46 protein-coding genes (1 of these 46 cut by a window edge) are annotated in these 57,671 nt (G+C 67.8%); 33 read left to right on the forward strand and 13 right to left on the reverse strand.

Features of this window, described 5'->3' with window-relative positions:
• The 3 genes from H7A85_RS15675 to puuE form a co-directional block, all read right to left on the reverse strand.
• A protein-coding gene (locus H7A85_RS15675) for a membrane-bound PQQ-dependent dehydrogenase, glucose/quinate/shikimate family (protein WP_182086896.1) crosses the window boundary here: on the reverse strand, positions 1-594 show its start. 1,986 nt of this gene lie to the left of the window's left edge; the window shows 594 of its 2,580 coding nt (coding positions 1-594); it begins with the start codon at positions 592-594; the stop codon falls past the left edge of the window.
• Positions 595-733: 139 nt separating this feature from the next.
• A complete protein-coding gene (locus tag H7A85_RS15680; protein ID WP_210270265.1) occupies positions 734-1,231 on the reverse strand; it encodes an ureidoglycolate lyase in 498 nt (165 codons plus the stop codon).
• On the reverse strand, positions 1,228-2,670 hold the full coding sequence (gene puuE / locus H7A85_RS15685) for an allantoinase PuuE (protein WP_182086897.1): 1,443 nt from the start codon (positions 2,668-2,670) through the stop codon (positions 1,228-1,230). The genes H7A85_RS15680 and puuE overlap by 4 nt, the downstream gene beginning before the upstream one ends.
• A gap of 156 nt (positions 2,671-2,826) precedes the next feature.
• Between puuE and uraH the strand changes: the two genes are divergently transcribed.
• The 14 genes from uraH (at position 2,827) to glgB (ending at position 22,608) form a co-directional block, all read left to right on the forward strand.
• Positions 2,827-3,198 carry a hydroxyisourate hydrolase gene (uraH, locus tag H7A85_RS15690; protein ID WP_182086898.1) on the forward strand — a complete coding sequence of 124 codons (372 nt, stop codon included), beginning with the start codon at positions 2,827-2,829 and terminating at the stop codon, positions 3,196-3,198.
• Positions 3,195-4,634 carry a xanthine dehydrogenase small subunit gene (gene xdhA / locus H7A85_RS15695; protein WP_182086980.1) on the forward strand — a complete coding sequence of 480 codons (1,440 nt, stop codon included), beginning with the start codon at positions 3,195-3,197 and terminating at the stop codon, positions 4,632-4,634. Before uraH ends, xdhA begins: the two co-directional genes overlap by 4 nt.
• Positions 4,634-7,036 carry a xanthine dehydrogenase molybdopterin binding subunit gene (xdhB, locus tag H7A85_RS15700; protein ID WP_182086899.1) on the forward strand — a complete coding sequence of 801 codons (2,403 nt, stop codon included), beginning with the start codon at positions 4,634-4,636 and terminating at the stop codon, positions 7,034-7,036. The genes xdhA and xdhB overlap by 1 nt, the downstream gene beginning before the upstream one ends.
• Before the next feature lie 2 nt (positions 7,037-7,038).
• Positions 7,039-7,869: a xanthine dehydrogenase accessory protein XdhC gene (xdhC, locus tag H7A85_RS15705; RefSeq protein ID WP_244631230.1), complete on the forward strand. Its 831-nt coding sequence runs from the start codon at positions 7,039-7,041 to the stop codon at positions 7,867-7,869.
• A gap of 48 nt (positions 7,870-7,917) precedes the next feature.
• A complete protein-coding gene (locus H7A85_RS15710) occupies positions 7,918-9,447 on the forward strand; it encodes an ABC transporter ATP-binding protein (protein WP_182086901.1) in 1,530 nt (509 codons plus the stop codon).
• Positions 9,447-10,589 carry an ABC transporter permease gene (locus H7A85_RS15715; protein ID WP_182086902.1) on the forward strand — a complete coding sequence of 381 codons (1,143 nt, stop codon included), beginning with the start codon at positions 9,447-9,449 and terminating at the stop codon, positions 10,587-10,589. The genes H7A85_RS15710 and H7A85_RS15715 overlap by 1 nt, the downstream gene beginning before the upstream one ends.
• Entirely contained in the window at positions 10,586-11,509 is a 924-nt protein-coding gene (locus tag H7A85_RS15720; RefSeq protein ID WP_182086903.1) for an ABC transporter permease, read from the forward strand. The genes H7A85_RS15715 and H7A85_RS15720 overlap by 4 nt, the downstream gene beginning before the upstream one ends.
• A gap of 30 nt (positions 11,510-11,539) precedes the next feature.
• Complete coding sequence (locus H7A85_RS15725) at positions 11,540-12,628, forward strand: BMP family ABC transporter substrate-binding protein (RefSeq protein ID WP_182086904.1); 1,089 nt, start codon at positions 11,540-11,542, stop codon at positions 12,626-12,628.
• Positions 12,629-12,924: 296 nt separating this feature from the next.
• Positions 12,925-14,181, forward strand: a complete 1,257-nt coding sequence (locus H7A85_RS15730) for a urate hydroxylase PuuD (RefSeq protein ID WP_182086905.1) — start codon at positions 12,925-12,927, stop codon at positions 14,179-14,181.
• 117 nt (positions 14,182-14,298) lie between these two features.
• Complete coding sequence (guaD, locus tag H7A85_RS15735; RefSeq protein WP_182086906.1) at positions 14,299-15,717, forward strand: guanine deaminase; 1,419 nt, start codon at positions 14,299-14,301, stop codon at positions 15,715-15,717.
• 81 nt (positions 15,718-15,798) lie between these two features.
• Positions 15,799-16,644: a fumarylacetoacetate hydrolase family protein gene (locus tag H7A85_RS15740; protein WP_182086907.1), complete on the forward strand. Its 846-nt coding sequence runs from the start codon at positions 15,799-15,801 to the stop codon at positions 16,642-16,644.
• A 146-nt stretch (positions 16,645-16,790) separates the two neighbouring features.
• Positions 16,791-18,839, forward strand: a complete 2,049-nt coding sequence (locus tag H7A85_RS15745; protein ID WP_182086908.1) for an alpha-1,4-glucan--maltose-1-phosphate maltosyltransferase — start codon at positions 16,791-16,793, stop codon at positions 18,837-18,839.
• A 68-nt stretch (positions 18,840-18,907) separates the two neighbouring features.
• On the forward strand, positions 18,908-20,380 hold the full coding sequence (locus tag H7A85_RS15750; protein WP_182086909.1) for a phosphotransferase: 1,473 nt from the start codon (positions 18,908-18,910) through the stop codon (positions 20,378-20,380).
• Positions 20,377-22,608 carry a 1,4-alpha-glucan branching protein GlgB gene (gene glgB / locus H7A85_RS15755; RefSeq protein ID WP_182086910.1) on the forward strand — a complete coding sequence of 744 codons (2,232 nt, stop codon included), beginning with the start codon at positions 20,377-20,379 and terminating at the stop codon, positions 22,606-22,608. Before H7A85_RS15750 ends, glgB begins: the two co-directional genes overlap by 4 nt.
• Before the next feature lie 3 nt (positions 22,609-22,611).
• Here the strand turns inward: glgB and H7A85_RS15760 are convergent, their stop codons facing one another.
• The 4 genes from H7A85_RS15760 to H7A85_RS15775 form a co-directional block, all read right to left on the reverse strand.
• A complete protein-coding gene (locus H7A85_RS15760) occupies positions 22,612-23,766 on the reverse strand; it encodes a GGDEF domain-containing protein (RefSeq protein WP_182086911.1) in 1,155 nt (384 codons plus the stop codon).
• 135 nt (positions 23,767-23,901) lie between these two features.
• Positions 23,902-24,780 (reverse strand): transglutaminase family protein, encoded by an 879-nt coding sequence (locus H7A85_RS15765; RefSeq protein WP_182086912.1) that lies wholly within the window; start codon positions 24,778-24,780, stop codon positions 23,902-23,904.
• A gap of 7 nt (positions 24,781-24,787) precedes the next feature.
• Positions 24,788-27,169, reverse strand: a complete 2,382-nt coding sequence (locus tag H7A85_RS15770) for a circularly permuted type 2 ATP-grasp protein (RefSeq protein ID WP_244631231.1) — start codon at positions 27,167-27,169, stop codon at positions 24,788-24,790.
• On the reverse strand, positions 27,159-30,470 hold the full coding sequence (locus H7A85_RS15775; protein ID WP_182086913.1) for a transglutaminase family protein: 3,312 nt from the start codon (positions 30,468-30,470) through the stop codon (positions 27,159-27,161). The genes H7A85_RS15770 and H7A85_RS15775 overlap by 11 nt, the downstream gene beginning before the upstream one ends.
• A 180-nt stretch (positions 30,471-30,650) precedes the next feature.
• On the opposite strand from H7A85_RS15775, the gene H7A85_RS15780 reads away from it, so the two are divergent.
• The 11 genes from H7A85_RS15780 (at position 30,651) to H7A85_RS15830 (ending at position 47,704) form a co-directional block, all read left to right on the forward strand.
• A complete protein-coding gene (locus H7A85_RS15780; protein WP_182086914.1) occupies positions 30,651-31,769 on the forward strand; it encodes a putative zinc-binding peptidase in 1,119 nt (372 codons plus the stop codon).
• A 196-nt stretch (positions 31,770-31,965) separates the two neighbouring features.
• Positions 31,966-33,858 carry a malto-oligosyltrehalose trehalohydrolase gene (gene treZ / locus H7A85_RS15785; protein ID WP_244631232.1) on the forward strand — a complete coding sequence of 631 codons (1,893 nt, stop codon included), beginning with the start codon at positions 31,966-31,968 and terminating at the stop codon, positions 33,856-33,858.
• A complete protein-coding gene (gene malQ / locus H7A85_RS15790) occupies positions 33,848-35,707 on the forward strand; it encodes a 4-alpha-glucanotransferase (RefSeq protein ID WP_182086915.1) in 1,860 nt (619 codons plus the stop codon). Before treZ ends, malQ begins: the two co-directional genes overlap by 11 nt.
• Positions 35,704-38,412, forward strand: a complete 2,709-nt coding sequence (gene treY, locus H7A85_RS15795) for a malto-oligosyltrehalose synthase (RefSeq protein ID WP_182086916.1) — start codon at positions 35,704-35,706, stop codon at positions 38,410-38,412. Before malQ ends, treY begins: the two co-directional genes overlap by 4 nt.
• Positions 38,413-38,431: 19 nt before the next feature.
• Positions 38,432-39,217, forward strand: coding sequence for a ThuA domain-containing protein (locus H7A85_RS15800; protein WP_182086917.1), 786 nt, complete (start codon positions 38,432-38,434; stop codon positions 39,215-39,217).
• Positions 39,214-40,272, forward strand: coding sequence for a Gfo/Idh/MocA family oxidoreductase (locus tag H7A85_RS15805; RefSeq protein WP_182086918.1), 1,059 nt, complete (start codon positions 39,214-39,216; stop codon positions 40,270-40,272). The genes H7A85_RS15800 and H7A85_RS15805 overlap by 4 nt, the downstream gene beginning before the upstream one ends.
• Before the next feature lie 295 nt (positions 40,273-40,567).
• On the forward strand, positions 40,568-41,458 hold the full coding sequence (locus H7A85_RS15810; protein ID WP_182086919.1) for a DMT family transporter: 891 nt from the start codon (positions 40,568-40,570) through the stop codon (positions 41,456-41,458).
• Positions 41,459-41,581: 123 nt separating this feature from the next.
• Positions 41,582-41,977 carry a VOC family protein gene (locus H7A85_RS15815; protein WP_182086920.1) on the forward strand — a complete coding sequence of 132 codons (396 nt, stop codon included), beginning with the start codon at positions 41,582-41,584 and terminating at the stop codon, positions 41,975-41,977.
• A gap of 126 nt (positions 41,978-42,103) precedes the next feature.
• The gene (gene pyc, locus H7A85_RS15820) at positions 42,104-45,568 is read left to right on the forward strand and encodes a pyruvate carboxylase (protein WP_182086921.1); all 3,465 of its coding nucleotides are present in this window, start codon (positions 42,104-42,106) and stop codon (positions 45,566-45,568) included.
• Between the two features lie 76 nt (positions 45,569-45,644).
• Positions 45,645-46,493, forward strand: coding sequence for a DeoR/GlpR family DNA-binding transcription regulator (locus tag H7A85_RS15825; protein WP_182086922.1), 849 nt, complete (start codon positions 45,645-45,647; stop codon positions 46,491-46,493).
• On the forward strand, positions 46,490-47,704 hold the full coding sequence (locus H7A85_RS15830) for an MFS transporter (RefSeq protein ID WP_182086923.1): 1,215 nt from the start codon (positions 46,490-46,492) through the stop codon (positions 47,702-47,704). Before H7A85_RS15825 ends, H7A85_RS15830 begins: the two co-directional genes overlap by 4 nt.
• 30 nt (positions 47,705-47,734) lie before the next feature.
• Here the strand turns inward: H7A85_RS15830 and H7A85_RS15835 are convergent, their stop codons facing one another.
• The gene (locus H7A85_RS15835; protein WP_182086924.1) at positions 47,735-47,893 is read right to left on the reverse strand and encodes a DUF3309 family protein; all 159 of its coding nucleotides are present in this window, start codon (positions 47,891-47,893) and stop codon (positions 47,735-47,737) included.
• A 95-nt stretch (positions 47,894-47,988) separates the two neighbouring features.
• Positions 47,989-48,147, reverse strand: coding sequence for a DUF3309 family protein (locus tag H7A85_RS15840; RefSeq protein ID WP_182086925.1), 159 nt, complete (start codon positions 48,145-48,147; stop codon positions 47,989-47,991).
• Positions 48,148-48,352: 205 nt separating this feature from the next.
• Between H7A85_RS15840 and ispG the strand changes: the two genes are divergently transcribed.
• Genes ispG through H7A85_RS15855 form a run of 3 tightly spaced genes read left to right on the forward strand, consistent with a single transcriptional unit; the run spans position 48,353 to position 50,945 of the window.
• A complete protein-coding gene (gene ispG / locus H7A85_RS15845) occupies positions 48,353-49,621 on the forward strand; it encodes a flavodoxin-dependent (E)-4-hydroxy-3-methylbut-2-enyl-diphosphate synthase (protein WP_182086926.1) in 1,269 nt (422 codons plus the stop codon).
• Positions 49,618-50,475, forward strand: a complete 858-nt coding sequence (locus tag H7A85_RS15850) for a transglycosylase SLT domain-containing protein (protein ID WP_182086927.1) — start codon at positions 49,618-49,620, stop codon at positions 50,473-50,475. Before ispG ends, H7A85_RS15850 begins: the two co-directional genes overlap by 4 nt.
• 11 nt (positions 50,476-50,486) lie before the next feature.
• Entirely contained in the window at positions 50,487-50,945 is a 459-nt protein-coding gene (locus H7A85_RS15855) for a GNAT family N-acetyltransferase (protein ID WP_182086928.1), read from the forward strand.
• Here H7A85_RS15855 and H7A85_RS15860 read toward each other — a convergent pair.
• From H7A85_RS15860 to H7A85_RS15870, 3 genes are read right to left on the reverse strand one after another with little or no spacing between them, the layout of a single operon-like run.
• On the reverse strand, positions 50,942-51,238 hold the full coding sequence (locus H7A85_RS15860) for an AzlD domain-containing protein (protein WP_182086929.1): 297 nt from the start codon (positions 51,236-51,238) through the stop codon (positions 50,942-50,944). The two genes, H7A85_RS15855 and H7A85_RS15860, sit on opposite strands and share 4 nt — an antisense overlap.
• On the reverse strand, positions 51,235-51,960 hold the full coding sequence (locus H7A85_RS15865; RefSeq protein ID WP_182086930.1) for an AzlC family ABC transporter permease: 726 nt from the start codon (positions 51,958-51,960) through the stop codon (positions 51,235-51,237). Before H7A85_RS15865 ends, H7A85_RS15860 begins: the two co-directional genes overlap by 4 nt.
• A 7-nt stretch (positions 51,961-51,967) precedes the next feature.
• Positions 51,968-52,882 carry a polyprenyl synthetase family protein gene (locus H7A85_RS15870; RefSeq protein WP_182086931.1) on the reverse strand — a complete coding sequence of 305 codons (915 nt, stop codon included), beginning with the start codon at positions 52,880-52,882 and terminating at the stop codon, positions 51,968-51,970.
• 167 nt (positions 52,883-53,049) lie between these two features.
• Here H7A85_RS15870 and mtgA point away from each other — a divergent pair, with 167 nt between their 5' ends.
• Both mtgA and rpmF read left to right on the forward strand, forming a co-directional pair.
• A complete protein-coding gene (gene mtgA / locus H7A85_RS15875; protein ID WP_182086932.1) occupies positions 53,050-53,733 on the forward strand; it encodes a monofunctional biosynthetic peptidoglycan transglycosylase in 684 nt (227 codons plus the stop codon).
• A gap of 231 nt (positions 53,734-53,964) precedes the next feature.
• A complete protein-coding gene (gene rpmF / locus H7A85_RS15880; protein WP_061930396.1) occupies positions 53,965-54,150 on the forward strand; it encodes a 50S ribosomal protein L32 in 186 nt (61 codons plus the stop codon).
• A gap of 102 nt (positions 54,151-54,252) precedes the next feature.
• On the opposite strand, the gene phaR is transcribed toward rpmF, so the two are convergent.
• Positions 54,253-54,837 (reverse strand): polyhydroxyalkanoate synthesis repressor PhaR, encoded by a 585-nt coding sequence (gene phaR / locus H7A85_RS15885; RefSeq protein WP_182086933.1) that lies wholly within the window; start codon positions 54,835-54,837, stop codon positions 54,253-54,255.
• 279 nt (positions 54,838-55,116) lie between these two features.
• Between phaR and H7A85_RS15890 the strand changes: the two genes are divergently transcribed.
• The 3 genes from H7A85_RS15890 to H7A85_RS15900 all read left to right on the forward strand — a co-directional run bounded on the left by H7A85_RS15890 (position 55,117) and on the right by H7A85_RS15900 (position 57,669).
• Positions 55,117-56,304, forward strand: coding sequence for an acetyl-CoA C-acetyltransferase (locus H7A85_RS15890; protein ID WP_182086934.1), 1,188 nt, complete (start codon positions 55,117-55,119; stop codon positions 56,302-56,304).
• Positions 56,305-56,483: 179 nt separating this feature from the next.
• Positions 56,484-57,209, forward strand: a complete 726-nt coding sequence (gene phbB / locus H7A85_RS15895) for an acetoacetyl-CoA reductase (RefSeq protein WP_182086935.1) — start codon at positions 56,484-56,486, stop codon at positions 57,207-57,209.
• 124 nt (positions 57,210-57,333) lie between these two features.
• On the forward strand, positions 57,334-57,669 hold the full coding sequence (locus H7A85_RS15900; protein WP_182086936.1) for a PepSY domain-containing protein: 336 nt from the start codon (positions 57,334-57,336) through the stop codon (positions 57,667-57,669).
• Positions 57,670-57,671: the final 2 nt, after the last annotated feature.

Genomic DNA, 57,671 nt, shown 5'->3' on the forward strand with positions numbered 1-57,671 from the left:
CGTGATGTCGGCGAGTGGCGAATAGCGCTGCCCGGCCTGAGACCTGCCGTAGGCCAACCATTCGCTCTCCGGCACGCCGCCGTCGCCGGCGCCGAGCCGCGTGCCCGGCAATTCGCCTTCGGTCCGGTGCAGATCCACGAACCAGGAGGTGACGGCGACGCCGAGCGCCAGGACGAGGGCGCCGGACAGGAGCGCGCCGTAGCCTGTCAACGGGGTGGGCGCGGGGTTCCGGCCGTCCAGCGCGTCGGCGACGGTGCGCCGCCCGAGCGAGCGCGTGACCCGGGGCAGGAGAAGAAGCGCGCCGATGACAAAGACGACGTCGCCGCGCGCGGCCAGCGGCCACCAGTCGAACCCCGCCTCGTAGAGCGCCCAGCCGAGCGTTCCGACCACCACCAGCGCGAAGACGGCGAGCGCTTCCGGGCGGCGGTGATGCAGGAGGATCGCGGTGACGAGGAAGAGAATGCCCGCCACGAGATAGAAGGGCGAGCCGCCGATGCCGAGGAGCCATGCGCCGCCGCCGAGAAGGCCGAGACCGCAGAGGCCGATCAACCATGTCATGATGCGCAGAAAGGTTCGGGAGGTTCGACCGGGCATGAAGCGTCCTTCGCTGCCCCCAGAAGGGGCTCGTGCCCGCTCGCCGGCGGCTTCCCCGCGAAGCCGTCCCGTTGAAAGGGTCACGGGCGGAGATGTCGCAGTGCGAAGCCGCGTCAAGCGCCGGAAAGCTGGCGAAGCCTCAGCGATCGACGAGAATGGGGACTTCCAGCATGAACTCCTGCAGGTTCGTGCCCGGTCCCCCGCGATCAACGACCAGGAAGTCGGAGCGCTCGTCCAGTGCGATCAGCGGGTGATGCCAGGTGCCCCGAGCATAGGATACGCCTTGGACGCCGCTTGCCAGAAACGCCACCGGTTCGCCCGGACGGCTGTCCCGATCGGGCGCCACGACGACCAGATAGGGCCGCCCTTCCAAGGGCATGAAGGCCTGGCTGCCGAGGGGATGGCGCTCCAGCATCTCGACCCGGAAGGGCAGCGCGAAGGGCTTGCCGCGAAAGATCGAGACGAGCGCGTGGCCGCCGCCGGTCGCGACGTCCACCGGCGCGATGTCGTGGAAGCGCGTCGTCGTGCCGTTGTTGATAAGGCGGATTTCGGCGGCGTTGTCCGGCTCGATCACCTCGCCGAACGGGCGAAAGGCGTCCGCGCTCAGGGGCTCGGCGCGCAGGGTCATCAGGCTCATGCGGGCTCGCTTCCCAGGATCGCATCGAGGCGCAGCCGCGCGATGCGCTCGACCTGCGCCGCGGCCGTGCGGAACTCGGTCTCGGCGTCGTTTTCGATGCGCGCTTCGAAGGCTGCGAGGATGTCGGCCTTGGAGAGCCCACGGACCGCGATGATGAACGGAAAGCCGAAGCGCGCGGTGTAGCGCGCGTTGAGGTCGGTGAAGCGGGCCAACTCGTCGGGCGTCAACTGGTCGAGACCGGCGGAGGCCTGTTCGGCGGCGGACTCGGCCGTGAGGCCGCTCGCCAGAGCGAGACGCCCCGCAAGGTCGGGATGGGCCTTCAGGACGCCGAGCCGCTCTTCGCGGCTCGCGCGGCGGAACTGGACGTTGAGCGCTGCCGAAAGACCCGCCGCCGTATCGTGCGCGGGGCCGAGCCCACGGTCGAAGGCGCGCGCGGCGACGAAGGGCGAATGTTCGAAGACGCCGCCGAACATTTGCGTAAACACCGCGCGCTCCATCCGGCTCGGGCGGATCGTCTCGCGATGGGGGAAGGCGGTGCGCCAATGACGGGCGATGTCGGCGCGCGTCGCGACCCAGACGTCCGGCTTCGAGCCAACATAGTCCAGAAAGCGCGCCAGAGCCGCCGAGCGCCCCGGCCGGCCGACGAGGCGGCAATGGAGGCCGATGTTGAGCATCTTTGCCGCGCCCCGCTCGCCCTCTTCGTAGAGCGCGTCGAAGGCGTCCTTTAGATAGGTGTAGAACTGCTCGCCGGTGTTGAACCCCTGGGGCGTTGCAAAGCGCATGTCGTTGGTGTCGAGCGTATAGGGCAGGACGAGGATCGGCTTCGTGCGGGTTTCCTGCCAGTAGGGCAGGTCGTCGGCATAGGCGTCGGACACGTAGAGGAAATCGCGCTCGGCAGCGAGTTCCAGCGTGTGCTCCGACGAGCGGCCGGTGTACCAGCCGAGCGGCCGCTCGCCCGTCACCGCCTCGTGCAGCGCCAGGGCTTCGTCCATGTCGGTGCGCTCCGCATCGGCGGTGTGGTCGCGGTAGTCGATCCATTTCAGCCCGTGCGAGGCGATTTCCCACCCGGCCTCCTGCATCGCCGCCACCTGTTCGGGGCTGCGCTCCAGGGCGCTGGCGACGCCGTAGACCGTCACCGGCAGCGAGCGCTCGGTGAACAGGCGGTGGAGCCGCCAGAAGCCGGCGCGCGCGCCGTATTCGTAGATCGATTCCATGTTCATGTGCCGCTGGCCGACCCAGGGGGCGGCACCGACGATCTCCGACAGGAAGGCTTCCGACGCCTTGTCGCCGTGGATCACGGCGTTCTCGCCGCCCTCCTCGTAGTTCACCACGAACTGGACGCAGATCCTGGCCGGCCCGGACCCGCCGGGGTTCGGCCAGCGCGGATCGGGGGTGTGGCGGCCGTAGCCGCGCATGTCGCGGGGGTAGGGGGTCGTCATCGGTCGGAGCCTCGACGTGTCGGGGAGGCATCTGGATACGCGCTTTCGGCGGGGATTTCCAATCGGGGGCCGCTTGAAACGCTTCCAAGTTTTGGGCTGGACGGGCGATCGCAAACGGGTGCAGACTTGGGCGATACCCATGAGGATCCTCCCAGAATGGCGCCATCGCCCTCCGGCCCCGGCCGGCTGACCACCCATGTTCTCGATACCGCGCGCGGGACCCCCGCCGCGGGGCTCGAACTCGTGCTGCACCGTCTGGAAGGCGGAGCCCGGGAAGCGGTGGCGGAAGGGCGCACGAATGCCGACGGGCGCTGCGACGCGCCGCTTTTGGAAGGCGATGCGTTCCGCCCCGGCGCCTACGAGCTGACCTTCTTCTGCGGGCCGTATTTCGACGCGCAGGGGCTCGGCCTGCCCGACCCGAAATTCCTGGACGACGTGGTGATCCGCTTCGGCATCTCGGAAGATCGACACTACCATGTGCCGCTTCTACTCTCTCCCTTCGGCTACTCGACCTATCGGGGCAGCTGATGGCGCCGATCCGCTTCGTCCTGAACGGCGAGGAACGGGCGGTGGAAGGCCTGCCGCCCACCACCACCGTGCTCCAGTACCTGCGCACCCACGAGCGCCTCACCGGCACCAAGGAAGGCTGCGCGGAAGGTGACTGCGGCGCCTGCACCGTCCTCGTGGAGGAGCCGGACGGGATAGGCAGTCTTCGCCGCCGCGCGCTGAACACCTGCATCCTGTTTCTGCCGGCGCTCCATGGGCGGGCGGTGCAGACCGTCGAGCATATCGGGCGCGACGGCCTCCAGCCGATCCAGGCGGCGATGGTGGAGCGGCACGCGAGCCAATGCGGCTTCTGCACGCCCGGCTTCGTGATGCAGCTCCATGCCGGCTGGTTGACGGGCGCACTCACCGACCGGCAGTCGGTCAAGGACGTCGTGTCGGGCAATCTCTGCCGCTGCACTGGCTACGGGCCGATCGTGGAGGCGGGGCTGGACGTGGCTTATATCGCGCCGCCCGATACGGGCGCGGCGGATGCCGAACTCGCCCGCCGGCTGACGGAGCTTCGGGGCGAGGGCGTGTTTCGTTACGAGGCGGAGGATAAGCTCTGGCTTTCGCCCGCCCATGTCGACGATCTCGCCGACACCTATGCCGCGCACAGCCAAGCGACGCTGGTGGCGGGTGCCACCGATGTCGGCCTTTGGGTCACCAAGCAGCACCGCGATTTCGAGACGCTGATCGACGTGTCGCGCGTCGCCGACCTCCGGCACGTCGAGGAAGGGCCGGAAAGCCTGTTCTTCGGCGCGGCGGTGACGCATTCGCAGGCGCGCGAGCGGCTGGCCGAGATCCATCCCGACCTCGCCGAGATCACCCGCCGCTTCGCCGGCTATCAGGTACGCAACGCCGGAACGGTCGGCGGCAACATCGCCAACGGCTCACCGATCGGCGACCTGCCGCCCGTTCTGATCGCGCTCGGCGCGACCCTGTTCCTGCGTCGGGGGGACGACGTTCGGCGTCTGCCGCTCGAGGATTTCTTCGTGGAATACGGGCGCCAGGATCGCCGGCCGGGCGAGTTCGTGGCGGCGGTCGAGGTGCCGCTTCTGAAGCCGAACGAGCGTTTTTCGGCGTCCAAGATCTCCAAGCGCATGGATTCGGATATCTCCGCCGTTCTCGCCGCCTTCAAGCTCGGCTTCGAGGGCGAGATCGTGTCCGAAGCGCGCCTCGCCTTCGGCGGCATGGCGGGAACGCCGAAGCGCGCGGCCCATGCGGAAGAGGCGCTGATCGGGCGCCCGTTCGATGCGGCGGCGGTGGAGAGCGCGATGCGGGCGCTGGCGCAAGATTTTCAGCCCTTGAGCGACATGCGCGCGACCAGCGACTACCGCCTGAAGGCCGCCGCCAGCTGTCTCCAGCGCTTCCAGCTCCAGCTCTCCGGCGTGCCGACCCGGATCGGCGAGGTGGCGTGATGGAGGAAACGCGCGTCCAGGATCGCGGCGAGGCCGGAACCGTCGGGCCGGAGGTGCTGGACGAGCGCCCGCCCGCGCCCCAAGCCCGGCTCCGGGGCGGCGTCGGGCAGCCGATCCGCCACGACAGCGGCGAGAAGCACGTCACCGGGCAAGCGCGCTACACCGACGACGACCCCGAACTGCCGGGAACGCTGCAGGTCTTCATCGCCATGAGCCCGCGCGCCAACGCTCGGGTTCTGGCCATGGACCTCGATCCCGTGCGCGAGGCGCCCGGCGTCGTCTGCGTTCTCGGCGCCGACGATATTCCCGGCACCAACGACTATTCCCCGGTCTTCGGAGACGACCCGATCTTCGCGACGACACGGGTCGAGTATGTCGGGCAGCCGCTCTTCGCGGTGGCGGCGAGCGATCTACGCACCGCCCGCCTCGCCGCCAAGCTCGCGCGCGTCGAATACGCCGACGAGGCGGCAGCGATCTCGATCGACGACGGGCTGGCAGCGGCAAGTGCCAAGGGCGAGGACCTCCTGGAGCCGCACGAGATGCGGCTCGGCGATGCGGAAGGCGCGCTCGCGGGAGCGCCCCATGTCGTGTCCGGCCGGATCGAGACCGGCGGCCAGGACCATTTCTATCTGGAAGGGCAGATCGCCTACGCGATCCCCGGCGAGGACGGCGACGTTCTCGTGCGCTCCTCCACCCAGCACCCGTCCGAGGTGCAGCACAACGTGGCGAAAGCATTGGGCCTTGCCGACCATGCGGTGATGATCGAGGTACGGCGCATGGGCGGCGGCTTCGGCGGCAAGGAATCGCAGCCCGCCCTGTTCGCCGCCGTCTGCGCCCTCGTCGCCGCCCGCACCGGGCGCGCCGCCAAGTGCCGGCTGGACCGCGACGACGACATGGAGATGACCGGCAAGCGCCACGAGATGCGCACCGACTACCGCGTCGGCCACGACGGCGAAGGGCGGCTCGTGGGGGCGGACTTTGCCCATTTCGTGCGCTGCGGCTATTCCAAGGATCTGTCGGGCGCGATCGCCGACCGGGCGATGTTCCATGCCGACAACGCCTACGACCTCAAGACCGCGCGCATCCACTCGCGCCGCCTCAAGACCAACACGGTTTCCAACACCGCCTTTCGCGGCTTCGGCGGGCCGCAGGGGATGGTCGCGATCGAGCGGGCGATGGATCGCATCGCCTTCGATCTCGGCCTCGATCCGCTGGACGTACGCAAGCACAACTTCTACGCCCCGATGGGCGAGGGGGAGCCGGGGCTGACGCCTTATCGCATGGCGGTGGACGACTGTGTGATCGCCGAAATCGTCGAGGAACTGGAAGCCTCCTGCGACTACCGCGCCCGGCGCGAGGCGGTGCGCGCCTTCAATGCGGCGAGCCCCATCCTCAAGAAGGGGCTGGCGCTGACGCCGGTGAAGTTCGGCATCTCCTTCACCACCACCCATCTCAACCAGGCCGGCGCGCTGGTGCATGTCTACAAGGACGGCTCGGTTCACCTGAACCACGGCGGCACGGAGATGGGGCAGGGCCTTTTCACCAAAGTCGCGCAGGTCGTCGCCGAGGAATTCCAGATCGACGTCGGCCATGTGAAGATCACGGCGACCACGACCGCCAAGGTGCCCAACACCTCGGCGACCGCCGCATCCTCGGGCTCCGACCTCAACGGCATGGCGGCGCGAAACGCCGCGCGCACCATCAAGGAACGGCTGATCGACTATGCCGTGTCGCGCTACGGCGTGGCGCGGGAAGCCGTCGTGTTCCTGCCGAACCGGGTGCGGATCGGGCACAAGGAACTGCGCTTCGCCGACCTCGTCGGCGAGGCCTATCTCGCCCGCGTGTCCCTGTCCTCGACCGGCTTCTACGCGACGCCGGACATTTCCTACGACCGGGCGAGCGCGAGCGGGCGGCCGTTCTTCTACTTCGCCTATGGCGCCTCCTGCTCGGAGGTCGTGATCGACACGCTGACCGGCGAGAACAAGCTGCTTCGCGCCGACATCCTCCACGATGTCGGCCAGTCGCTCAACCCGGCGCTCGATCTCGGCCAGATCGAGGGCGGCTTTATCCAGGGCATGGGCTGGCTGACGATGGAGGAACTTTGGTGGGACAAGGCCGGGCGCCTTCGCACCCATGCGCCCTCCACCTACAAGATTCCCACCGCCAACGACCGGCCGGACGATCTGCGCGTCCGCCTGTGGGACAAGGGGCGCAACCCGGCCGAGACGATCTATCGCTCCAAGGCCGTCGGCGAGCCGCCCTTCATGCTGGCGCTGTCGGTCTTCTCGGCGCTGGCCGACGCGGTTCTGGCGGTGGGCGACCACCGACGCTTCCCCGACCTCGACGCCCCGGCGACGCCGGAGCGCGTGCTCGCCGCAGTCGAAGCGGTGCGGGGAGCTTGACCTTGCTCGCCGATCTTCGAGCCGCCCTGGAACGTCGCGAGCGCGCGATGGTCGTGCGCGTGGAGCGCGCGCTCGGCTCGACCCCGCGCGAAGCCGGCGCCGCGATGCTGGTGACGCCGAGCGGCGTGTTCGGCACCGTGGGCGGCGGCGCGCTGGAGATGGAGGGGATCGTCGAGGCGCGGCGCATGCTGGAGGCGGGCGAGCGCGAGGGCTCGCTCGACATTCCCTTGGGTCCCGCGATCGGCCAATGCTGCGGCGGCCGCGTCGTCCTGTCCCTCCGGCGCGGCACGTTCGCGCTTCTGGAAGCGCTGGAGCGGCAGGACGAGGCGGAGCGCTTCCGCTGGCCGCATGTCTACCTCTTCGGCGCCGGCCACACGGGGCAGGCGACCGCGCGGGCTTTGGCTGCACTGCCGCTTCGCACCATGGTCTTCGACGCGCGGGCCGACCGGCTGGCGGAGTTGCCGTCCGGCGTCGAGCGCCGACGGCTCGCCTTGCCGGAAGATGCGATCGCCGATGCTCCACCCGGCACCGCTTTCGTGGTGATGACGCACGACCACGCGCTGGATTTCCTGATCGCCGCCGCTGCCCTCGAAAGGCAGGACGCCGCCTATGTCGGAATGATCGGCTCGGCCACCAAGCGGCAGAAATTCGCGCGCTTCCTCGCAGATCGGGGAGAGGCGACCGCGATCGACCGCCTCGTCCTGCCGATCGGCGCCTTCCCCGTGCGTGACAAGCGGCCGGCTGTCATCGCCGTGCTCGTCGTCGCCGAACTTGTGGTTCAACTTCTTGGGCATAAGCTGGATCAGGATTGCGCAGGATTTGCGACTGCGTAATGTGAGTGCAATAACTTCGATTCTCGGATCGTCGCCGCTCGGAGCCTCATGGCGCATCGTCTTGAACTGAAGGGTATCTCCAAGCGCTTTCCCGGCGTCGTGGCCAACGACGACGTGTCCTTCGCCGTCGAGCCGGGCCGCATCCATGCTCTCCTCGGCGAGAACGGGGCGGGCAAGTCGACCCTCGTCAAGATCATCTACGGCGTTCAAGCGGCGGACGAGGGGACGATCCTCTTCGACGGGCGCCCCGTTCGCGTCGCCTCACCGCGCGAGGCGCGATCCTTGGGCATCGGCATGGTGTTCCAGCATTTCTGCCTGTTTGAGGCGATGACGGTGCTGGAGAACATCGCGCTCGGCCTCGACGATCCCCCGCCCGCACGAGAGTTGGAAGTTCGCGTGCGCGAGGTGATGGGCGCCTATGGCCTTGGCCTCGACCCGCATCGCGAGGTGCACACGCTGTCGGTCGGCGAGCGCCAGCGCATCGAGATCGTGCGCGCGCTCCTCGGCCGCCCGAAGCTCCTGATCATGGACGAGCCGACCTCGGTTCTGACCCCGCAGGAGGTCGAAGCCCTGTTCGCCGTTCTGCGCCAACTGGCGTCCGAAGGCTGTTCGATCCTTTATATCTCGCACAAGCTCGGCGAGATCAAAGCGCTCTGCTCGACCGCGACGATCCTGCGCGGCGGCAAGGTCGTGGCGGCCTGCGATCCGCGCACCGAAACGGCCCGCTCCATGGCCGAACTGATGATCGGCGGCTCCCTGAAGGCGCTGAAGCCGAAGGCGGAAGGGCGGCTCGGCGAAATTCGCCTGCGCGCCGAATTCCTGTCCGCCCCCGGCGATCCGCCCTTCGGCACATCGCTGAAGGACGTGTCCTTCGCGGTGCGCGCGGGCGAGATCCTCGGCGTCGCGGGTGTGGCCGGCAACGGTCAGAACGAACTCCTGGAAGTTTTGGCCGGCGAAAAGCTTCAAGGCGTATCCGGTGCGATCACGATCGACGGCGTCCGTGCCGAGCGCGAGGGCGTGTCGGCCCGGCGGCGGCGGGGCCTTGCCTCCGTGCCCGAAGAGCGCAACGGCCATGCCGCGGTGCCGGCGCTGACGCTGGCCGAAAACGCGATCCTCTCGGCGCGGGGGCGAAAGCGCCTTGCCCGTTCCGGGCTCCTGCGGCCGGGCGCGGCGCGCGACTACGCCCGTCACGTGATCTCCGCCTTCTCCGTGAAGGCGACGGGTGCGCGGGCGCTGGCGGGCAGCCTGTCGGGGGGCAACCTCCAGAAGTTCATCATGGGCCGCGAGATCGAGCAGGAGCCGGCGGTTCTCGTCGTGTCCCAGCCGACCTGGGGCGTGGATGCGGGTGCTGCGTCCTTCATCCGGCAGGCAATGATCGACCTCGCCTCGCGCGGCACGGCCATCGTCGTCGTCAGCCAGGATCTCGACGAGCTTCTGGAATTGTGCGACCGCATCGCCGTTCTGAACGAGGGGCGGCTGTCGGAAGCCATGGACGTGAAGGGGATTTCCATCGACCGGGTCGGCCTTCTAATGGGTGGCGTCCATGGCGAGACCCAGCCCGGCGCCGAGGCCGCGTGATGGCGCTGCGCTTCGTTCCCCGGCGCGAGCCGAGCCGCCCGATGCTGTGGGCGACGCCGGTGCTGGCCGTTCTGATGACGCTGGTGGTCGGCACCGTCCTTTTCACCGCGCTCGGCTACGACGGGCTGGGCGCGGCGCGCGAGATCTTCGTAACGCCTCTCTTCAACCCCTATCGCTGGCAGGACCTCTTGGTGAAGGCGGCGCCGCTCGCGACGATCGCGATCGGCCTGTCGGTCGGCTTCCGCGCCAATGTCTGGAACATCGGGGCGGAAGGGCAATACGTGATCGGCGGTCTCGCCGGCACCGGGGTCGCGCTCCTGACGCTGGACGGCGAGGGCGCCTGGATCCTGCCGGCGATGATCGCGGCGGGTGTTCTCGGCGGCATGGCCTGGGCCGCGATCCCCGCCTTCCTGCGCACCCGGCTCGGCGTTTCGGAGATCCTGTCCTCGCTGATGCTGAACTACGTCGCGATCCAGATCCTGTACTACTTGATGCGCGGGCCCTGGAAGGACCCGATGGGCTTCAACTTCCCGCAGACAGCGATGTTCTCGGGCGCCCAGACGCTGCCCTACGTGGTTCCGGGAACGCTGATCCACCTCGGCATTCCCGTGGCGCTGGCGCTCGCGCTCGCCGTCTGGTTCCTGATGGTGAGGACGGTCGCCGGGTTCCAGGTCCGCGTCGTCGGGCTGGCGCCCCAGGCCGCGCGCTACGGCGGCTTTCGCGAAGGGCGGGTTGTCTGGATGACGATGGCGCTCGGCGGCGGGCTGGCGGGGCTCGCCGGCATCTTCGAGGCGGCGGGGCCCTTCGGGCAGATGGTGCCGGCCTTTCCGACCGGCTACGGCTTCACCGCCATCATCGTCGCCTTTCTCGGGCGCCTGAACCCGATCGGCATCGTGCTCGCCGCGCTCGTCCTCGCCCTGACCTATGTCGGCGGGGAAAGCGCGCAGACGACGATCGGCCTGCCGGCCGCCGCCATCGGCGTGTTCCAGGCGATGATGCTGTTCTTCCTGCTCGCGGTCGACATCCTCGTTCGCTACCGGCTGACAACGGGCGGACGCGGCACGGCGGTGGCACCTGCGCCTCTCGCCCCCGCACCCGGCCTCGTGCCGGAGCCCACCTCCGGCCGGGGAGCGGCCGCATGAGCCCCGAGTTCATCGTCGCCATCGTCGTCGCGGTGGTCGCCTCGTCGACCCCGATCCTGATCGCCGCGCTCGGCGAACTCGTGGTGGAAAAGTCCGGCGTCCTCAATCTCGGCGTCGAGGGCATGATGCTGATCGGCGCGGTGACGGGCTTCGCCGTCTCCGTCAGCGTCGGCTCGCCCGCGCTCGGCGCGTTCGCTGCGATCGCGACGGGCGCCGCTTCGTCGCTGATCTTCGCCTGGCTTACCCTGACGCTGACCGCCAACCAAGTCGCGACAGGCCTGGCGCTGACCATCTTCGGCACCGGCGTTTCGGCGCTGGCCGGCGCCTCCTTCGTCGGCATCACCACGCCGACGCTCGGCTCGTTCTTTCCGCAGAGCCTTTCGGGCGACCCCATCTGGCGCGTCCTTTTCGGCTATTCGCCGATCGTCTACGCCTCGCTTCTCCTGACGCTCGGCGTCTGGTGGTTTCTCCAGCGCACGCGCGCCGGCCTCGTGCTGCGCGCCGTCGGCGAAAGCGACACGTCGGCCCATTCGATCGGGTATCCCGTTCTCAAGGTGCGCTATCTCGCGGTGCTCTTCGGCGGGGCGATGGCGGGGCTGGCGGGCGCCTATTATTCGCTGGTGCTCACCCCGATGTGGGCGGAGCGGCTGACGGCGGGGCGGGGCTGGATCGCGATCGCGCTCGTCGTCTTCGCCTCGTGGCGGCCGGGGCGGCTGCTTCTGGGCGCCTATCTCTTCGGCGCGGTGATCACGCTGGAACTGCAGGCCAAGGCAGCCGGCTGGTCGCTTCTGGCGCCCGAGTTCCTGACCAGCCTTCCCTATCTCGCGACCATCCTGGTGCTCGCCCTCATCTCGGGCGGCGGCAGAATCCGAAATGCCGCCCCGGCCTGCCTCGGCAAGCCGTTCCGCGCCACCGCCTGACCACCTTTCATGCTTGCCAAGGAGCCGACCATGAGCCTTCTCACCCGCCGACAAGTTCTTCTGGGCGGCGTCGCCCTCGCCACTGTTGTGACGATCGGCGGCCTGCCGGCCTTCGCGCAGGTGGCCGACCGCCCGGTCAAGGCGGCTTTCGTTTATGTCGGCCCGGTCGGCGACTTCGGCTATTCCTTCGCCCACGACCAGGGGCGCAAGTACCTGGCCGAGAAGCTCGGCGACAAGGTGCAGACGACCTTCGTCGAGAACGTCGCGGAAGGGCCGGATGCCGAGCGCGTCATCCGCCAGCTCGCGCAGGACGGCAACGACATCATCTTCGCCACCTCGTTCGGCTTCATGAACCCGACGCTGAAGGTCGCCAAGCAGTTTCCGAACGTCAAGTTCGAGCACGCCACCGGCTACCAGACCGCGCCCAACATGAGCGCCTACAACTCGCGCTTCTACCAGGGCCGCGCCGTGCTCGGCACGATCGCCGGCCATATGTCGAAGACAAGCAAAGCGGGCTATGTCGCCTCCTTCCCGATCCCGGAAGTCGTGATGGGCATCAACGCGTTCACGCTCGCCGCGCGCAAGGTGAACCCGAACTTCGAGACGCAGGTCCTCTGGGTGAACTCCTGGTACGACCCGGCCAAGGAGGCGCAGGCGACCGGCGCGCTCCTCGACCAGGGCGCCGACGTCATCACCCAGCACACCGATAGCCCGGGCCCCCTGCAGGAGGCCGAGAAGCGCGGCGCCATCGCCTTCGGCCAGGCCTGGGACATGACGAGCTTCGCGCCCAAAGCGCACATGACCGCGATCGTCGACCAATGGGGGCCGTACTATGTCAGCCGCGTCCAGGCGGTGATGGACGGCACTTGGGAGCGCAGCGACGTCTGGCTCGGCATGAAGGAAGGCGAGGTCGAGATGGCGCCCTTCAACGCTGCCATGCCGGCGGACGTGAAGGCGGCGGCCCAGAAGGTCGTCGACGAGACGAAGGCCGGCACCTACGAAATCTTCACCGGCCCGATCAAGGACCAGTCGGGCGCCGAGAAGATCGCCGCCGGCACCGTCGTGCCCGACGCCGATCTTCTGAAGATGGACTGGTACGTTGAGGGCGTGCGGAACTAGGTTCGGATCGCGCTGACGGCCGTCTGGCGCGGATCGGCTGCGCTTGCCTAGGCTCACGGACGAAAGTCCGCTCCGCTTCGGTTCTCGCCGATCCACTCCATACGCCTCGCTATCACGACCCTTTTGTCGGCGCCCTGGAAGGGTGCTCGTTTCGGAGAACTAGAAGGGCGTCCGCGCCCTTCGACCTAACGCCTGCTCCTCCCACCGTCTCCTGAACGGCGAGGGGCCGCTGAAGGCACATCGGATCACTGTTGGGGGCGTTCGCGACAAGGGGGCGGCGCTTCGGAGCTCATCCCATGTGGACCTATTTCGCCGAATGGCTCCAGTTCGGCGTGCGCTGGCTGCACGTCGTCACCGCGATCGCCTGGATCGGCTCGTCCTTCTATTTCATCGCGCTGGATCTCGGCCTGCGTAAACCCCACGGCGCGCCCCTGGTCGGCGTCGGCGGCGAGGCCTGGCAGGTCCATGGCGGCGGCTTCTACCATATCCAGAAATACATGGTCGCCCCGCCGCACATGCCCGAGGACCTCACCTGGTTCAAATGGGAGAGCTACTTCACCTGGCTCTCCGGCTTCGCGCTTCTGTTCCTCGTTTATTATATCGGCGCCGACCTCTACCTCGTCGATCCGGCGAAGGCCGACCTGCCGGCCTGGGGCGCGAGCGCGATCGGCATCGCGGGCCTCGGCCTCGGCTGGGTGGTCTACGACGCGATCTGCAAGTCGCCGCTGCGGGGAAACGACTCGGCGCTGCTCGGCGTCCTCTTCGTCTATGTCGTGGCGGCGAGCTTCGTGTTCAGCCAGCTGTTCTCCGGGCGCGGCGCGATGCTCCATACCGGCGCGATGATCGCGACGATCATGACCGCGAACGTCGCGATGCTGATCATCCCCAACCAGAAGATCGTGGTGGCGGACCTCAAGGCCGGTCGCACGCCCGACCCGCGGCTCGGCGCGGCGGCCAAGCAGCGCTCGCTCCACAACAACTACCTGACGCTGCCCGTCGTCTTCCTGATGCTGTCGAACCACTATCCGCTCGCCTTCGCGACGGAGTGGAACTGGGTGATCGCGGGCCTCGTGCTCCTGATCGGCGCCGTGGTGCGCCATTTCTTCAACACGATGCATCGGACGGGGCGGCAGCTCTGGTGGTGCTGGGCGGTGGCGGGGCTCCTGTTTGCCGCCGTGATCACCCTGTCCGGAGCGCCCGGCTGGCGCGCTGCACCCGGAACGGTGGCGGCCGCCGACACGAGCCTCGACTTTCCCGCCGACCCGCAGGTCGCGCTGGCGCGCTCGCCCCTGTTCGGGGAGGCGGAGGGTATCGTCCAGTCGCGCTGTTCCATGTGCCACGCGCGCGCGCCGCTCTGGCCGGGCATCGCTCATGCGCCCAAAGCCGTGCTTCTGGAAACGGGCCGAGACATCGTCCTCAACGCCGCCCTGATCGAGCGGCAGGCCGTGCGCTCCCACGCCATGCCGCCCGGCAACATCACCGGGCTCGAGCCGGAAGAGCGGCTGGCGCTGGCGCGCTGGATCCGCTCAGGCGACGGCACCTATCGGCCGTGACGAACGCGTTCCGGTGATCCCCCGATCGTTTCGATCGGCTTCGTTTCCCCTTTTTCTCGCACGTCACGAACGTGAAAGCCGATTCGGCTTTCGCCTGAAATGCTTTAGGCTGACTCCATGACCGAACCGACCTTGCACGACGGCGGCACGCTGGCGATCCGCGCGCGCGTCCTTACCTATCACGCCCATCCGCTGCTCGCGGGCGAGACGGCCTCGCATCGCTATTGGGACGACGGGCTCGTCGTCGTGCGCGGCGGGATCGTCGAGACCGTCGGCAACGCGTCCGAACTTCTTCCCGATCTCGATCCCGCGATGACCGTGTCGGACTACCGCCCGCACCTTCTGATGGCGGGTTTCATCGATCCCCATCTCCACCTGCCGCAGACGCAGGTGATCGGCTCCTACGGCACCGAATTGATGGAGTGGCTGTCGAAATACACCTTCCCCGAGGAGGTGCGCTACGGCGACCCGGCGGTGTCGGACGCGGCGTCCCGTTTCCTGCTGCACGAGCTCCTGCGCAACGGCACCACGACGGCCGTCGCCTTCTGCACCTCGCATCCCCAGTCGGCGACGAGCTTCTTCGCCGAGAGCGACCGGCTCGGCCTGCGCATGGTCGGCGGCAAGGTGATGATGGATCGCAACGCACCGGCAGCGCTTCTCGACACGCCGGAGCGCGGCTACGACGAGTCGAAGGCCCTGATCGGGCGCTGGCATGGCAATGGACGCCTGTCCTACGCCATCTCGCCCCGCTTCGCGCCGACCTCGACCGAGGCGCAGCTGGAAGCAACGGGCGCGCTCGCGGCAGAGCATCCCGATCTGCACATCCAGACGCACCTTTCGGAAAATCATGGCGAGATCGCCTTCGTGGCAGAGCTGTTCCCTTGGGCGGAGGACTATACGGCGGTCTACGAGCGCTACGGCCTCGTTCGCCCAAAGGCGCTCTATGGTCACTGCATCCACTTGAGCCCCCGCGAGCGCGCCGCCCTGGCGGAAGCGGGCGCCACTGCCGTCTTCTGCCCGACCTCCAATCTGTTTCTCGGCTCCGGCTTGTTCGACCGCGACGCAGCGCTTGCGGCGGGCCTCAGGACCGGCATCGCGACCGATATCGGCGGCGGCACGTCCTATTCGATGCTGACGACGGCGGCGGAGGGCTACAAGGTCCTGGCGCTTCGCTCCCAGAAGCTGCGCGGGCATGCCGCCTTCTACATGCTGACCGCCGGAAATGCCGAGGCGATCGGTTTCGAGGCGCGCATCGGGCAGGTCGCGCCCGGCTTCGAGGCCGACTTCGTCATCCTCGACACGCAGGCGACGCCGGCGATGCGCCGGCGGCACGAGCGGATCGAGACGCTGGAGGAAGAGCTCTTCGTCCTGATGACGATGGGCGACGACCGCTCTGTGGTCGCGACCTATGCGGGCGGGCGTAAGGTCCATGCGCGCGGCGGAAGCGCAGGAGACCTTCCTTCGCCGCTCGACCAGCCGATCTCGCGCGAGGCGCTCGGCAACGACATGCCGAGCGAAAGCGCCGAAGGGCGCTGAAGCGAAGCGGAACGGCCTCGGCCGCCTCGGCTTATGGTTGGGACGATGGCCGCTGGCCGCGGCATAAAACGGAGACACGACATGCGACTGGTGAGATTTGGCGAACCCGGCTCGGAAAAGCCCGGACTGATCGACGACGAGAACCACCTGCGCGATCTGTCGGGCGAGATCGACGACATCGCCGGCGAGGTCCTGTCGCGCCACGGGCTGGAGAAGCTGCGCCAGATCGATGTGAAGAGTCTGCCGAAGACCGACCCGTCCTATCGGCTGGGTCCTCCGGTCGGCGGCACGCGCAACTTCGTCGCCGTCGGGCGCAACTACGCCGAGCACGCCGCCGAAACCGGCTCGGACGTGCCGACCGAGCCGCTTCTTTTCAATAAAGCGGTGTCCTCGATCGCCGGTCCGCGCGACGGGGTGACGATCCCCAAGGGGGCCTCGCAGGTGGACTGGGAGGTCGAGGTCGCCGTCGTCATCGGCGAGCGCTGCTATCAGGTCGAGAAGGGGGAGGCGCTCGACTATGTCGCCGGCTTCTGCCTGTGCAACGACGTGTCGGAGCGCGTTTGGCAGAAGGAGCGCGGCGGGCAGTGGCTGAAGGGCAAGAGCGCGCCCGGATTCGGCCCGCTCGGCCCCTGGCTGGTGACGCGTGACGCGATCGAGGATCCCGCGAGCCTCGAACTCTGGCTCGACGTCAACGGCCAGCGCATGCAGACCGGCTCGACCGCGGACATGATCTTCGACTTCGCCACGATCGTCTCATACGCCTCGCAGTTCTTCGCCCTGGAGCCGGGCGACATCGTCACCACGGGCACACCCCACGGTGTGGGCGCGGGTCAGAAGCCGCCGGTGTTCCTGAAGGGCGGCGACATCGTCACGCTCGGCAACGCGGTGCTCGGCGAGCAGCGGCAGGTCTTCGCCGCGCAGGGCTGACGCCTCGGCTCACCTTAGCCTTCCCGCGAAGAAACGGGGGCGGCGCTCTGGAACCGGAGCGCCCGCCCCCTATTCCTTCTGCGAGCGCGAACAAGCCGGCCCATCGGCTCGCTCGCGCATTCGCGAGGCAGGAAGAAGGTTCGCTCATGTCCGAGGCCGTGATCAACGAAAAGCCGAAGAAGCGCGACGCGGGAGCCCGGAAGGCGGCGGAAGCATCGCTGGAGCGCCTGAACCGTCTAGCCGCCGACCGCGTGGCGATCGAGGGCGTTTCGCCCGAGATCGACGGCGGGCGCTTCGCGGTGAAGCGGTTCGAGGGCGAGCCGCTGACCGTTTCGGCCGACATCTTTTCCGATGGCCACGAGATCATCGCCGCCGCGCTCTTGACGAGGGGCGTGGGGGAGGACGGGTGGCGCGAAACGCCTTTCGTGTTCCTGTCGAACGACCGTTGGGGCGTGACCGTTTCCTTCGACCGCCCCGGCCCCTATCGCTACACGATCATCGCTTGGCGCGACGTGTTCGCCACCTGGGCGAGCGACACGAAGAAGAAGAAGGATGCGGGCGTCGACATCAAGCTCGAGCTGATCGAGGGCGCGATCCTTCTGGACAAGGCGGCATCCTCGGGGCGCGGCACCCGCGACCAGCAGAAGGAACTCAAGGCGCTTCGCCAGCGCGTGGAGAAGCTCGCCAAGAAGGGCGACGGCGAGGCGCTCTACGCCGCCTTCGTGGAACCGGAGACCACCGCGCTCCTTCGCGATGTCGGGGTGCGCGAGGACTTGTCGCGCTACGGCACCGAAGTTCCGGTCTGGGTGGACCGCGAGCGCGCGGCCTTTTCCTCTTGGTACGAGCTGATGCCGCGCTCTCAATCGGGCGACGTGAAGCGACACGGTACGTTCGACGACGTGATCGCGCGCCTGCCCGACATCCGCGAAATGGGCTTCGACGTCCTGTATTTTCCCCCGATCCACCCGATCGGCAAGAGCAATCGCAAGGGGAAGAACAACAGCGTCACCGCGCAGGACGGCGAGCCGGGCAGCCCCTATGCGATCGGATCGCACAAGGGCGGCCACAAGGATCTTCATCCCGAACTCGGCTCCTTTGCCGACTTCCAGCGCCTCCTGACGCGCGCCGCCGATCATGGGCTGGAGCTCGCGCTCGACTTCGCGATCCAGTGCTCGCCCGACCACCCCTGGATCAAGCAGCACCCGGACTGGTTCGACTGGCGGCCGGACGGGTCGATCAAATACGCGGAGAATCCGCCGAAGAAGTATCAGGACATCGTCAATGTCGACTTCTACCGCGAGGGCTCGATCCCGTCGCTGTGGCAGGAACTGCTCGGCACCGTCCTCTTCTGGGTGGACAAGGGCATCCGCATCTTCCGCGTCGACAACCCGCACACCAAGCCTTTCCCCTTTTGGGAGTGGTTGATCGCCGAGGTCCGGCGGGTGGACGCAGGGGTCGTGTTCCTGGCCGAAGCGTTCACGCGGCCGAAGCTCATGAAGCGCCTCGCCAAGGTCGGCTACAACCAGAGCTATTCCTACTTCACATGGCGAAACCAGAAGTGGGAGCTGCGCGAGTACCTGACCGAGTTGACGCAGGAGGAGTGCGCCGAGTTCATGCGGCCGAACTTCTTCGTCAACACGCCCGACATCAACCCGCTCTTTCTCCACACGAGCGGGCGGCCAGGCTTTCGCATCCGCCTGGCGCTGGCAGCGACCTTGGCGGGCAACTACGGCGTCTATTCCGGCTTCGAGCTTTGCGAGCACGAGCCGGTTCTCGCCGGCAAGGAAGAGTACAAGGACTCGGAAAAGTACGAGATCCGCGCCTTCGACTGGAAGCGCGAAGGCAATATCCGTGAGGACATCGCCTTCTTCAACGAGATCCGTCGTTCGGAGCCCGCCTTTCGCGACTTCCGCAACCTCGAGTTCCTGAACTTCTGGAACGACAACGTCCTCTACTACGCCAAGCGCACGCCGGACCTGTCGTCGTTCCTCCTGATCATGGTGAGCCTTGATCCGCACAACGCGCAAGGCGGGCATTTCGAGGTGCCGCTCTGGGAGTTCGACCTGCCCGACGACGCGTCGGTGAAGGTCGAGGATCTCGTCAGCGGGCAGCGGTTCACCTGGGCCGGCAAGATCCAGCATTGGTGGTTCCGCCCGGACGAGAACCCCTATGCGGTGTTCCGCATTTCCATCTGACGCATGAGGCGCCCCCGAGGCGGATCCTTCGATGCCGGCGACCCCGGCCGGAAAGCGAGAGTGCCAGCATGACCGCATCCCATCCCTCCGGCACCGGTGAGGCCGAAGGCGACCTTCCCTCGGCGGCGCTCGTCGAGTTCGCCAACCGGCAACGCTGGTTTGCCGGGCGTACGGAACGGATCGAGCGGGCGGAGTTCGCCCCGATCGTCTCGCCCTTCGCTGGCGGACCGGAAATCGGCGAACTTGTGGTCCACATCGAGGGGGGCGACGAGCAGCGCTACTTCCTGCCGCTGGGAGCGGCGGGCGAGGGCGATGCCGCCTTCGGCTTCGACGCTGGCCCGGCGCGCGGCACGTTGGCGGACGGCGCGCGCGACGCCGCCTTCGCGGCGCAGGTCATCGGCTGGATCGCTGGCGGCGATGCGACGCGCGGCGCTCTGACGGCCCATCGCAGCCAGGCCGCCGCCGACCGTCTGGTGGAGGTCGCCAAGGTGCCGCCATCGGAGATCAAGGTCCTGTCCGGCGAGCAGTCCAACACGTCCGTCGGCATCGGGTCGCTCGGGATCCTGAAATTCTATCGGCGGCTGCGCGACGGGGAGCAGCCCGAGCTGGAACTTACCGAGTTCCTGACGGAGCGCACCGGTTTCACCGGCGCGCCCGCGCTCTACGGCTCGGTGGAACTCCGGCGCGCCGATGGCGCCAGCGCCGCGGTGGCGGCCCTTTTCGAGCGCGTCGCCAACCGGGGCGACGCCTGGAGCGTCGTGACAACGGATCTCGTGGCGGTCTTGAGCGGCGGGAGTGCGTCGCCGGAGCGTTTCGACGCCGGTGAAACGCTGGGACGTCGGACGGGCGAGATGCATGCCGCGCTCGCCACCCGGACCGGCGATCCGGCCTTCGACCCGGAACCGCTCGACGCACCTTCGCTGAAGCGCATCGTGTCGGAAGCGCGAGAGGAGGCGATCGAAGCGCTCGACATCCTCTCCACCGAGCGCGAGCGCAGCCCCGAACTGCATGGCGAGATCGATGCGCTTCTGGCCGCGCGCATCGCGATCGACGACTGGTTCTCAGGGTTCGACGGGCTTGCCGGCGGCGGGCACCGGACGCGGATCCACGGCGACTATCATCTCGGCCAGGTTCTCGTGTCCGGCGAGGATGCCGTGATCCTCGACTTCGAGGGCGAGCCCGGGCGTCCGCTGGAGGAGCGGCGGGCCAAGACCTCGCCGCTTCGCGACGTCGCGGGGATGCTGCGCTCCTTCGACTACGCCGCCTTCGCCGCGCGCGACAAGCTGGGGGAGGGCGGCGATGCCGTGCGGGACGCCGCCGACCGGTGGCGCGACGAAGCCAGCGCGACCTTCCTCGCGGCCTGGAGCCGAGCCAGCGGCGTCGATCTGACGAGCGACGGGAACTCGCGCCTCCTCGATCTCTTCCTGATCCAGAAAGCCTTCTACGAGCTGCGCTACGAGGCGGCCATGCGGCCCGCCTGGCTGTCCATCCCGCTCCGCGGCATCGTCTCCCTCCTTCGAAAGCGTCAGGTCCTCCGATGAGCCAGACTGAAACCACGCCAAGCCGGACCCTTTCCACGTTCGACCATGCGCTTCACGGCGACGAGGCGCGCGCGCTGAGCGTCGGGCGGCACGAGAACCCGTTCTCGGTTCTTGGACGGCACCGGGCGGAGGGTGGCTCGGTGATCCGTACCGTGCGTCCCGGCGCCGAGCGGGCCGAGGTGATCGATGCGAAGGGCCAGGTGCTCGGCGAGCTGGAGCCGGGCGAGGTCGACGGACTGTTCTCCGGCTTCATCGCGGGCGAGCTTCCCGCCTACCGCTTCCGCTTCACCCACGGCTCGGTCACCTGGGAGGAGGAGGACACCTACCGCTTCGGCACGATCCTGACCGACTTCGACGCCTATCTCCTGGCCGAAGGCCGGCACTACAAGCTCTACGAGAAGCTCGGCGCGCACCCGGCCGAGATCGACGGGGTGAAGGGCGTGACCTTCGCCGTCTGGGCGCCGGACGCGCGCCGCGTGTCGGTGGTCGGCGACTTCAACTCCTGGGACGGCCGACGCCACGTGATGCGCAAGCGGCTCGACACCGGCGTCTTCGAGATTTTCGTGCCCTCGCTCGGGCGCGGCGAGGTCTACAAGTACGAGATCATCGGCAAGCACGGCGAGATCCTGCCGCTGAAGGCCGACCCCGTCGGCTTCCTTCAGGAACTCGCACCCTCCACCGCTTCGATCGTCGACGGGCTGGTGGAGCACGAGTGGCGGGACGACGCCTTTCGCGCCAAGGGGCAGGACTGGCAGGACGCATCGAAACCCGTCTCGATCTACGAGGTGCACCTGGGCTCTTGGAAGCGGGGCGACGGCGACACGTTCCTCGACTACGACGCGCTGGCAGTAGAACTCACGGCCTATGTGAAGGAGATGGGCTTCACCCATGTCGAGTTCATGCCCGTTTCCGAGCACCCGTTCTACGGCTCCTGGGGCTACCAGCCGATCGGCCTCTACGCGCCGACCGCGCGCTACGGCGATCCGGCCGGCTTCGCGCGCCTCGTGGACGCTCTCCATCAGGCCGATATCGGCGTCCTCCTCGATTGGGTGCCCGGCCATTTCCCGACCGACGTCCACGGTCTCGGCCGCTTCGACGGAACCGCGCTCTACGAGCATGCCGACCCGCGCCGGGGCTTCCATAAGGACTGGAACACGCTGATCTACGACTATGGGCGCACCGAGGTGAAGAATTACCTCGTCGCCAACGGCCTCTACTGGCTCGACCGCTTCCACATCGACGGGCTGCGCGTCGATGCCGTCGCCTCGATGTTGTATCTCGACTATTCGCGCAATCACGGCGAATGGGAGCCCAACATCTACGGCGGGCGCGAGAACCTCGAGGCCATGGCCTTCCTGCGCGAGACCAACGAACAGGCGGGCGGCCAGTATCCGAACGCCTCGACCCATGCGGAGGAATCGACCTCCTTCCCCGACGTGTCGCGCCCGACCTACGCCGGCGGCCTCGGCTTCCACTTCAAGTGGAACATGGGCTGGATGCACGACACGCTGCACTTCATGGCTGAGGATCCGATCAATCGGAAATACCACCTGCACCATATGACGTTCGGCATGGTCTACGCCTATTCCGAGAACTTCGTCCTGCCGCTGAGCCACGACGAGGTGGTCTACGGAAAGGGGTCGATCCTCGGCAAGATGCCGGGCGACTGGTGGCAGAAGTTCGCCAACCTGCGCGCCTATTACGGATTCATGTGGACCCACCCGGGCAAGAAGCTGCTCTTCATGGGCGGGGAGTTCGGGCAGGTCGCGGAATGGAACCACGACCAGTCGCTGGACTGGCACCTCACCGACCAGTCCGAGCACAAGGGGGTGCAGCGCCTCGTTCGCGATCTCAACACGCTGTATCGCGGCGTTCCCGCGCTCTACGAGAACGACTGCGACCCGCAGGGCTTCGAATGGGTCGACACGTCCGACGCCGACCAGTCGATCCTGTCCTTCCTTCGCAAGGACAGGCACGGCGGCGCGGCGCTCGTCGTGTGCAACTTCACGCCCAACGTCCACCATGGATACCGGGTCGGCGTGCCGCATGGCGGCTTCTGGGCGGAGGCGCTCAACACGGACGCCGAGATCTACGGCGGCTCCAACGTCGGCAACATGGGCGGCGTGGAGGCCGAGGAGGTCCATGCCAACGGCCGGCCGTTCTCGCTCTCCCTCAGCCTGCCGCCGCTCGCCACGATCGTTCTCGTGCCGGGCGACCGGCCTGCCTGAGGCTCAGGCCGCCAGCGGGGCTGGGTCGTCGCGTTCGATCCGGTTCCGTCCGAGCCGTTTGGCGCGGTAGAGCGCGCGATCGGCCGAGGCGACGAGTTCGTCGAGTGAAGACCCCTCGGTGATCGCAAGGCCGGTGCTCACGGTCAGGTTCAGGCGGGGGAGCCCGGATCCGGCGGCGGCAGCCTCGGAGAAGCGCCGCGCGATGCGCAGAGCGACCGTTTCGCCCTCGCGAGCGTCCTGCCCCGGCAGAAAGGCGGCGAACTCCTCGCCCCCCAAGCGCGCTGCGATGTCCTGCGGGCGAAGTTCGGCTTCGACGACGCGGCTGAAGAGCTGCAGCACCTCGTCGCCCGTCTGGTGGCCATAGGTGTCGTTGACGCGCTTGAAATGGTCGAGATCGAAAAGCAGAAGAATGCCGCTCGGGCGCGCCGAGGCCAGAAGCTTGCCCACGCGGCGGCTGAAGGCGCGCCGGTTGAGGAGGTCGGTGAGAAAGTCGGTCTGGGACGCGGCCAGAAGGTGGTTCTCGCTCTCCTCGCGCGCCATGGCGAGAAGGATGGCCGGCGCCGCGACGGAATAAAGGACCGACTCGAACATGGTGGTCTTGGACGCGAAAGCCAGGAGAGCGCCGTCGAGCGAGCTGTCGAGAAACGGCAACATCAACGCTCTCGAAAGATAGACAACGCCGTGGGTGGCGAAGATCGCAACCGCGACGGGCCGTGAGCGCAGGTTTTTCAGCCCCGTCGCCTGCAGAAGTGCCACGCCGACGAACTGCGTTGCGGCGATGGCGAGCGACCCGAAGGCATCCCAGTAGAGGAACGGAAGCCGGGGACCGATCGCGAGCCAGAGACAGGCCAAGGCGACGGCGGCCGGGAGAAGCGCGCGCGGCACGACGCGACCGCCCATGCGCCCGATGCCGGCCACCATCATGGCATAGCCGGATACGATGAGGATGTTGGAGATCCCGCCAGCCAGTAGCGCAGGGATCTCGGCGCGCGCATAAAGAAGGATGCAGCCTGCGAACAGAAGGGCATAGGCCGTGGCCCAGGAGCGCAGGACGGTGCGGCGCTGGACGTTGAAGAGGCTGTCCCACATCGCCATGCCCCCGGCGACGGCGAGCGTCCCGAAACACAGGATGTAGAGCGTATGGAGATCGACTTGCATCAGGACTACCGGTTGTTCGGTGCCCAACATGAACCCGCTACAACGAACGAATCCTTTCCACGTTCCCTCCTGTCATTCGCAGGGTAAACGCGTCGTTGACGCTTGTGGCGTCGCGCACGGCGCCTCGGCGCGAGGTCACTCCGTGACCGGCACCATGTCCACCGCGTGATGGTGCTTCTGCGGGCCGGAGGTGATCAAGACACCGTCGATCGGCGCGACGTCGGCATAGTCTCGCCCGCGTGCGACGACGACGTGATCCTCGCCCGCAAGGCACCCGTTGGTCGGATCGAAGCCGACCCAGCCGGCGCTCTCCCCCAGCCAGACCTCAACCCAGGCGTGCATCGCATCGGCGCCTTCGAGGCGCGGGCGCCCGGGCGGAGGTTCGGTACGCAGGAAGCCGCTGGCATAGGCCGCAGGGATGCCGATGGCGCGCAATCCCGCGATCATCATGTGCGAGAAGTCCTGGCAGACGCCGCGCCGGTTGGCGAAGGTTTCCATGACCCCGGTGGATACGGTGGACACGCCGGCCTGGAAGCGGAACTCCTCGCGGATGCGCCGTGTCAGGGCCAGGAGGCAGACGCCGATCGGCGTTCCGGCATCGATCGTCTCGGCCGCATAGGCGCCGATCGCGGGTGAGGGAGCGACGATGTGTCCGGCGCCGCCGAAATGGATCGGGCTTTCCCCCTCAGCATCGCGCGTCGCCTCGACCATGCCGTGCAACTCGGCGGGAAGGGGCGTGCGATCGAGCGCGGGAGCCGAGCGTTCGACGCGAACGCGCGTTCGAAGCTCGATGCGCAGCGCCTCGTGCGGGCGTTCCAGGAGAAGGTGTTCGGTGCGGTTGCCGAAGAAGTCCGGTTCGGCATCGAGCTCGGTCGGCTCCGGCTCGATCTTGAGCGTCCGGGCGAGAACGCTTTGCCCGCGATCGCGCCGCGGGTCGATGCGCAGGATGTGGCGCGCGTCGCGCACGAAGCCGGGATAGTGGTAGGCGATTAGGAGGCGGATGTCGTAGAGCATCGCGCCTTTACTCCCCGCCGAAGCGCTCGATCGACCCTTGCGGGGCGACCGTGAAGTAGCGCGTCGAGATGTGGTCGGAGATATCGCGGATGTCCCCCGCCGCCCGCCACAGGAATGCGCAATCGACCTCGCCGGGGTTCGCCGTCTGGAGGCGGACCAGAAGCCGGGCGGCGCGGCGCGAGGCCTCGTCGAGGCTTTCGCCGCTGAGGTTGCCCGGCAGGGCGGCGATGACGCCGCGCATCGACGATGCCTGGAAGGCGACGGAGCGCGGGTTGAGCGGGTCGAGCACGCACAGGTCGAGTACCGTCTCGGCCTGGAGTTCGACCGAGAAGCGCCGGCGATAGGTCATCCGACTGTCGGTGAATTCCAAGAGCGCTTCCAGCACCCCTTCGCCACCGGCGGCCAGGAAGTCGCCAAGCGCGCCCGCCGTCGCCGCGCCGCGCTCGATGCGCCGACCGAGTTCGAGGAAGCGCCAGCCGGCGAACTGGTACATGTTCTCCTGCACGAGGCCCGCAAAGCCCGACAGGCGCGTCAGGACGCGCGGCGCCACCGTGGCATGGTCGCTGGCAGTGGGCTCGGCGGCGGCTTCCTGCAGGAGTTCCACGATCTCGCCGAGCACCCGCCATGCGTCGGGCGAGAAGCGGTCGCGGATGCGCGAGGCGATGTCGAAGGCGCTCCGTGCCAGATCGAGAAGGCCCTTCACCGGAGCATCGGCCTTGACGCCGGCGCGCGACAGGAGGGCACGGCGCGCCTCGTCCACCGCGCGGCGATCGGCATCCCCCTCGCGCTCCAGATCGGCCCGCCAAAGGCGCGCGGCGACTTCGAGGCGTTCGGCGTAGCGGCCGAGCCAGAACAGGTTGTCGGCCGCGCGGGCCGGCAGCGAACCCGGTAGGCGGCGACGGAAGGCGCCGGGGACGCCGAGAAGCGTCAGCGGTGTCTCCACCCGCTCCCCCGGGATCCAGACGTCCAGCGAGCGTCCGCCTCCGGAGATCGCGGGCAGGCCGTCACCCGCGCCGTGGGAGGCGCGCGCGAAGCCGCCGGGCATGACCTCCCACCCATCCCGACCGCGCGCCAGAAAGACGCGCAGTGTGACGGGGCGCGCTTCCATGCGCTCGCCGTTCTGCACGGGCACCGTGGACAACGGGAAGGCGCGACGCAGGACGAGGTCCTGCGCTTCGCCGGAGCCGCGCGGCGGGCGCAGCGGCCCCGGCGGCGTGGCCGTTCGCGGGGGGTAGGCGTGCGCGAGTGTCCAGCCTTCGACCCCGCAGCGCGCGAGATCGAACGCCTTCGGCTCGCCGCACCAGAGCGTTTCCACCGAACGAAGCTCCAGCGCCTCGCCGGTCAGGGCGCGCGAAATGGCGTCCTCGAAGGCGGCGAGCGCCGGTGTTTCCAAAATGCCGGAGCCGAGCGCGTTGACGAGTTCGAGCTTGCCGGCGCGCACGGCCCGAAGAAGGCCGGGCGTGCCGATGCGCGAGCGGGAGAAAAGCTCCAGCGGGTCGGCATAGTCGGCGTCGAGGCGCCGCCACAGGACGCTGACAGGCCGAAGCCCGTCCACCGTGCGAAGCTTGGCTTCGTTGCCCTGCACGACGAGATCGCCGCCTTCCAGAAGGTGGAAGCCGAGATAGCGGGCGAGATAGGCATGCTCGAAATAGGTCTCGTTGAACGGGCCGGGGGTGAGGAGGCCGACGCGCGCGCCCTCCGCCCCGTTCAGCTCGTCCAGCGTGTCGCGAAAGCGCGAGAAGAAGCCGGCCAGCCGGCGCACGTGGAGATCCCCCGACAGGTCGGGAAAGGCGCGCGAGGTCGCGACGCGGTTTTCCAGGGCGAAGCCGGCGCCCGACGGCGCCTGCGTTCGGTCGCCGAGAACCCGCCAGGAGCCGTCCGGCGCGCGGGCGAGATCGACCGCGATGAAGCGGATCAGCGGACGGCCGGAAAGCCCTTGCGCGGCGAGCGGGCGCAGGAACTCGGGATTGTGGCCGAGGATGCGTCCGGGCAGGGTGCCGTCGCGCAGGAGCCGCCGCTCGCCGTAGAGATCGGTGAGTAGCCGTTCGAGATAGGCGGCGCGCTGCACGAGGCCGCGCTCCAGCCGTGCCCATTCGCTCCCGTCGATCACGAAGGGCGGAAAGGCGAGGGGCCAGAGGCGCTCGCCCCCGTCCTGACCCGCGCGATAGAAGACACCGGCTTCGCGGAGATACTGCTCGGCCGCGCGGAAGCGCTCGTCGCGCTTTCCCCGATCGAGCGCCCGCAGCGCCTCTACCACCGGCCGATACGCGGGGCGGACTTCGCCCCGCGCGGTCATCATCTCGTCGAAGCCGCCGGGCCGGTATCCGGCCAGGATGTCCTCGGCGAACAGGGCGCCCTGCGACTGGGCCTGAGCTTGGTCAGAGCGCAAGGGTGGCGGGCCGGCGGAGATCGAGGGTCATCGGAAAGTTCGGGTCCGCCCGTTCGGGCGTGGGCTTAAACGCGCCCGGCGTGTGGCCGATATCCTCGAAGCGGGCCAGCCGGCGCGCTTCCGCCTCGTAGGCGTTGACGGGGAACGTGTCGTAGTTGCGCCCGCCGGGATGGGCGACGTGGTAGGTGCAGCCGCCGAGCGAGCGACCCGACCAGCGATCGAAGAGATCGAAGGTGAGCGGCGCGTGGACGGGGATCGTCGGATGGAGGCCGGACGCCGGCTGCCATGCCTTGAAGCGCACGCCGCCGACCGCCGTGCCGACGCTGTTCCCCGCGCTCAAGGGGACGGTGCGCCCGTTGCAGGTGACGAGATGGCGGGACGGGTCGAAGCCTTCCAGCTTGACCTGCAGCCGCTCGACGGAGGAATCCACGAAGCGCACGGTGCCGCCGATCGCCCCGGTTTCGCCCATCACGTGCCAGGGTTCGAGAGCCTGCCGCAGTTCGAGCGAGACGCCCCCCCGTTCGATCCGCCCGCAGAAGGGGAAGCGGAACTCCCACTGCGCCTCGAACCATTCCGGTCGCACCGGGTATCCGGCTTGGCCCAACTCGGCGAGGACGGCGAGGAAGTCCGCCCAGACGAATTCGGGCAGCATGAAACGGTCGTGGAGCTGCGTGCCCCAGCGCGCGAAGCGGCCCGACAGGGGGCGCTGCCAGAAGGTGGCGATCAGGGCGCGGATCAGGAGCTGCTGGGCGAGGCTCATGCGCGCGTCCGGCGGCATCTCGAAGCCGCGAAACTCGACGAGGCCGAGCCGCCCCGTCGGTCCGTCCGGCGAGTAGAGCTTGTCGATGCAGATCTCGGACCGGTGCGTGTTGCCGGTGACGTCGACGAGAAGGTTTCGGAACAGGCGGTCCACCAGCCAGGGCGGGGGCGCGGCGCCCTCGCTCGCGGCGGGCACCTGCGCCATCGCGATCTCCAGCTCGTAGAGCTGGTCATGCCGCGCCTCGTCGATGCGCGGCGCCTGGCTGGTCGGGCCGATGAAGAGGCCGGAAAACAGGTAGGACAGCGACGGATGGCGCTGCCAGTGGAGAAGGAGCGACTTCAGAAGGTCGGGCCGGCGTAGGAAGGGCGAGTCGGCGGGTGTCGCGCCGCCGACGACGACATGATTGCCCCCGCCGGTGCCGGCATGGCGCCCGTCCACCATGAACTTGTCGGTGCCGAGCCGCGACTGGCGGGCTTCCTCGTAGACCGCCGTCGTGATCCCGACCGCCTCGCGCCAGGAGCGGGCGGGATGAACGTTGACCTCGATGACGCCGGGATCGGGCGCGACGCGCACGACGTCGAGGCGCGGGTCGAAGGGCGGCGCATAGCCCTCGATCCGCACGGGAAGATCCAAGGCCTCCGCGCTCCGCTCCACCGCGGCCAGAAGGTCGAGATAGGCGTCGGCCGTTTCCAGCGGCGGCATGAAGACGTGGAGGATGCCGCCGCGCGGCTCGACGGCGAGCGCGGTGCGCACCGCGCCCCCGATCTCCTCGTCCGGTCCCGCTTCCGGCGGACTCCAGGAGGGGGGATCGGCTTGGTCGATCCGCCCCTGCACCTGGCCGAGCGCTTCGGGCGGGGCGAGCGGCCCGAAGTCCTGCATGGGATCGGCGGAGTGCGTGTAGGGATAGCGCTGAGGGGGCAGATGATGGAGCGAGGCGAGCGGGAGGCGATAGCCGAGCGCGCTGTCGCCGGGGGTCAGGAACAGATGCCCACGCCGCGTCGTCCATCGCTCCGACGTCCAGCGAGGGGCACGCGCCTGCCAGGCCTGGACGGGCAGCACGGCGCCGACCGGCCGGCCGAGACCCCGATCGAACACGGCGGCGAGGCGCGAGCGTTCTTCGGCGTCGTCGAGCTCCGAATTCTCCGGCGTCACGTTCTCGGGAAGCCGGGCCTCGCGGACGAGCCAGTAGGACGGGTCCTCGAAGGCGGGCAGGGCGTTCTCCGGATCGACCCCGAGCCGCTCGGCGACGTCCCGGATCAGGGCATCGGCCCCTTCGACATCCGCGCGGGCATTGTCGCCGCGCGCGACCAGCGCCGGATTGCGCCAGATCGGCTGCCCGTCGCGCCGCCAGTAGATCGAATAGGTCCATCGCGGCAGGGTTTCGCCGGGATACCACTTGCCCTGCCCGTGATGCAGGAAGCCGCCGGGGGCGAAGCGCACCTGGAGCCGGCGCAGGAGATCGTCGGCAAGGCCCGCCTTGGCGGGGCCGGTGGCGTCGGCGTTCCATTCGCCCGCCTCGAAATCGTCGATCGACACGAAGGTCGGCTCGCCGCCCATGGTCAGGCGAACGTCCATAGCCTCAAGGTCGGCGTCCACCGCTTGGCCCAAAACGTCGAGCGCCTGCCAGCTTTCCTCCGAAAACGGCTTGGACACGCGCGGCGCCTCGGAAATGCGCGTCACCTCCATCGCGAAGTCGAACTCGACCTCGGCGGGATCGACGCCGCCCGCAATCGGCGCGGCGGAGCGGAAATGCGGGGTGGCGGCGAGCGGCACGTGGCTTTCGCCGGTCATCAGTCCCGAGGTCGGGTCGAAGCCGATCCAGCCGGCGCCCGGAACGTAGATTTCGACCCAGGCGTGAAGGTCGCAGAAATCCACCGCCGTGCCGGTCGGGCCGTCGAGCGCGACGAGGTCGGGCTTGAGCTGAATGAGGTAGCCGGACACGAAGCGCGCGGCGAGGCCGAGATGGCGCGCCGCCTGCACCAGAAGCCAGGACGAATCCCGGCACGAGCCGGAGGCCTTTTCCAGCGTCTCCTCCGGCGTCTGGACGCCGGGCTCCATGCGGATCGTGTAGTCCACCGCCTCCTGGACGCGCCGGTTCAGGGCGACCAGAAAATCGATCGTGCGCGCGGGCGAGCGATCCACCCCTTCAAGGAAGGACTGGAGGTGCGGGCCGGCGGGCTCGGCCTGGAGATAGGGCTTGAGGTCGGCCGACAGGTCTTCGCCGTAGGGGAAGGGAAAGGTCTCGGCCCCGTCCTCCACGAAGAAGTCGAACGGATTGTAGACCGTCATGTCGGCGAGGAGATCGACCTCGATGCGGAACTCGCGCGCCTTCTCGGGAAACACGACACGGGCGAGCCAGTTGCCGAACGGGTCCTGCTGCCAGTTGATGAAGTGCTCGGCGGGCGAGATGTTGAGCGAATAGCTCGGCGTGCGGGTGCGCGAATGCGGGGCGGGGCGCAGGCGGATGGTCTGGGGCCCCAGCGTCACCGGCCGGTCGTAGCGGTAGTGGGTCAGGTGGCGGAGGGCGGCAAGGATCGGCATCGGGTCCCGGACGTTGGTTCGAGGATCGCTCGGGGGCACCTTATCGACGAAGACGGGCATCATAAACCGCTGCATTGCGGGAGAGCGAGAATTCCTCTCCGCGCTGCGGCGGAACCCTTCGTGCGCGACCGAGTTACGGCGCCAACTCCGCCCCGAGGCGGTCACGCCACGAGGAATCCGATGAAGCTCTTTTCCTGCCCGTCCTGCGACCAGGTCGTGTTCTTCGGCAACGTTCGCTGCGAGCGCTGCGGACATGCGCTCGGCTACGAGCCGCGCGCCAACCGCATCCTGGCGCTGGAGCAGGCCGAGGACGGTTTCGTCTCGGTCGGGCGCGGCAGCGACGGCGCGCATTGGCGCTATTGCGACAACTACCAGTACGGCGTCTGCAACTGGCTGGTGCCGGCGGACGGCACCGACATCCTGTGTCTCGCCGACCGGCACAACATGATGGTGCCGGACCTGTCGGATCCGAACAATCAGATTCTCTGGGGCAAGATGGAAGCGGCCAAGCATCAGCTGTTCTATACGCTGCTTCGCCTCCAACTGCCGCTCTACACGCGCGACGAACATCAGGAAGGCCTCGGCTTCAAGTTCCTGGCGGACGATCCCGCGAGCACCGAAAAGGTGATGACGGGCCACGATCTCGGCGTCATCACCGTGGCGCTGGCGGAGGCCGACGACCTGGAGCGCGAAAAGCGCCGCTCCGCCATGGGCGAGCCCTACCGCACGCTTCTCGGCCATTTCCGCCACGAGGTCGGCCACTGGTACTGGGATATCCTGGTGCGCGACGGCGGCGCGCTCGAAGCCTGCCGCGCCGTGTTCGGCGACGACAGCCAGGATTACGGGCAGGCGCTCCAGGCGCACTATGCCAACGGTCCCAAGCCCGACTGGCAGGAGGAATTCGTGTCCGCCTATGCCGGCGCCCACCCTTGGGAGGACTTCGCCGAAACCTGGGCGCACTATCTCCACATCATCGACACGCTGGAGGTCGGCGGCTCCTACGGGATGACGATCCATCCGCGTCTCGACCGCGACGGCATCCTGACCACCGACCTCGACTTCAAGGTCTATGACGACGCGACGACGATCGAGGAGATCGCCGACGGATGGCTCGCGATCAGCCAGGCGCTGAACTCGATGAACCGGGCGATGGGCCTGCAGGACCTCTATCCCTTCGTGCTGTCGCCGACCGTGATCGGCAAGCTCGGTTTCATCCACGATCTCGTCCACGGGCGCGTCGGGACCGCCGCGCGCCCCGCCCCTGCCTCGGCCGAGGTCGTGCAGCAGACTGCCGCCTGAAAAGGGCGGGTGCGGCGCCATGGCACAACCCGCCGAGGGCGCCGCAGCAAATTAAACCGGGGTCCGCTCCTGCCGGACCCCGCCGGCGCTCCAGTTAAGGGTGCCGGCGAGGATCGGGCCGTCAAGGCTCGCCGTCTCGGCGGGTCGCAACGGGCATCCCGCTCGAACTCCAAGACCATCGTATGAAAAGGGCGGAATGCGGATGAGCGCCGGCAACACGTTTTCCTTCGATCTCAGCTGGGGGACGCGTTACGCACCCGACGGCACGAGGTTCCGCCTCTGGGCGCCGAGCGCCCAGAGCGTCGAGCTCGGCATCGCCCACACCGACCGGCACCAGCCGGACGGGTTCGAGGCGCTTCGGCGCACCGAGGACGGTTGGTGGGAGATCGTCACCCCGGACGTGAAGCCCGGCTACAGCTACGGCTATCGCATCGACGGCGGGCGGATCGTCGCCGATCCCGCCTCCCGCGCCCAGTCGGGCGACGTCCACTGGCTGTCGCGCGTGGTGGATCCGAACGAATACAAGTGGCGCTCGGCCGACTGGAAGGGCCGCCCCTGGCACGAATGCATCTTCTACGAGCTGCATGTCGGCACGTTCACCCCCGAAGGAACGTTCGACGCCGTGATCGGCAAGCTCGACTACCTGAAGGAAGCCGGCATCACCGCGATCGAGCTCCTGCCGATCGCCCAGTTCGGCGGCCAGCGCGGTTGGGGCTACGACGGCGTGCTCCTGTACTGCCCGCACGACGTCTACGGCGGGCCGGAGGGCTTGAAGCGTCTGGTGGATGCCGCGCACGAGCGCGGCCTGATGGTGTTCCTCGACGTCGTCTACAACCACTTCGGACCGGACGGGAACTACATCCCCGCCTATATCCCGGAGTTCTTCCACCAGGAGATCATGACCCCCTGGGGCGCCGCCATCGCCTATGACGAGAAGCCGGTGCGCGACTTCATGATCGAGAACGCGCTCTACTGGCTGACCGAATACCGCATCGACGGGCTTCGGCTCGACGCAATCGATTCCATCAAGGACACGACCGACGTGCCGCTCGTGAAGGAGCTGTCGGCGCGCGTTCGCGAGGTGCTCGGCGATCGCCACGTCCACATCACCACGGAGGACGACCGCAACATCACCTGGCATATCGAGCGCGAGGCGGACGGCTCGATCGGGCATGTGTCGGGCGAGTGGAACGACGACTTCCATCACACAGCCCACGCCATGGCGACCCACGAGCAGGAAGCCTACTACCGGGACTACGACCCGAAGAGCGCGGAGCAGATGGCCACCGCGCTCGCCACCGGCTTCGTGTTCCAGGGGGACGATTCGCAGCATCGCGGCAAGAAGGTCGGCACCTCGTCGGCCCATCTGCCGCCGACCGCCTTCGTGAACTTCATTCAGAACCACGATCAGGTCGGCAACCGCGCCTTCGGCGACCGGCTGCGCTCGCTCGCCTCGGCCCGCATCTACGACTGCCTCCAGGCGATCCTTCTCCTGTCGCCGCAGATCCCGCTGATGTTCCAGGGCGACGAGTTCGGCGACTGCAACTCGTTCTGCTTCTTCACCGACTTCGACGGCGAGCTGGCGAGCGCGGTGTCCAAGGGGCGCAAGAAGGAGTTCCGCAAGTTCGCCGCCTTCGAGGACGAGGAAGCGGCCGAGGTCTTCCCCGACCCGAACCACGAGCGCACCTTCGAGATCTCGCGCCTCGACTGGAACCAGCTCGTGCATCCCGTGCAGCGTCGGCGCCTGCAGGTGACGACGAAGCTCCTTCAGATCCGGCGCGACATCCTGATGCCGCTTTTGGACGGCGCGCAGGGCGACTGCGGCTCGGCGCTGGTCGACGAGCGCTCGTTCGTCGTTTCCTGGGAGCTTCAGCCGGGCCAGTTCTACCACCTCTTCGCCAACCTCTCCGACGAGACCTGGGAGATCGAGGACGGCCTTCTGACGGACGCGGTGGACGCCGCCGACATCGTCTATTCCAACCACAAGTCGGCGCCCGATCGCCTGCGCGAAGGCTCGCTTCCCGCCATGACGACGATCTTCGCCTTGTCCGACGCCCCGCTGTTCGTGGAGCCGGCCGATGACGAGTGAGCGGCTCGAAACCCTGGCGGAAAGCCACGGAATCCAGACGCGATACGTGTCGGAACTCGGCGAGCCGAAGCGGATCGACGACGCGGCGAAGTCCGGCCTCCTCAAGGTGTTGAAGGTCGATCCCGAAGGGGGCGAGCACGGCGAGTTCGAGCATGCCGAGCATCGCCCGAGCCTGGCCTGCGCGGTGCCCGAGCACCTTCGCGGGCGCCGCGCGTGGGGTGTGACCTGCCAGCTTTATTCGCTGCGCTCGCACCGCAATCTCGGCATCGGCGACTTCGAGGATCTGGCGCGGCTGGCCGAGATCGCGTCGGTGGAAGGCGCGAGCTTCGTCGGCGTCAATCCGCTGCACGCGCTGTTTCTGGCCGATCCCGGCCGCTACAGCCCGTATTCGCCCTCGACGCGTCGCTTCCTCAACCCGTTCTATCTGGCGATCGACGCGCTACCGGGCGGGCTTGAGGTCGTCGATGCGGCACGAGGGGAGGCGGATGTCTTCGAGGGGCTGGACGGCGAACTCGTGGATTACGGCGCGGTCGGTGCGCTGAAGGGGCGTCTCCTGCGCGCCGTCTTCGATACGTTGCGCGCGACGCTGGACGGCGACGGCGATTTCCGAGCCTTTCTGGAAAAGGGCGGCGACGCGCTGCGCGACTTCGCGCTGTTCGAGGCGATCTCGCACCGCATGCGCGCCGAAGGCGGCAGCGCCGGCTGGCACAACTGGCCGGACGCGTTCCACGCGCGCGGCGGCGAAACGGTGCGCGCTTTCGAGGCGGCCCACGCGGACGACGTTCGCTTTCACGAATGGTTGCAGTTCGAATGCGACCGGCAGCTGGGCGCCGCGCAAGCTCGCGCCAAGGCGGCCGGCATGGCGATCGGCCTCTACCTCGATTTCGCCGTCGGCGTTTCGCCGGACGGCGCGGAAACCTGGGCCGACCCCGAACTGACGGTGCGCGACGCGCGCGTCGGCTCGCCGCCCGACATGTTCAACTCGGCGGGGCAGGACTGGGGTCTGGCGCCCCTGTCGCCGCGCGCGCTGGCCGAGCGGCACTATGCCCCGCTTTCGGCCGCCTATGACGGGCTGATGGAGCATGCGGGCGCGATCCGCATCGATCACGCGATGGGGCTCGCCCGCCTGTGGTGGATCCCGGAGGGCGTCTCGTCGAAGGACGGCGGCTATGTCCGCTATCCGCTGGGCGAGATGGTGGACGCGGTCGCCCGGGTGTCGCAGGACACGTCCTGTCTCGTGATCGGCGAGGATCTGGGCACCGTGCCCGAGGGATTCCGCGATACGATGCTGGATTCCAACATCCTGTCCTACAAGGTGCTCTACTTCGAGCGTTGGAAGGACGGGCTGTTCAAGGCGACGGGCGAGTATCCCGAGCGTTCTCTCGCCTGCATCTCGACCCACGATCTGGCGACGCTCGCCGGCTGGTGGCAGGGCGCCGACATCCGCCTTCGCGCCGAGACCGGGCGCCAGGACGAGGCGGCGACGGAGCGCGACCTCAAGGAGCGCGAGCGCGACCGGCAGACGCTTCTGGCCGCCCTGCGCCACGAGAACCTGTTGCCACCCGAACTCGTTTCGGCAGCCGAGGGCAAGGCCGACCTCCCATCCGCGCTCGACGAGGAGCTGGCGCTCGCCGTCCACCGCTTCGGCGCGCGCACGCGCTCCATGCTCTTCGCCGTTCAGATGGAGGACATGATCCTCTCCCAAAAGCAGCCGAACCTGCCCGGCACGATGGACGAATATCCCAATTGGCGCATCCGCTCCGACATCCTCCTCGAGGATCTCGGAGCCGACGAGCGCTTCCAGACGATGGCGCGCGCCATGCGCCTTGAGAGACCGGAGATCGCATGAGCCGTCCGCTCGTCGCCACCTATCGCCTTCAGTTCCGGGAGGGCACCGGGTTCGGGGAGGCCCGGGACCTGATCCCCTATATGAAGACGCTGGGGGTCAGCCATCTCTACGCCTCGCCGATCTTCTCGGCCTCGCCGGGCTCCACCCACGGCTACGACGTCGTGGACTACAACCATTTCGAGGAGGACCTCGGCGGCGACAAAGGCTTCAACGGCTTGAGCGACGCGCTGATGGCGGCCGATCTCGGGCTGATGCTCGACTTCGTGCCCAACCACATGGGCGTGTCACCCGAGAATGCCTGGTGGGAGGATGTCCTGCGCTGGGGGCGCGACAGCCACTTCGCCCAGACCTTCGATATTTCCTGGGAAGCCGAGAAGATCCTCGTGCCGACGCTCGGCAAGCCCTACGGTGAGGCGCTGAAAGAGGGCGATCTCACCGTCGTCTACAACGAGGCGCGCCGCGAGCTGCGCTTTTCGGCGGGCGGTTACGAACTGCCGATCGATCCGCGAACGCTCAGCCACGTCTTCGCCTTCGTGGAGCATGGCGAGCGCGAGCGCATGGTGCGTCGCTTTTCCGCCGCCGTTCCGGCGGACGGCGAGGAGCTGAACGAGCGCTTCGCAGAGCATGTCGCGGACGCGAGCTTCCTCGCCGCGCTCAAGGCCGGCGTCGAGGCGATCAACGCCGATAGGCAAGCGCTGCACGCCCTGCACGAGGCGCAGACCTGGCGCCTCGCCTGGTGGCGTCTGGCGCGAGAGAAGCTGTCCTATCGCCGTTTCTTCGAGATCGCCGACCTCATCGGCGTGCGCCAGGAAATGCGCCGCGTCTTCCGCGAGTCGCACCGCACCATCCTGCGCCTCGCCCGCGAGCGCCGGCTCGACGGCATCCGCATCGACCATGTGGACGGCGTCGCCGACCCGAAGAACTACCTCGCCGACCTCCATCAGGCCTTCGAGGCGATCGGGCGCGACGTCACGATCCATGTCGAGAAGATCCTGACCGGGCCGGAGCGGCTCCGCCGATCCTGGAACATCGAGGGCACCACGGGTTACGAGTTCATCTCGGCGGTGGCCGGCCTTTATGTCGACGCGTCGAAGGAAGATGCGATGACGGACGCCTACGAGGCGTTCCTCGGCGAGGCGGAGGACCTTCGCCAGATGATCGTCGAGCAGAAGCGGCTGATCTTCACCCACAATCTCGCGGGCGAACTCGCCTTCCTCACCGACGAGGCGCTGAGCGTCGCCGCGCGCGATCTCGACACGCGCGACTTCGGGCGCGATGCGATGACGCGCTCGATCGTCGAGGTCGCGGCGGCGCTTCCGGTCTACCGTACCTATGCGAGCGTCGACGGCGTTCCGGACGACGATGTGAAGGTGATCGACGATGCGGTGACCTTGGCGCAGTCGCGCCGCGAGGTCGAGGCCGACCGCCCCGTCGCCTTCGTCGGCCGCCTCCTGAAGCTCGACTTCGAGGACGGGCGCGACGTGACGGGCGCGCTCAACTTCACCCGTCGCTTCCAGCAGACGACGGGCGCGGTGATGGCGAAGGCCGTCGAGGACACGACCTTCTATCGCTACAACCGCCTGATCGCGCTGAACGAGGTCGGCGGCGAGCCGGATCACTACGGTGCCGACGTCGCCGCCTTCCACGAGGCGATGGCGATCCGCTCGGAGGACCAGCCCGAAGGCCTGATGGCCTCGTCCACCCACGACACCAAGCGCGGCGAGGACGCGCGCGCGCGCATCTACGCCCTCTCGGAAGCGCCTGAGACCTGGAACGAGATCGTCGCCAAGGCCTCCGCCACGCTCCAACCTTGGCGCCAGCCGGTCGGCGAGGATCTCGTGTCCCCCGATCCCGCGTCCGAATGGGGCTTCTACCAGGCGCTCCTCGGCGTGCTTCCGGCCGATCTCGACCCGTCGGACTCGGAGGTGCGCGAGAACGTGTCGAAGCGCCTCGTCGCCTTCGTGGAAAAGGCCGCGCGCGAGGCCAAGCGCTACACGACCTGGACCGCGCCCGCCGAGGACTACGAGAGCGCGCTGAAGGGCTTCGTCGAGGCGGCGCTGTCGAAGGCGGAAAGCGGCGAGTTCCTGGAAGGGTTCTGGCGCGAGGTTCAGCCCTTCGTCGTTGCCGGCGCGCTGACTTCGCTTTCGCAGACGCTGATCAAGCTGACGGCGCCGGGTGTGCCCGACATCTACCAGGGCACCGAGTTCTACGATCTCAGCCTCGTCGACCCGGACAACCGGCGCGCCATCGACTTCAAGGCGCGCGCGGACGCGATGACGGACGGGCACGGCGTCGCCGAAGCCTTGCCGCACTGGCGCGACGGGCGGGTGAAGGCGAAGCTCACGGCGGCCGCGCTCAAGGCCCGCATCCAGGCGCCGGCGCTCTTCACCACCGGGCGCTACGTTCCGTTGGAGGTGACGGGCGAGAAGAGCGATCATGTGGTCGCCTTCGCGCGCGCCGACGACGAGGGGCGCTTTGCCGTCGTCGTCGCACCGCGCCTGTCGCTGGCTCTCCTCGGCCGTGAGGCGAGCGTTCCGATGCCCGAGGCGTCCGCATGGGGCGATACGGCGATCAAGCTGCCCTCGCAGATGTCGGGTGCCCGGTTCGAGGACATCCTGAACCTCAAGCCGGTGGCGGGCGCGGGCTCGCTGAGGCTTGCCGATATCCTCGCGGACCTGCCGGTCGCGCTACTGGTTGCGGAATAGAAGCCGAAGGGGACTGCCCGTGCCGATCCGAACCGTGGTCTGGAACGAGTTTCTGCATGAACACGAGAACGAGGCCGTTCGGGGGATCTACCCCGACGGCATCCACCGCACGATCGCGGGCGCGCTGAATGCTGGGGAGGGGATCGAGGCGACGACCGCGACGCTGGAAGAGCCCGAGCATGGGCTTGCCCAGGCGCGGTTGGACGAGACCGACGTCCTCGTCTGGTGGGGACACAAGGCGCACGGTCGCGTGTCCGACGAGGTGGTGGAGCGCGTCGCGCAGCGCGTTCACGAAGGAATGGGGCTTCTGGTTCTCCATTCCGGCCATTTCTCGAAGATCTTCAAGCGCCTGATGGGCACGCCTTGCTCGCTTCGCTGGCGCGAGGCGGGCGAGCGCGAGCGGCTCTGGGTGATCAATCCGTCCCATCCGATCGCGCACGGGATCGATCGCGCGATCGAACTGCCGAACTCGGAGATGTACGGTGAGCCCTTCCTCGTCCCGGAGCCGCTGGAGACGGTGTTCGTGTCCTGGTTCGAAGGGGGCGAGGTGTTCCGCTCCGGCCTGACGTATCGGCGCGGGGCGGGCAACGTGTTCTATTTCGAGCCGGGGCACGAGACCTATCCGATCTACCACGACCGGCAGATCCAGACCGTCCTGCGCAATGCGGTGCGCTGGGCCTACAACCCCGCCAGACCTTGGAAGGACGTCGCGAACGCGCCCAACGTTCCGGTCGAGGCCGCGCGCGAGCCGATCGAGCGGAAGGGCCTGTCGCTGCACCAAGCCGGCGAGGCCGGCTATCGATGAGCGCCGACCGGCGGATCCTGATCCTCGGGACCGGCTCCATCGCCCATCGCCATGCCGAGCACTTCGCCGCCATACCGGGCTGCCGGCTGGCGGCGGCCGTCGATACGAATGAGGCACGGGCGAAAGCCTTCGCCGAGCGGCACGCGATCCCCCAAGCTTTCGGCTCGCTGGAAGCGGCGATCGCCTGGGGGGCGTTCGACGCGGCGGTGAACTCGACGCCGGACGGCGCGCACAGGGCGACGACGCTGCAACTGATCGCAGCGGGAAAGCCGGTGTTCTGCGAGAAGCCGCTGGCGCTGAGCCACGCCGACGCTTTGGAGATGACGGAGGCGGCGGAGCGCGCCGGGCTCGTCAACATGGTCAACCTCACCTATCGCAACGCGCATGCCGTCCAGATGGCGCGGCGCATGGTGGAAGAAGGGCGGATCGGCGAAATCCGGCACTTCGAGGCGAGCTATCTGCAAAGCTGGCTCACCGCCCGCCACTGGGGCGACTGGCGCACCGACGAGCGCTGGCTCTGGCGCCTGTCGTCAGGCCACGGCTCCAAGGGTGTTCTCGGCGACATCGGCATCCACATCCTCGATTTCGTCTGTTTCGGAATGGGACTGGACGTCGCTGCCCTCCAGGCGCGGATGAAGACCTTTCCCAAAGTCGAGGGCGACGTGATCGGGCCCTATGTTCTCGACGTCAACGACAGCGTGGTGATCACAGTCGAGATGGGCAACGGCGCCCTCGGCACGATCGGCATGAGTCGCTACGCCACCGGCAAGCTCAACGACCTGAACCTCGCGATCTACGGCGAAACGGGCGCCCTGCGCATCTGGGCGAACCATGCGGACTCGCGCCTCGAAGCATGTCTCGGGCGGGACATCGAAACGCAGACCTGGGTCAAAGTGGAATGCCCGGCGACCCCGCGCAACGAGCATCGCTTTGCCGCTGCCCTGGCGACCGGCCGGAACGGACAGCCGGACTTCCGGCATGCCGCCGCGCTCCAGAAGCTTCTCGATTTTTGCTTCGTGTCGGACCGCGAGAGACGGATGCTGCCGGTCGAATGAGTGTTCGGCCACGGTGCCGGTTTCTTTTCGAGAACACGCCGTTTCCATCGTTTTGCCGCAATGAATCACGGCAGAGAAAGGCGATCACGCGCCGTGCCGCGTGGTAAGAGAAGATGATCGGAATCAGCGGTTTGGCGCCGTTGCGAAGGGTGGCTTAAAGGTTTTATCAACCCCCTTGCGCGATGTTGCGCGTGCCGACCGCCCTCCTTCCGAATACGCGCCCTTATCGGGCAAACGATCGCCAGATCGCGCACCGGCTCGTTCCCATATCTCGAGATTTCGAAGCCGCTCCGCGATGCAAACCGGTATCCTGTTCGCCTTCCTGGCGTACTTCGCCTATTCCTGCTCCGACGCCGCCGGCAAGGCGTTGGGCCTGACCCTGCCGATCTTCGAGATCGGCTTCTTCGTTTCCCTGTTCGCGCTGGTTCCCGCGCTCCTGTCCAAGCGGCCGGAAGATAGCTGGCGCCAGATCGTGCGTCCGAAGCGTCCGTGGCTGGTGCTGGCGCGCATGGGCACGGGCACGGTCGGCGGCATTACCGCCACCTATGCCTTCATCCACCTGCCGCTGGCGGAGGCCTACTCGCTCATCTTCCTCCTGCCGCTCTTCGTCGCGGTGCTTTCGGCCCTGTTCCTGAAGGAAGTGGTGGGACTGGGACGCTGGGCCTCTCTGCTGGGAGGGCTGGCCGGCGTTCTTCTCGTGGTGCGCCCGGGCTTCAACGCCCTGACGCTTGGCCATCTGGCGGCTCTCGTCTGCGCCATGGTCGGTGCCCTGACGGTGATCCTTCTGCGCACGCTCGGGCCGACCGAGAAGCGTCTGACGCTGGTCGGCGCCGTCCTGACGGCCGGTGTGGTGGTGAACGGCGTCCTGATGGTTCCCAGCTTCAAAGTGCCGACGCTCGCCGATCTTCCGCTTCTCGTCTTCGGCGGCGCGTGCCTCGGCGTCGGCCATATCGCCATCGTCATGGCGGCGCGCATCACCCCGGCGAGCCGTATCGCGCCCACCCAGTACAGCCAGATCGTGTGGGCGGCCGTGATCGGTGCCCTGTTCTTCGGCGAGTTCCCCGATCCGGTCGCGGTCGGCGGCATGGCGCTCGTCGGCTTCTGCGGTCTGGCGACGCTCGGCGGCAACAGCCAGGCGACGCGCCCCGCCAGCCGCACTTGGCGCACGCGCCTCCTGCGGGCCTGATCCTCGTCCCCATATTCGCCATACCCGAAGGCCCGCCGAGCGTATCGCCCGGCGGGCCTTCTTCGTGGGAACGAAATGCCATAATCGGGCCCTTCGGCTTTCCGAAGGAGACATCCGATACCCATGGCCAAGCTTATCCATTCGATGATCCGCGTCCTCGACGAGTCGCGTTCGCTCGCCTTCTACCGGACGGCGTTCGACCTCGAGGTCGCGGACCGGCTCGACTTCGACGGGTTCACATTGCTCTACCTGTCGAACGGCGAAACCGGCTTCGAACTCGAACTGACGGTCAACAAGGAACGCACCGCGCCTTACGACCTTGGCGACGGCTACGGTCATCTCGCCGTCGGCGTCGTCGATCTCGAAGCCGAGCATCGGCGCTTCGAGGCTGCCGGCCTCGGGCCGCAGCCGATCCGCGAACTGTCGGCATCTGGCGGCGGCAAGGCTCGCTTCTTCTTCGTGTCCGATCCCGATGGATATCGGATCGAAGTCCTGGAACGGAGCTGGCGCTTCCGCTGACGATCCGGTCGGGCCGCCACCTGTCGAGAACCTGTCACACCGGTCGCTTGCTGCATTGCACTCGAACCGTCATTGGCATTACCTCTTCCCCCGCGCGTTCGGCGTGTGACTCGGGGGAGTGCAAAGGTGGCCATAGCCAAGATTCTCGTCGCCAATCGGTCGGAGATCGCGATCCGGGTGTTTCGCGCGGCCAACGAGCTCGGCCTTCGCACGGTGGCGATCTGGGCGGAGGAGGACAAGTACGCGCTGCACCGCTTCAAGGCGGACGAAAGCTACCAGGTCGGGCGCGGTGCGCACCTGCCCCGCGATCTCGGCCCGATCGAAAGCTACCTGTCGATCGAGGAGGTGATCCGGGTCGCCAAGCTGTCGGGTGCGGACGCCATTCATCCCGGCTACGGTCTCCTGTCGGAAAGCCCGGAATTCGCCGATGCGTGTGCGCAGGCCGGTATCACCTTCATCGGCCCGCGGCCCGATACGATGCGCCGCCTCGGCAACAAGGTAGCGGCCCGCAACATTGCGGTCGAGGTCGGCGTGCCGGTGGTGCCCGCCACCGATCCGCTGCCCGAGGACATGGCCGAGGTGAAGCGTCTGGCGGCGGCCATCGGCTATCCCGTCATGCTCAAGGCCTCCTGGGGCGGGGGCGGGCGGGGGATGCGCGCCATCCGTGAGGAGAAGGATCTCGAGCGCGAGGTTCTGGAAGGAAAGCGCGAGGCCAAGGCCGCTTTCGGCAAGGACGAGGTCTATCTCGAAAAGCTCGTCGAACGGGCGCGCCACGTCGAGGTCCAGATCCTTGGCGACACGCAAGGCAACGTCGTCGATCTCTTCGAGCGCGACTGCTCGATCCAGCGCCGCAACCAGAAGGTCGTGGAGCGCGCGCCCGCGCCTTACCTTTCGGACGAGCAGCGGCGCGAGGTGGCGGGATACGCCAAGGCGATCTGCCGGACGACCGGATATGTCGGCGCGGGCACCGTCGAGTTCCTGATGGATGCGCAGACGAATGCCTTCTACTTCATCGAGGTGAACCCGCGCATCCAGGTCGAGCACACCGTCACCGAGGAGGTGACGGGCATCGACATCGTCAAGGCTCAGATCCACATCCTCGACGGCCATGCGATCGGAACGCCGGAATCGGGCGTGCCGCGGCAGGAGGACATCCGCCTCAACGGCCACGCTCTCCAGTGCCGCATCACGACCGAAGACCCCGAGCAAAACTTCATTCCCGACTACGGGCGCATCACCGCCTATCGCGGGGCGACGGGCTTCGGAATTCGCCTGGACGGCGGCACGGCCTATTCGGGCGCGATCATCACGCGCTTCTACGACCCGCTTCTGGAAAAGGTGACGGCTTGGGCACCCTCGCCCGAAGAGGCGATCGCCCGGATGCACCGGGCGCTGCGCGAGTTCCGCATTCGCGGCGTCGCCACCAACCTGACGTTCCTGGAAGCGATCATCACGCATCCCAGCTTCCGGGACAATTCCTACACGACCCGCTTCATCGACACGACGCCCGAGCTCTTCGCGCAGGTGAAGCGGCGCGACCGGGCGACGAAGCTCCTCACCTATCTCGCCGACGTCACCGTGAACGGCCATCCCGAAACGCGGGCGCGGCCTCGCCCGCCGGCGGACGCGCGCCGGCCCGTTGCCCCGCAGTTCGCGCAAGACATCCGCCCCGGCTCCCGCCAGAAGCTCGAGGAGCTGGGCGCGAAGGGCTTTGCCGACTGGATGCTGGCCCAGCCCCAGGTCCTGATCACCGACACGACGATGCGTGATGGGCACCAGTCTCTCCTGGCGACGCGCGTGCGCACCCACGACATCGCGGGGATCGCGGACGCCTACGCCCGCGCGCTGCCGGAGCTTCTCAGTCTCGAATGCTGGGGCGGGGCGACCTTCGACGTCGCCATGCGCTTCCTGACGGAGGACCCGTGGGAGCGCCTGAGCGCGATCCGCGAGAAGGCCCCCAATATCCTTCTCCAGATGCTGCTGCGCGGCTCCAACGGTGTCGGCTACACCAACTATCCCGACAATGTGGTGAAGCGCTTCGTCGGGCAAGCGGCCCGGGGCGGGGTCGATCTCTTCCGCGTCTTCGACTGCCTGAACTGGGTGGAGAACATGCGCGTCTCGATCGACGCGGTGCTCGACTCGGGCAAACTGTGCGAAGGTGCGATCTGCTACACCGGCGACATCTTCGATCCCGCCCGCGCCAAGTACGACCTGAAATACTATGTCCAACTCGCCAAGGAGATGGAGCGCACGGGCGCGCATATCCTGGGCGTCAAGGACATGGCGGGCCTTCTGAAGCCGGCGGCCGCACGCGTTCTCGTGAAGGCGCTGAAGGACGAGGTGGGCATTCCCATCCACTTCCACACGCACGACACGTCCGGCATCGCGGCCGCCACGATCCTCGCCGCCGTGGACGCCGGGGTCGACGCCGTGGACGCCGCCATGGACGCCTTCTCCGGCAACACCTCGCAGGCCTGCCTCGGCTCGATCAACGAGGCGCTGAAGGGTTCGGATCGCGATCCCGGCCTCGACGGGGACGCCATTCGCCAGATCTCGTTCTACTGGGAGGCGGTGCGCACGCAGTACGCTGCCTTCGAAAGCGATCTCAAGGGGCCGGCTTCCGAGGTCTATCTCCACGAGATGCCCGGCGGCCAGTTCACCAACCTCAAGGAGCAGGCGCGCTCGCTCGGGCTCGAAACGCGCTGGCACGAGGTGGCGCGCACCTATGCCGCCGCCAACCGGATGTTCGGCGACATCGTCAAGGTGACCCCGTCCTCCAAGGTCGTCGGCGACATGGCGCTGATGATGGTGGCGCAGGACCTCAGCGTCGCCGACGTGGAAAGCCCCGCGCGCGACATCGCCTTTCCGGACTCGGTGGTCTCGATGCTGCGCGGCGATCTCGGCCAGCCGCCGGGCGGATGGCCGGAAGGCTTGCAGCGCAAGGCGCTGAAGGGCGAGGCGCCGATCACCGTTCGCCCGGGGTCACTGATCCCGGATGCGGATCTCGATGCCGAGCGCGCGGCGGCCGAGGCCAAGGTCGGGCGCCCCGTGTCGGATGCCGAATTCGCCTCGTATCTCATGTACCCCAAGGTCTTTGCCGACTTCGCGCAGGCCGCCGACCTTTACGGCCCCGTTTCGACGCTGCCGACGCCGAACTACTTCTACGGCATCGGTACGGAGGAGGAGATCCTGGTCGATCTCGAGCCCGGCAAGACGCTCGTCGTGCGCTGCCTTGGGACGGCAGACACGGACGAGAAGGGCAAGAAGACCGTGTTCTTCGAGCTCAACGGCCAGCCGCGCCGCATCAAGGTGCCCGACCGCAACCGTCAGGCGGGGGCGGGGGCGGCGCGCCCGAAGGCCGAGCCCGGCAATCCGGCCCATGTCGCGGCCCCGATGCCCGGCGTCGTCTCGACGCTCGCCGTCCAGCCGGGTGCGAGCGTCAAGGCGGGCGACGTCCTCCTTTCCATCGAGGCGATGAAGATGGAAACCGCACTCCATGCCGAAAGCGACGGCACGGTGGAGGCCGTCCACGTCAAGGCCGGTGACCCGATCGACGCCAAGGATCTGCTCGTCGTGTTCAAAACGGGCTGAGCGCCCCTCCCAATCGCCTATTTGACGAAACGTGCAGAAACGTGCAGATGGGGGCTCCTTTCTTGAGGAGCATCCCATGGGCGAGGCGACGCCGCATCTTTTGGCCCGGCAACGACAGGCCGTGATCCGCGAATGGCTGCAGCGGGACGGGCGCGTTGTGGCGGCAGAGCTTTCCGCGAACTTCGGCGTGTCCGACGATACGGTGCGCCGGGACCTGCGCGAACTTGCGGCCTCGGGCGAATGCCGGCGTGTCTATGGCGGCGCCCTGCCGTTCGCACCCGATGGCGGATCGTTCAAGAACCGGCAGGACCAGGACAAAAGCCGCAAGCTCCTACTCGGACGCGCCATCGCCTCCACCTTCGAGCCCGGGTCGACGATCTTCATCGACGCTGGCTCGACCAACCTCGCCGTGGCGGAGGCTCTGCCGTCCGGCCTCGGCCTGACCATCGTCACCAACACGCCGGCGATCGCCTGCACGCTGGCGGAGCGTTCGGGCACCACCGTCGTGATGCTGGGCGGGCGCTTCGACGGGCGAAGCGGCGCCTGCCTCGGCGCGCAGACGCTGCGCGAGGCGGAGCGGATCCGCCCATCGGTACTGGTTCTGGGCGCCTGCGGCATCGATGCCGAGGCCGGCATCACCACGCACGACCTCGAGGAAGCCGACCTGAAGGCCTCGCTCGCGTCCCGCGCGGAGACGATCGCGGTGGCCGCCACCAACGACAAGATCGGCACGGCCGCCTCCTTCGTCGTCGCCGCGCTGGATCGTCGGCTGCGCCTGTTCGTCGAGCCGGACTGTGACGCGGCCGCCCTGACGCCCTTCGAGGCGCAGGGCTTGCGGGTGCTGCGCGCCGAGGAGGCGGCGTCCGAGACATCCATCGCCCGTCGCCGCACGGGAGCCCCCGTTTCGCAAGGAGCTTTGCGATGAGTACCGACGTCGCTCGAATGCCCGCCGCGATCACGGGCGTCTGGCCGCGGCAAAGGCTGGCCGTGGCGGGAGCATTTCTGGCCAACGGTTTCGTCATGGGAAGCTGGGCGCCGCAGATCCCGGTTCTAGCCGGACGGCTCGGCTTGTCGGAAACCCATCTCGGGTTTCTGATCCTCGCCTTCGGCATCGGTGCGGTGCTGGCCATGCCGGTTCTGGGAGCGGCGACCGCCCGGTTCGGCTCGCGAACCTCGACTCTCGTCCTGCACGCGCTGCTGGCGCTTTCGCTGCTTCCGCTGGTATGGGCCCCAACGCCGCTGGCGGCCGGGGCGGCGATCCTTTTCTTCGGCGCGTCGATGGGCGGGATGGACGTCGCGATGAACGCCAACGCGGTGAGCGTCGAACGGCGCATGCCGCGCGCCATCATGTCGTCCTGCCACGGTTTCTGGTCGATCGGTGGGTTCCTGGGGGCGGCGTCGGGCGGCGTCCTGATCGAGGCGCTCGGGGCGATCGGGCATCTCGCCCTGGTTTCCGTTCTGCTTCTCGTTCTTCTCGTGCCGATCGCTCGAAACATGCTGGAGGACGTCGCCGCGACCCATTCGGATGCTCGCCACGACGCGTCGCTTACACCAAGCGGGACGGGAGCCGGCGGCGCGAAGCTTGCCGTGGTCGGCATCGGGCTCTGCGCGCTGTTCGGCATGGTGCCGGAAGGAGCGACCATCGACTGGAGCGCGATTCACCTCCGGCAGGATCTGGGCGTCGACATCGCGCTGTCGGGTCTTGCCTTCGCCGCCTTTTCCGCGGTGATGGCCCTGTTCCGGTTCTTGGGGGACGGCATTCGCGACCGTCTCGGCGCGACGCGCACATTGCGCTATTCCTGCGGCGCTGGCATCGCGGCGCTTCTCGTGATCGGACTGGCGCCGAACCTCGCCGTCTCGATCCTCGGTTTCGCGCTGCTCGGGGTCGGACTGTCCAACATCGCGCCGATCGCCTTTTCGGCCGCCGGCAACGTGCCCGGTCTGAAGCCTGGCGTCGGCATCTCGATCGCCACCACGATCGGCTATTCCGGAATTCTGATCGCCCCGTCCGCGATCGGCTTCTTCGCCGAGCGCTTCGGCTTTTCGGCGGTGTTCCTCGGTCTCAGCGGATGCCTCGTGGCGATCCTGTTCCTGTCCGGCCTCATGCGCGGCGCCGACCGCCAGCCCGGAAGCTGACGATCGGCGCTGTCGCGGGAGGAGGAACGGTCAGATTCGTCCGAGGAGAACCAGGATCAGGACGACGACGAGGAGGAAGCCCAGGATGCCGCTCGGGCCGTAGCCCCAGGAGCGGGAATAGCCCCAGCCCGGGAAGGCGCCGATCAGAAGCAGGATCAGGACGATGAGAAGAATGGTGCCGATGGGCATGGGAAACTCCGGCTGAACAAGTGCGTCTACGCCGCTTCAACTTCCCAAACCCGTGATCGGTTCCACGATTTCGGCCCGAATTCGCCTCTTTTCGGTCAGATTAGGACGGTCACCCACACCACGACGAGAAATGTGAAGAAAACGGCGAAGGCGATCGCCGGCCGATAGCTCCAGCCGCGGGACCAGGGCCAGATCGGAACGAGAGCGACGAGCATCACGAAGGCGAAGAGGGCGAGGGCGGCAGCGGGCGACATCGGGTCTCCTGAGGACGATGGGTCGCCGGAGGGTTTGCGAGGCTTCGGGCAGGAGATCAAGGCCTGCCCGCCGTCACCCTCGCGACATGATGATGCTCTTTTCTTGGACGCTGCGAACGGCGATATAGGCAGCGACGGTTTCAGGCGGCTTCGGCACCAACGGGTGCGGGGCGGCCGGAACGCGCTTTTGACGAGACGGATAGCGATGACGTTGCAGGCCCCGATCGAACCGGTACTGGCTGATCCCCTTCCGCGCCGGCCGACCGTGTCGGTGAATGTCGGCGGGGTGGCGGTCGGCGGGCCAGCGCCGGTCGTCGTCCAGTCGATGACCAACACCGACACGGCGGATGTCGATGCCACCGTGGCGCAGGTCGCACAGCTCGCCAAGGCCGGGTCCGAGATCGTGCGCATCACGGTGGATCGCAACGAATCGGCCGCCGCCGTGCCGCGGATTCGCGAGCGGCTCCTGCGGCTGGGAGTGGATGTGCCGCTCGTCGGCGACTTCCACTATATCGGCCACAAGCTTCTGGCCGACTATCCCGACTGCGCGGCCGCACTCGCCAAGTATCGCATCAACCCCGGCAATGTCGGCTTCAAGGACAAGAAGGACCGGCAGTTCGTCGACATCATCGAGATGGCGATCCGCCACGACAAGCCGGTGCGCATCGGGGTCAACTGGGGCTCGCTCGACCAGGAACTCCTGACCCGGCTGATGGACGAGAATTCGGCGCTCGCCCAGCCGCTTCCCGCCCGGGCCGTGATGCGCGAATCGATCATCCAGTCGGCGCTCCATTCGGCAGCGCTGGCCGAGGAAACCGGCCTGCCGCGCGAGAAGATCATCCTGTCGGCCAAGGTTTCCAACGTGCAGGACCTGATCGCGGTCTACCGCGACCTGTCGCGCCGCACGCCCCATGCGCTGCATCTTGGGCTGACGGAAGCGGGCATGGGCTCCAAGGGCATCGTCGCCTCGTCGGCGGCGCTCGGCATTCTCCTGCAGGAGGGTATCGGCGACACGATCCGCGTGTCTCTGACGCCCGAGCCCGGCGGTGATCGCACCAAGGAGGTGCAGGTCGCGCAGGAAATTCTGCAGACCATGGGCTTTCGCCAGTTCATCCCGATCGTCGCGGCGTGTCCCGGCTGCGGGCGTACGACCTCGACGCTGTTTCAGGAACTCGCCGAGACGATCCAGAACGACATCCGCACCAACATGCCGGTGTGGCGCGAGAAGTATCCGGGCGTCGAGGCGCTGTCGGTGGCGGTGATGGGCTGCATCGTCAACGGGCCGGGCGAATCCAAGCATGCCGATATCGGCATCTCGCTGCCCGGAACCGCCGAAGTGCCGTCCGCCCCCGTCTATCTCGACGGGCAGAAGGTCGCGACGCTGCGTGGGGCCCGCATCGCCGAGGAGTTCCACGAGATGGTCCTCGCCTATATCGACCGCCGCTTCGGGCGGCCCGCCGCCGCCGCCGAATGAGGCGAGGAGGGCGTCTGGCTCTGACCGTAGCCGTGCTTCTGGCCGGCCTTGCGGGGGGACAGGCGCGTGCGCAGGAGAAGGCGGAAGACCCGCGCGTCGGGCAGATCTGCGACCTGATCGCGGAGAATGCTGGGGCCGTCGGCATGGCGCCGGACTTTTTCGCGCGTCTGATCTGGAAGGAGTCGCGCTTCGACGAAAGCGCCCGCTCGCCGGTCGGCGCGCAAGGCATCGCCCAGTTCATGCCCTATACCGCGAGGGAACGCGGGCTCGGCAACCCCTACGACAAGGCCGAGGCGCTGAAGCATTCGGCGCTCTACCTTCGGGACCTGCGGGCCGAGCTCGGCTCCTGGGGCTTGGCGGCGGCCGCCTACAACGGCGGCATCAACCGGGTGAAGCGCTGGATGAAGGCGGGCGGGCGCTTGCCTTACGAGACGGAGGACTACGTCCTTTCGATCACGGCGCAGCCCGCCGCCTGGTTCCGCGACGAGGAGCGCGAAGCGGAGGTGCGTCCGCTGGTGAAGGATCTCGATTTTGCCGCCGCCTGCCGCCGCCTGCCGATCCTGCCGACGCGCGCGGTCTTTGCCGTCGCCGAAAGCGCGCCGATGCGCCCCTGGGGCGCGCAGATCGCGGGTCATCCGAACGAGGCGATCGCGGTTCGCATCTTCCACAAGTTGCAGGACCAGTATCCTGGCGTTCTAGGCGGCGTCGAGCCGATCGTCATGCGCGCGCGCCCGATCTCCGGGCCGCGCCGCATCACCGCCATCCGCATCGGCGCCGATTCGCGGGGCGAGGCCAACACGTTCTGCACGCGCTACCGCGCGGCGGGCGGCGCGTGCGTCGTGATGCGCAATTAGCCGGGGCGACGATGGCCGACGTTCTTTTGCGCCCTTTTCGGCAAAGCGATGCGGATGCGATCATCGACATCTGGCACCGGGGCGCCAGCCTGCCGGGCGTTGGTCCCGAAGCGCTTCCCTCGATCGCCGAGTTTCGAGACGAGCTGATACCGGCGCTCGTGTCGGCTTGCAGGATCGTCGTGGCCGAAGGCGCGGACATGGTTCTCGGATTCGTCGCGCTGAAACCCGACGAAAGGGTGCTGGATCAGCTTTTCGTGCGGCCGGATGCGGTGGGAACGGGCATCGGGCGGCAGTTGATCGACGAGGCGAAGCGCCGGATGCCGGACGGCTTCACCCTGTTCACCCGTCCCGGCAATGTTCGCGCCCGCCGCTTCTACGAGGCGTCCGGCCTTCGTGCGCTGCGCACCGAGCGCCACCCACGCTTCGGCGATGAGATCCTGTTCTACGGATGGACCCCGGACGAGCTCTAGAAACCGGCGAGGCGCAGGAGCGCCGCGCTCGCTACGCCGATCGCGACCGTCGTGAGCACGGACAGGCGCAGGGCGAGAAAGCCGCAGGCCACGATCAGGAGCCGCTCGGTCCAGTCCCCGTCCACGAAGACGGGGGTGACGATGGTGACGAGCATGGCGGGGGGTACCGCGTCGAGCGCGGCTTCGAGGCGCGGCGGGATGGTGTCGAAGCGCGACAGGACGAGGTGGCCGGCGACCCGTGTTCCGTAGGTGAGGACGGCCGCAGCCAAGGCCAGGAGCCAGATGTCGCTCATGATGGCTCCGCCACGGTCCGGGTCTTCGGGGCGCGCAGCACGGCGACCGCGATGCCGGCAAGGCCCCCGAGCGTGACGTGCCAGGGCGAGCCGAGCGTCAGGTAGACCAGCACCGAGACGGTCGCGGACGCCAGGAAGACAGGCAGGAACCCGGCTCGCCTGCGAAAGCCGACCGTCAGTGCCAGGAAATAGATCGGCAGGAGAACGTCGAGCCCGATGGCCCGCTGATCCGAAATGATGCTTCCGAACAGAATGCCGGCCCAGGTGGCGAGGATCCAGGACCCATAGACCACGGCGCCGTAGGTGAAATAATAGCGCTTGGTGATCGGGCGGCTGGTTGCCCGGTTTTCGGCGGCCGCAAAGGTCGGGTCCACCAGGAGGTAGAAGGCGAGCGCCTTCTGGACGGTGCCGAAGCGCGTCAGCTTGCGCCCGATCGATGCCGAATACAGGACATGGCGGAAGTTGAGGGCGACGACCGCGATCAGGATCGACCACATCGGCGTGCCGAGCGCGACGAGCTGGAGGATCACGAGCTGCGAGGCGCCCGCGTAGATCGCGGCGGAAAAGCCCATCGCCTGCGCGACCGTCAGCCCGGCGTCGGTGGCGAGCGCGCCGAACACGGCGCCGAACGGCGCGATGGCGATCACCACCGGAAGCGATTCGCGCAGTGCGTCCCCGATTTCCGAACCTCTTGTCGGCACGGTGGCTTCGAGCGTTGCCATGGCGTGATCAGCGATCCCGGAAGGCGACGAAGCGCGCGGCCTCGCGCAGCGTGGCGGCCGACGCGCCGAAGGGCGCCAGCACGGCCTCGGCCTCGCCGACGAGGCGGTCGAGCTCGTTCCTGGTCCAGGCGATGCCGTTCAGGGCCGGAAGCGTCTTCTTCCCGCGGGCAGCATCCTTGCCGGCCGCTTTGCCGAGGGTCGCCGCGTCCGCCGTCTCGTCCAGAAGATCGTCCGCCAGCTGGAAGGCGAGGCCGAGGATCTCGCCGTAGCGCCGCAGCGCTCGGCGCGCCTCGGGGGCGGCGCCCGCCAGGATCGCGCCCGCTTCCGCCGCGAAGGCGATCAAGGCGCCTGTCTTCATCGCCTGCATGCGCGCGATCTCGGCGGCATCGAGCACCATGGTCTCGGCAGCCAGATCCAGCGCCTGTCCGCCCACCATGCCCGCCGCGCCCGCTTCGCGCGACAGAAGCCGGATCAGCGCGAGGCGGTTGCCCGGCTCGATCGCGCCGTCCGCTTCGGCGACGAGGCCGAAGGCGAGCGTCAGGAGCGCGTCACCCGCCAGAATCGCCGTCGCCTCGTCGAACGCCTTATGAACCGTCGGCCGTCCGCGGCGCAGGTCGTCGTCGTCCATCGCCGGCAGGTCGTCGTGGATCAGCGAATAGCAATGGATGCATTCGAGGGCGATCGCGACCGGGGCGGCCGCGGCCGGGTCGGCGCCGAACAGGCGCGCCGATTCTTCCACAAGAAACGGGCGAAGCCGCTTGCCTCCGTCCAGCGAGCCGTGCCGCATGGCCGAAAGCAGCACGTCCGGCGCGCCAGCCACAAGGAACGAGGTTCCCGAAAGGGCTGCGGCAAGCGCGGTTTCCGTCCGGCTCGCCGCTTCGCGCAGGCGCGTCTCGAAGGGGTCGTCGCTCAACCTGTCCATCACCCGCTCGTATTTCCCGGCCGGCGCGTCTCGCGCCAACGTGTGTGCCTATCGCACGAGGAAGGCCCGGGGGGGAAGCGCTCCCGTTGCCGGGCTTTCCCGCGCTTTGCTATGACGGAGCGGCAAGGCCTTTTTTTTCCGAACGCGCAACTGGAAGACACGACGCGATGATCCGACGCATGATCTATGCCGCCGCGTTCGTGTTGGTGCTTCTGGTTGCAGTGCCGTTGGTGCTGGTGCCCGTCTATGCCATTCCTGGGGTTCGGCCGATCTCCACCCTGATGCTGGCTGAGCATTTCTCCTTCCAGCCCTTCGAGCGCGAATGGACGCCGCTGGAGGACATTTCACCGGTTCTGGTGCGTTCGGTGATGATGTCCGAGGACGGGCAGTACTGCTTCCATGGGGGCGTGGACTGGAACGCCATGCGCACCGTCGTGGATCAGGCGATCGGCGACGGCGAGCCGAGCCGGGGCGCATCGACGATCCCCATGCAGACGGTGAAGAACCTGTTCCTGTGGAACGGCCGGTCCTACCTCAGAAAGGGGCTGGAACTGCCGATCGCGCTTTATGCCGATCTCGTGTGGTCGAAGAGCCGGACGATGGAAATCTATCTCAACGTCGCCGAATGGGGAAACGGCATCTACGGGATCGGTGCGGCCTCGCGCTACTACTTCAACCGGCCGGCCTCGCAACTGACGGCGCGCCAGGCGGCGCTTCTGGCCGTCGCGCTTCCTTCGCCGCTGACGCGCGATCCGACCAACCCGTCCGCCGGGCTTCGTCGGCTGGCGGGAACGGTGGAAGCGCGCGCCCGAGCCTCGGGCGGCTATGTCGGGTGCATCGACGGCGTTTGACTTTCCGTGAACGGCGCCCCTTCCCAAACGGGGCATGGTTTGCTATGGCCACACCCGATTTCCCGTCGATGCGAAGGGCAGGGACGATCCTCAGATACAAGGATCGGACGCTCTTCTTCGGTTCGGGAAGGGCCGGATGCTTCCCCGCCGGGGCCGGCTCGTCAGATTTGAGACCTGCAACGGCACGGCTCCCTCATGGGCCGCTCGCCGTCGACCTGAACGGAGAGACCGATGGCCGTCCCTAAGCGAAAGACTTCCCCCTCCAAGCGCGGCATGCGCCGCTCGGCCGACGCGCTGGCCGCGCCGACCTATATCGAGGACAAGAACTCGGGCGAACTGCGCCGTCCGCACCACATCGACCTGAAGACGGGCATGTATCGCGGCAAGCAGATCCTCACCGTCAAGGAAAACGCCTGAATCCTTGCCTCGAACGGCGCTCCATCCGGGGCACCGTTCGAACCCTATGAAAAGGGCCGTGCGCACCTGGCGCCGGCCCTTTTTCGTTGGGGGCCATGTTTCTCAGGGCTTCTTGGCGTCCAAGGCCTCCAGCCGCTTCTGCATCTCCGCGAGCTGGTCGCGCATCGCGGCGAAGTCGTCCTGGCTCGGGCCGGCCGAGGCGGGCGAGGGCGCCTTCGAGGCCGCCGCATCGCTCCCCCCGAGCGCGCCCGCCATGAACGGGTTGAACACGGCCATCGCCTCGCGGAACATCTCCGTGTTGCGGCGCACCTGCGTTTCCATCATCTGTAGCGGATTGGCGGATGAGCCGCGAAACGTCTCCTGCTCCTTGGAGAAGGCGGTCATGGACTGCTCGAGATAGGCGGGGATGACCATCTGCATCTGGTCGCCGTAGAAGCGGATCAGCTGGCGCAGGAAGGTGATCGGCATCAGGTTCTGGCCGCCCTTGTTTTCCTGCTCGAAGATGATCTGCGTCAGCACCGAATGGGTGATGTCCTCGCCCGTCTTGGCGTCCTGGACCACGAATTCCTCGTTGCCCTTCACCATGGCGGCGAGGTTCTCGAGCGTCACGTACATGGAGGTGCCGGTGTTGTAGAGGCGCCGGTTGGCGTATTTCTTGATCACCGTCGGTTCGTTGCTGCGCGCCATCCGCTTCTCTCCCATTCCCATGACCGGCAGCGTTTCCTCGCCGCTCTGCTGCCATTGCGAAGAGATAGGCACAATTCGGCCGCGTTTCCAAACCCTTCGGCTCATTTCGGCCGGTTTGTGACTATGTGTTTGCTCCGAAAGGGGCGGTGAGCCGAAAAACATGCTGCATCGCGTCCTGGTTTGGGAAATGCGCGGCGTTTGACACCTGTCGAGCACGTCTGCGAAATAACGCGACGGGTGCGATGGGGCGCCGCGCCGTCGGGAGGAAAGGTGCTGTCCATGCGGTCTTCGGAACAATCCATCGTCATCGTGGGAGCGGCGCGCACGCCGGTCGGCTCCTTCAACGGTGCCTTTGCCAGCGTGCCGGCGCACGACCTGGGTGCTAGCGCGATCCAGGCCGCGCTCGCCCGAGCCGGCATCGAGGCTGGCGAGGTGGACGAGGTGATTCTCGGCCAGGTGCTGACGGCGGGCGAGGGACAGAACCCGGCGCGGCAGGCTGCCATGAAGGCCGGCGTCCCCAAGGAGGCGACGGCCTGGAACCTCAACCAGCTCTGCGGCTCGGGGCTGCGCGCCGTGGCGCTCGGGATGCAGCAGATCGCGGGCGGCGACGCGCGCATCGTCGTGGCGGGCGGGCAGGAATCCATGTCCATGGCCCCGCATGCCGCGCACCTGCGCGCGGGCACCAAGATGGGCGACCTTAAGATGGTCGACACCATGCTGAAGGATGGGCTGATCGACGCCTTCCAGGGCTATCACATGGGCAACACGGCCGAGAACGTCGCGCGCCAGTGGCAGATCACGCGCGACGAGCAGGACGCCTTCGCCGTCCGTTCCCAGAACAAGGCCGAGGACGCGCAGAAGGCCGGCCGCTTCCGCGACGAGATCGCGCCCTTCACCGTCTCGAGCCGCAAGGGCGACGTGGTGGTGTCGGACGACGAGTACATCAAGGCCGGAACCACGCTCGACAAGATTGCCAAGCTGAGGCCGGCCTTCGACAAGGACGGAACGGTGACGGCCGGCAACGCCTCCGGAATCAACGACGGGGCGGCGGCGGCCGTTCTCATGAGCGAGGCGGAAGCCGAGCGGCGCGGGCTTGCGCCTTTGGCGCGCATCGTGTCCTGGGCGAGCGTCGGCGTCGATCCGGCGGTGATGGGCTCGGGCCCGATCCCCGCCACGCGCCGCGCTTTGGAAAAGGCCGGCTGGCGGATCGAGGACCTCGATCTCGTGGAGGCCAACGAGGCTTTTGCGGCGCAGGCCTGCGCCGTCAACAAGGACCTCGGCTGGAACCCGGACATCGTCAACGTCAACGGCGGGGCGATCGCCATCGGCCATCCGATCGGCGCGAGCGGAGCGCGCGTTCTCAACACGCTCCTGTTCGAGATGGCGCGGCGCGACGCGAAGAAGGGACTGGCCACCCTTTGCATCGGCGGCGGCATGGGTGTCGCCATGTGCTTCGAGCGCCCCTAAGGGCCGATATCGGCCGGTCGCGGGTCGACCGGCCAACGCTTTTTCGACAATCGCATACGAAGGCGTCGACCGCTTCCGCTTCCCTCGGGTTGCGAAGCGGGAGGCGCCTTCGTGCATCCCGGGTTCGGCACATGGTCGGCCCTGGGTGGCTTCCGGACACGTCAAATGGGAGGAAGGGCATGGGCAGGGTTGCGATCGTCACGGGAGGCTCGCGCGGCATCGGCGCGGCGGTCTCGAAGGCTTTGCAGGAGGCGGGCCACTCGGTGGCCGCCAACTACGCCGGCAACGAGGAGGCCGCAAAGGCCTTCGAGGCCGAAACCGGCATTCCCGTCTTCCGATGGGACGTATCCGATTTCCGATCTTGCGGGGAGGGCATCCAGGCCGTGGAGGCGGCCCTTGGTCCGGTCGAAATCCTCGTCAACAATGCCGGCATCACGCGCGACGCGATGTTCCATAAGATGACGCCGGAGCAATGGGGCGAGGTCGTCGGTACCAACCTCACCGGTCTCTTCAACATGACACGGCAGGTGTGGGAGGGCATGCGCGCGCGCCGCTTCGGGCGCGTCGTCAACATCTCCTCCATCAACGGGCAGAAGGGGCAGGCGGGCCAAGCCAACTATTCCGCCGCCAAGGCCGGCGATATCGGCTTTACCAAGGCGCTGGCGCAGGAGGGCGCGCGGGTCGGCATCACCGTCAACGCCGTCTGCCCCGGCTATATCGGTACCGAGATGGTGCGCGCGATCGACGAGAAGGTACTGGCCGAGCGCATCCTGCCACAGATTCCGGTCGGCCGTCTCGGCGAGCCGGAAGAGGTGGCGCGGTGCGTCCTGTTCCTGGTGTCGGAAGAGGCGGGCTTCGTCACCGGATCGACGATGACCGTCAACGGAGGACAGTACTTCCACTGACCGAGTGATGGTGAGGAAGGGAGGTTGCAAGGAACCGAACGGCACTTTCGGTGTTCTAGACCGCGATATGGGGCGCCTGATGTGTCCGAACCCGAGCGCCCAGGTTCATCGTGGAGGATTCGTCATGATCCGCAAGCAACTGACCATCGCCATTCTGGCCGCTGCTTCCATCGCCTCGGCCGCCCCCGCCTTCGCGCAAGGCATCGAGATCGGGCGTGACGGCGTTCGTCTCGTCGATCCCAACAGTAACCGCGACGGCCCGCGTCGCGACGATCGGCGTCCGGGACGCGAGATCGGCGAGCGGGACGCCGTTCGCATCGCACGCGCCGAAGGGGTGCGCGAGGTGGACGACGTTCGCCGCACGCGCAACGCCTACCGGGTGATCGGCGTCGATCGCCGAGGCGACGACATCCAGGTGGACGTGGATCGCCGCAGCGGGGATGTCCTGGGCGTTCGCTAAGC

This window comes from Aureimonas sp. ME7 (assembly GCF_903970965.1).
Taxonomy (GTDB): domain Bacteria; phylum Pseudomonadota; class Alphaproteobacteria; order Rhizobiales; family Rhizobiaceae; genus Aureimonas.

Excerpts from the sequence above, each read along its gene's own strand:
- H7A85_RS15830 (WP_182086923.1), top strand. The coding sequence starts at position 46,490 with ATGAGTACCGACGTCGCTCGAATGCCCGCCGCGATCACGGGCGTCTGG.
- H7A85_RS15815 (WP_182086920.1), top strand. The coding sequence starts at position 41,582 with ATGGCCAAGCTTATCCATTCGATGATCCGCGTCCTCGACGAGTCGCGT.
- H7A85_RS15835 (WP_182086924.1), bottom strand. The coding sequence starts at position 47,893 with ATGCCCATCGGCACCATTCTTCTCATCGTCCTGATCCTGCTTCTGATC.
- H7A85_RS15890 (WP_182086934.1), top strand. The coding sequence starts at position 55,117 with ATGCGGTCTTCGGAACAATCCATCGTCATCGTGGGAGCGGCGCGCACG.
- H7A85_RS15725 (WP_182086904.1), top strand. The coding sequence starts at position 11,540 with ATGAGCCTTCTCACCCGCCGACAAGTTCTTCTGGGCGGCGTCGCCCTC.
- phbB (WP_182086935.1), top strand. The coding sequence starts at position 56,484 with ATGGGCAGGGTTGCGATCGTCACGGGAGGCTCGCGCGGCATCGGCGCG.
- H7A85_RS15710 (WP_182086901.1), top strand. The coding sequence starts at position 7,918 with ATGGCGCATCGTCTTGAACTGAAGGGTATCTCCAAGCGCTTTCCCGGC.
- H7A85_RS15780 (WP_182086914.1), top strand. The coding sequence starts at position 30,651 with ATGAAGCTCTTTTCCTGCCCGTCCTGCGACCAGGTCGTGTTCTTCGGC.
- treY (WP_182086916.1), top strand. The coding sequence starts at position 35,704 with ATGAGCCGTCCGCTCGTCGCCACCTATCGCCTTCAGTTCCGGGAGGGC.
- treZ (WP_244631232.1), top strand. The coding sequence starts at position 31,966 with ATGCGGATGAGCGCCGGCAACACGTTTTCCTTCGATCTCAGCTGGGGG.
- rpmF (WP_061930396.1), top strand. The coding sequence starts at position 53,965 with ATGGCCGTCCCTAAGCGAAAGACTTCCCCCTCCAAGCGCGGCATGCGC.
- H7A85_RS15740 (WP_182086907.1), top strand. The coding sequence starts at position 15,799 with ATGCGACTGGTGAGATTTGGCGAACCCGGCTCGGAAAAGCCCGGACTG.
- H7A85_RS15865 (WP_182086930.1), bottom strand. The coding sequence starts at position 51,960 with ATGGCAACGCTCGAAGCCACCGTGCCGACAAGAGGTTCGGAAATCGGG.
- H7A85_RS15810 (WP_182086919.1), top strand. The coding sequence starts at position 40,568 with ATGCAAACCGGTATCCTGTTCGCCTTCCTGGCGTACTTCGCCTATTCC.
- H7A85_RS15775 (WP_182086913.1), bottom strand. The coding sequence starts at position 30,470 with ATGCCGATCCTTGCCGCCCTCCGCCACCTGACCCACTACCGCTACGAC.
- H7A85_RS15760 (WP_182086911.1), bottom strand. The coding sequence starts at position 23,766 with ATGCAAGTCGATCTCCATACGCTCTACATCCTGTGTTTCGGGACGCTC.
- H7A85_RS15855 (WP_182086928.1), top strand. The coding sequence starts at position 50,487 with ATGGCCGACGTTCTTTTGCGCCCTTTTCGGCAAAGCGATGCGGATGCG.
- H7A85_RS15680 (WP_210270265.1), bottom strand. The coding sequence starts at position 1,231 with ATGAGCCTGATGACCCTGCGCGCCGAGCCCCTGAGCGCGGACGCCTTT.
- H7A85_RS15805 (WP_182086918.1), top strand. The coding sequence starts at position 39,214 with ATGAGCGCCGACCGGCGGATCCTGATCCTCGGGACCGGCTCCATCGCC.
- H7A85_RS15720 (WP_182086903.1), top strand. The coding sequence starts at position 10,586 with ATGAGCCCCGAGTTCATCGTCGCCATCGTCGTCGCGGTGGTCGCCTCG.
- phaR (WP_182086933.1), bottom strand. The coding sequence starts at position 54,837 with ATGGCGCGCAGCAACGAACCGACGGTGATCAAGAAATACGCCAACCGG.
- H7A85_RS15870 (WP_182086931.1), bottom strand. The coding sequence starts at position 52,882 with ATGGACAGGTTGAGCGACGACCCCTTCGAGACGCGCCTGCGCGAAGCG.
- H7A85_RS15715 (WP_182086902.1), top strand. The coding sequence starts at position 9,447 with ATGGCGCTGCGCTTCGTTCCCCGGCGCGAGCCGAGCCGCCCGATGCTG.
- uraH (WP_182086898.1), top strand. The coding sequence starts at position 2,827 with ATGGCGCCATCGCCCTCCGGCCCCGGCCGGCTGACCACCCATGTTCTC.
- puuE (WP_182086897.1), bottom strand. The coding sequence starts at position 2,670 with ATGACGACCCCCTACCCCCGCGACATGCGCGGCTACGGCCGCCACACC.
- H7A85_RS15825 (WP_182086922.1), top strand. The coding sequence starts at position 45,645 with ATGGGCGAGGCGACGCCGCATCTTTTGGCCCGGCAACGACAGGCCGTG.
- xdhB (WP_182086899.1), top strand. The coding sequence starts at position 4,634 with ATGGAGGAAACGCGCGTCCAGGATCGCGGCGAGGCCGGAACCGTCGGG.
- malQ (WP_182086915.1), top strand. The coding sequence starts at position 33,848 with ATGACGAGTGAGCGGCTCGAAACCCTGGCGGAAAGCCACGGAATCCAG.
- H7A85_RS15730 (WP_182086905.1), top strand. The coding sequence starts at position 12,925 with ATGTGGACCTATTTCGCCGAATGGCTCCAGTTCGGCGTGCGCTGGCTG.
- H7A85_RS15850 (WP_182086927.1), top strand. The coding sequence starts at position 49,618 with ATGAGGCGAGGAGGGCGTCTGGCTCTGACCGTAGCCGTGCTTCTGGCC.
- H7A85_RS15860 (WP_182086929.1), bottom strand. The coding sequence starts at position 51,238 with ATGAGCGACATCTGGCTCCTGGCCTTGGCTGCGGCCGTCCTCACCTAC.
- mtgA (WP_182086932.1), top strand. The coding sequence starts at position 53,050 with ATGATCCGACGCATGATCTATGCCGCCGCGTTCGTGTTGGTGCTTCTG.
- ispG (WP_182086926.1), top strand. The coding sequence starts at position 48,353 with ATGACGTTGCAGGCCCCGATCGAACCGGTACTGGCTGATCCCCTTCCG.
- H7A85_RS15765 (WP_182086912.1), bottom strand. The coding sequence starts at position 24,780 with ATGCTCTACGACATCCGCCTCCTAATCGCCTACCACTATCCCGGCTTC.
- H7A85_RS15900 (WP_182086936.1), top strand. The coding sequence starts at position 57,334 with ATGATCCGCAAGCAACTGACCATCGCCATTCTGGCCGCTGCTTCCATC.
- guaD (WP_182086906.1), top strand. The coding sequence starts at position 14,299 with ATGACCGAACCGACCTTGCACGACGGCGGCACGCTGGCGATCCGCGCG.
- H7A85_RS15840 (WP_182086925.1), bottom strand. The coding sequence starts at position 48,147 with ATGTCGCCCGCTGCCGCCCTCGCCCTCTTCGCCTTCGTGATGCTCGTC.
- H7A85_RS15750 (WP_182086909.1), top strand. The coding sequence starts at position 18,908 with ATGACCGCATCCCATCCCTCCGGCACCGGTGAGGCCGAAGGCGACCTT.
- H7A85_RS15745 (WP_182086908.1), top strand. The coding sequence starts at position 16,791 with ATGTCCGAGGCCGTGATCAACGAAAAGCCGAAGAAGCGCGACGCGGGA.
- glgB (WP_182086910.1), top strand. The coding sequence starts at position 20,377 with ATGAGCCAGACTGAAACCACGCCAAGCCGGACCCTTTCCACGTTCGAC.